The 57,671-nt window shown below is 51.4% G+C and carries 51 protein-coding genes and 3 pseudogenes (1 of these 54 only partly in view); 30 read left to right on the forward strand and 24 right to left on the reverse strand.

Features of this window, described 5'->3' with window-relative positions:
• From HAV38_RS01265 to cysM, 6 genes are all read left to right on the forward strand, one after another.
• Nucleotides 1–244: the 3' portion of a LapA family protein gene (locus tag HAV38_RS01265; RefSeq protein ID WP_168051629.1), read on the forward strand. It extends 71 nt beyond the left edge of the window; only the last 244 of its 315 coding nucleotides appear in the window; the start codon falls outside the window, past its left edge; it ends in the stop codon at nt 242–244.
• A gap of 198 nt (nt 245–442) precedes the next feature.
• A complete protein-coding gene (gene lapB, locus HAV38_RS01270; protein WP_168051631.1) occupies nt 443–1,618 on the forward strand; it encodes a lipopolysaccharide assembly protein LapB in 1,176 nt (391 codons plus the stop codon).
• A 248-nt stretch (nt 1,619–1,866) separates the two neighbouring features.
• Nucleotides 1,867–3,273 (forward strand): UDP-glucose dehydrogenase family protein, encoded by a 1,407-nt coding sequence (locus HAV38_RS01275; protein ID WP_168051633.1) that lies wholly within the window; start codon nt 1,867–1,869, stop codon nt 3,271–3,273.
• A gap of 101 nt (nt 3,274–3,374) precedes the next feature.
• The gene (gene rfaE1 / locus HAV38_RS01280; protein ID WP_245182144.1) at nt 3,375–4,331 is read left to right on the forward strand and encodes a D-glycero-beta-D-manno-heptose-7-phosphate kinase; all 957 of its coding nucleotides are present in this window, start codon (nt 3,375–3,377) and stop codon (nt 4,329–4,331) included.
• 133 nt (nt 4,332–4,464) lie between these two features.
• Nucleotides 4,465–4,806 (forward strand): ComEA family DNA-binding protein, encoded by a 342-nt coding sequence (locus HAV38_RS01285; protein WP_168051637.1) that lies wholly within the window; start codon nt 4,465–4,467, stop codon nt 4,804–4,806.
• A gap of 271 nt (nt 4,807–5,077) precedes the next feature.
• A complete protein-coding gene (gene cysM, locus HAV38_RS01290; RefSeq protein WP_168051639.1) occupies nt 5,078–5,980 on the forward strand; it encodes a cysteine synthase CysM in 903 nt (300 codons plus the stop codon).
• 129 nt (nt 5,981–6,109) lie between these two features.
• Here the strand turns inward: cysM and HAV38_RS01295 are convergent, their stop codons facing one another.
• Nucleotides 6,110–6,442 carry a hypothetical protein gene (locus HAV38_RS01295; protein WP_168051641.1) on the reverse strand — a complete coding sequence of 111 codons (333 nt, stop codon included), beginning with the start codon at nt 6,440–6,442 and terminating at the stop codon, nt 6,110–6,112.
• 1,065 nt (nt 6,443–7,507) lie between these two features.
• Here HAV38_RS01295 and HAV38_RS01300 point away from each other — a divergent pair.
• A complete protein-coding gene (locus HAV38_RS01300; RefSeq protein ID WP_168051643.1) occupies nt 7,508–9,421 on the forward strand; it encodes a scabin-related ADP-ribosyltransferase in 1,914 nt (637 codons plus the stop codon).
• 89 nt (nt 9,422–9,510) lie between these two features.
• On the opposite strand, the gene HAV38_RS01305 is transcribed toward HAV38_RS01300, so the two are convergent.
• The 3 genes from HAV38_RS01305 to HAV38_RS01315 all read right to left on the reverse strand — a co-directional run bounded on the left by HAV38_RS01305 (nt 9,511) and on the right by HAV38_RS01315 (nt 11,185).
• Nucleotides 9,511–10,185 (reverse strand): protein-tyrosine phosphatase family protein, encoded by a 675-nt coding sequence (locus HAV38_RS01305; protein ID WP_168051645.1) that lies wholly within the window; start codon nt 10,183–10,185, stop codon nt 9,511–9,513.
• A gap of 3 nt (nt 10,186–10,188) precedes the next feature.
• On the reverse strand, nt 10,189–10,464 hold the full coding sequence (locus tag HAV38_RS01310) for a hypothetical protein (RefSeq protein ID WP_168051647.1): 276 nt from the start codon (nt 10,462–10,464) through the stop codon (nt 10,189–10,191).
• A 160-nt stretch (nt 10,465–10,624) separates the two neighbouring features.
• On the reverse strand, nt 10,625–11,185 hold the full coding sequence (locus tag HAV38_RS01315) for a DUF1415 domain-containing protein (RefSeq protein ID WP_168051649.1): 561 nt from the start codon (nt 11,183–11,185) through the stop codon (nt 10,625–10,627).
• Nucleotides 11,186–11,429: 244 nt separating this feature from the next.
• On the opposite strand from HAV38_RS01315, the gene HAV38_RS01320 reads away from it, so the two are divergent.
• Entirely contained in the window at nt 11,430–11,966 is a 537-nt protein-coding gene (locus HAV38_RS01320) for a YaeQ family protein (RefSeq protein ID WP_168051651.1), read from the forward strand.
• Between the two features lie 108 nt (nt 11,967–12,074).
• Here the strand turns inward: HAV38_RS01320 and mltB are convergent, their stop codons facing one another.
• Genes mltB through HAV38_RS01340 form a run of 4 tightly spaced genes read right to left on the reverse strand, consistent with a single transcriptional unit; the run spans nt 12,075 to nt 17,584 of the window.
• Complete coding sequence (gene mltB, locus HAV38_RS01325) at nt 12,075–13,307, reverse strand: lytic murein transglycosylase B (protein ID WP_245182128.1); 1,233 nt, start codon at nt 13,305–13,307, stop codon at nt 12,075–12,077.
• A gap of 5 nt (nt 13,308–13,312) precedes the next feature.
• Complete coding sequence (locus tag HAV38_RS01330; RefSeq protein WP_168051653.1) at nt 13,313–15,595, reverse strand: transglutaminase TgpA family protein; 2,283 nt, start codon at nt 15,593–15,595, stop codon at nt 13,313–13,315.
• Complete coding sequence (locus tag HAV38_RS01335; protein WP_260326417.1) at nt 15,592–16,638, reverse strand: DUF58 domain-containing protein; 1,047 nt, start codon at nt 16,636–16,638, stop codon at nt 15,592–15,594. Before HAV38_RS01335 ends, HAV38_RS01330 begins: the two co-directional genes overlap by 4 nt.
• 19 nt (nt 16,639–16,657) lie before the next feature.
• The gene (locus HAV38_RS01340) at nt 16,658–17,584 is read right to left on the reverse strand and encodes an AAA family ATPase (RefSeq protein ID WP_168051655.1); all 927 of its coding nucleotides are present in this window, start codon (nt 17,582–17,584) and stop codon (nt 16,658–16,660) included.
• Between the two features lie 293 nt (nt 17,585–17,877).
• Between HAV38_RS01340 and HAV38_RS01345 the strand changes: the two genes are divergently transcribed.
• A complete protein-coding gene (locus HAV38_RS01345; protein WP_168051657.1) occupies nt 17,878–18,831 on the forward strand; it encodes a histone deacetylase family protein in 954 nt (317 codons plus the stop codon).
• A gap of 103 nt (nt 18,832–18,934) precedes the next feature.
• Entirely contained in the window at nt 18,935–19,900 is a 966-nt protein-coding gene (ylqF, locus tag HAV38_RS01350; protein WP_168051659.1) for a ribosome biogenesis GTPase YlqF, read from the forward strand.
• A gap of 155 nt (nt 19,901–20,055) precedes the next feature.
• Here ylqF and HAV38_RS21745 read toward each other — a convergent pair.
• Nucleotides 20,056–20,354 (reverse strand): annotated as a pseudogene (locus tag HAV38_RS21745) (CbbBc protein); the annotation flags it as partial.
• A gap of 411 nt (nt 20,355–20,765) precedes the next feature.
• Here HAV38_RS21745 and urtA point away from each other — a divergent pair.
• The 11 genes from urtA (at nt 20,766) to HAV38_RS22055 (ending at nt 31,760) form a co-directional block, all read left to right on the forward strand.
• On the forward strand, nt 20,766–21,959 hold the full coding sequence (urtA, locus tag HAV38_RS01355; protein WP_209216583.1) for an urea ABC transporter substrate-binding protein: 1,194 nt from the start codon (nt 20,766–20,768) through the stop codon (nt 21,957–21,959).
• 73 nt (nt 21,960–22,032) lie between these two features.
• A complete protein-coding gene (urtB, locus tag HAV38_RS01360) occupies nt 22,033–22,935 on the forward strand; it encodes an urea ABC transporter permease subunit UrtB (protein ID WP_184013411.1) in 903 nt (300 codons plus the stop codon).
• 2 nt (nt 22,936–22,937) lie between these two features.
• Nucleotides 22,938–23,969, forward strand: coding sequence for an urea ABC transporter permease subunit UrtC (gene urtC, locus HAV38_RS01365; protein WP_168051661.1), 1,032 nt, complete (start codon nt 22,938–22,940; stop codon nt 23,967–23,969).
• Nucleotides 23,970–23,979: 10 nt separating this feature from the next.
• Nucleotides 23,980–24,783, forward strand: coding sequence for an urea ABC transporter ATP-binding protein UrtD (gene urtD / locus HAV38_RS01370; protein WP_168051663.1), 804 nt, complete (start codon nt 23,980–23,982; stop codon nt 24,781–24,783).
• Nucleotides 24,784–24,790: 7 nt separating this feature from the next.
• The gene (gene urtE / locus HAV38_RS01375; RefSeq protein ID WP_168051665.1) at nt 24,791–25,480 is read left to right on the forward strand and encodes an urea ABC transporter ATP-binding subunit UrtE; all 690 of its coding nucleotides are present in this window, start codon (nt 24,791–24,793) and stop codon (nt 25,478–25,480) included.
• Between the two features lie 30 nt (nt 25,481–25,510).
• Nucleotides 25,511–26,548, forward strand: a complete 1,038-nt coding sequence (locus HAV38_RS01380) for an aliphatic amidase (protein ID WP_168051667.1) — start codon at nt 25,511–25,513, stop codon at nt 26,546–26,548.
• Between the two features lie 59 nt (nt 26,549–26,607).
• Entirely contained in the window at nt 26,608–27,417 is an 810-nt protein-coding gene (locus HAV38_RS01385; protein WP_168051669.1) for a CbbQ/NirQ/NorQ/GpvN family protein, read from the forward strand.
• Between the two features lie 9 nt (nt 27,418–27,426).
• Entirely contained in the window at nt 27,427–29,457 is a 2,031-nt protein-coding gene (locus HAV38_RS01390; RefSeq protein ID WP_168051671.1) for a nitric oxide reductase activation protein NorD, read from the forward strand.
• Between the two features lie 86 nt (nt 29,458–29,543).
• Complete coding sequence (locus HAV38_RS01395) at nt 29,544–30,701, forward strand: transporter substrate-binding domain-containing protein (RefSeq protein ID WP_168051673.1); 1,158 nt, start codon at nt 29,544–29,546, stop codon at nt 30,699–30,701.
• A complete protein-coding gene (locus tag HAV38_RS01400) occupies nt 30,698–31,339 on the forward strand; it encodes an ANTAR domain-containing response regulator (RefSeq protein WP_168051675.1) in 642 nt (213 codons plus the stop codon). Before HAV38_RS01395 ends, HAV38_RS01400 begins: the two co-directional genes overlap by 4 nt.
• Nucleotides 31,340–31,562: 223 nt before the next feature.
• A complete protein-coding gene (locus tag HAV38_RS22055) occupies nt 31,563–31,760 on the forward strand; it encodes an ATP-binding protein (RefSeq protein ID WP_483413856.1) in 198 nt (65 codons plus the stop codon).
• A gap of 42 nt (nt 31,761–31,802) precedes the next feature.
• On the opposite strand, the gene HAV38_RS01410 is transcribed toward HAV38_RS22055, so the two are convergent.
• Nucleotides 31,803–32,552 carry a TetR/AcrR family transcriptional regulator gene (locus HAV38_RS01410; protein WP_184013412.1) on the reverse strand — a complete coding sequence of 250 codons (750 nt, stop codon included), beginning with the start codon at nt 32,550–32,552 and terminating at the stop codon, nt 31,803–31,805.
• A gap of 100 nt (nt 32,553–32,652) precedes the next feature.
• On the opposite strand from HAV38_RS01410, the gene HAV38_RS01415 reads away from it, so the two are divergent.
• The gene (locus tag HAV38_RS01415) at nt 32,653–34,221 is read left to right on the forward strand and encodes a 4-hydroxyphenylacetate 3-hydroxylase family protein (RefSeq protein WP_168051677.1); all 1,569 of its coding nucleotides are present in this window, start codon (nt 32,653–32,655) and stop codon (nt 34,219–34,221) included.
• Between the two features lie 100 nt (nt 34,222–34,321).
• Here the strand turns inward: HAV38_RS01415 and HAV38_RS01420 are convergent, their stop codons facing one another.
• From HAV38_RS01420 to HAV38_RS01435, 4 genes are all read right to left on the reverse strand, one after another.
• A complete protein-coding gene (locus HAV38_RS01420) occupies nt 34,322–35,122 on the reverse strand; it encodes a MetQ/NlpA family ABC transporter substrate-binding protein (RefSeq protein ID WP_168051679.1) in 801 nt (266 codons plus the stop codon).
• 156 nt (nt 35,123–35,278) lie between these two features.
• Complete coding sequence (locus HAV38_RS01425) at nt 35,279–35,932, reverse strand: methionine ABC transporter permease (protein ID WP_168051681.1); 654 nt, start codon at nt 35,930–35,932, stop codon at nt 35,279–35,281.
• Nucleotides 35,922–36,971: a methionine ABC transporter ATP-binding protein gene (locus HAV38_RS01430; protein WP_168051683.1), complete on the reverse strand. Its 1,050-nt coding sequence runs from the start codon at nt 36,969–36,971 to the stop codon at nt 35,922–35,924. Before HAV38_RS01430 ends, HAV38_RS01425 begins: the two co-directional genes overlap by 11 nt.
• Before the next feature lie 164 nt (nt 36,972–37,135).
• Nucleotides 37,136–37,552: a helix-turn-helix domain-containing protein gene (locus tag HAV38_RS01435; protein WP_168051685.1), complete on the reverse strand. Its 417-nt coding sequence runs from the start codon at nt 37,550–37,552 to the stop codon at nt 37,136–37,138.
• Nucleotides 37,553–38,403: 851 nt separating this feature from the next.
• On the opposite strand from HAV38_RS01435, the gene HAV38_RS01440 reads away from it, so the two are divergent.
• Nucleotides 38,404–39,072: a response regulator gene (locus HAV38_RS01440; RefSeq protein ID WP_168051687.1), complete on the forward strand. Its 669-nt coding sequence runs from the start codon at nt 38,404–38,406 to the stop codon at nt 39,070–39,072.
• Nucleotides 39,073–39,608: 536 nt separating this feature from the next.
• On the opposite strand, the gene groL is transcribed toward HAV38_RS01440, so the two are convergent.
• Both groL and HAV38_RS01450 read right to left on the reverse strand, forming a co-directional pair.
• A complete protein-coding gene (gene groL, locus HAV38_RS01445; protein WP_168051689.1) occupies nt 39,609–41,264 on the reverse strand; it encodes a chaperonin GroEL in 1,656 nt (551 codons plus the stop codon).
• Nucleotides 41,265–41,367: 103 nt separating this feature from the next.
• On the reverse strand, nt 41,368–41,661 hold the full coding sequence (locus HAV38_RS01450) for a co-chaperone GroES (RefSeq protein ID WP_168051691.1): 294 nt from the start codon (nt 41,659–41,661) through the stop codon (nt 41,368–41,370).
• A 1,040-nt stretch (nt 41,662–42,701) separates the two neighbouring features.
• Here HAV38_RS01450 and HAV38_RS01455 point away from each other — a divergent pair.
• Nucleotides 42,702–43,352, forward strand: coding sequence for a DUF1345 domain-containing protein (locus tag HAV38_RS01455; protein WP_168051693.1), 651 nt, complete (start codon nt 42,702–42,704; stop codon nt 43,350–43,352).
• Nucleotides 43,353–43,592: 240 nt separating this feature from the next.
• Here the strand turns inward: HAV38_RS01455 and mgtA are convergent, their stop codons facing one another.
• Nucleotides 43,593–46,355: a magnesium-translocating P-type ATPase gene (gene mgtA, locus HAV38_RS01460; protein ID WP_168051695.1), complete on the reverse strand. Its 2,763-nt coding sequence runs from the start codon at nt 46,353–46,355 to the stop codon at nt 43,593–43,595.
• A 1,148-nt stretch (nt 46,356–47,503) separates the two neighbouring features.
• Between mgtA and HAV38_RS01470 the strand changes: the two genes are divergently transcribed.
• Nucleotides 47,504–47,686 (forward strand): hypothetical protein, encoded by a 183-nt coding sequence (locus HAV38_RS01470; RefSeq protein WP_168051699.1) that lies wholly within the window; start codon nt 47,504–47,506, stop codon nt 47,684–47,686.
• Between the two features lie 168 nt (nt 47,687–47,854).
• Nucleotides 47,855–49,303, forward strand: coding sequence for a D-alanyl-D-alanine carboxypeptidase/D-alanyl-D-alanine endopeptidase (gene dacB, locus HAV38_RS01475; protein WP_245182130.1), 1,449 nt, complete (start codon nt 47,855–47,857; stop codon nt 49,301–49,303).
• A 165-nt stretch (nt 49,304–49,468) separates the two neighbouring features.
• On the opposite strand, the gene HAV38_RS01480 is transcribed toward dacB, so the two are convergent.
• The 3 genes from HAV38_RS01480 to HAV38_RS01490 form a co-directional block, all read right to left on the reverse strand.
• Complete coding sequence (locus HAV38_RS01480; protein WP_168051703.1) at nt 49,469–49,972, reverse strand: TPM domain-containing protein; 504 nt, start codon at nt 49,970–49,972, stop codon at nt 49,469–49,471.
• A complete protein-coding gene (locus HAV38_RS01485; RefSeq protein ID WP_168052012.1) occupies nt 49,972–50,766 on the reverse strand; it encodes a TPM domain-containing protein in 795 nt (264 codons plus the stop codon). Before HAV38_RS01485 ends, HAV38_RS01480 begins: the two co-directional genes overlap by 1 nt.
• A gap of 119 nt (nt 50,767–50,885) precedes the next feature.
• The gene (locus HAV38_RS01490) at nt 50,886–51,485 is read right to left on the reverse strand and encodes a LemA family protein (protein ID WP_168051705.1); all 600 of its coding nucleotides are present in this window, start codon (nt 51,483–51,485) and stop codon (nt 50,886–50,888) included.
• 450 nt (nt 51,486–51,935) lie between these two features.
• Between HAV38_RS01490 and pyrF the strand changes: the two genes are divergently transcribed.
• Entirely contained in the window at nt 51,936–52,775 is an 840-nt protein-coding gene (gene pyrF / locus HAV38_RS01495; RefSeq protein WP_168051707.1) for an orotidine-5'-phosphate decarboxylase, read from the forward strand.
• Nucleotides 52,776–52,791: 16 nt separating this feature from the next.
• Here the strand turns inward: pyrF and HAV38_RS01500 are convergent, their stop codons facing one another.
• The 3 genes from HAV38_RS01500 to thiL form a co-directional block, all read right to left on the reverse strand.
• Nucleotides 52,792–53,289: a CinA family protein gene (locus tag HAV38_RS01500; RefSeq protein ID WP_168051709.1), complete on the reverse strand. Its 498-nt coding sequence runs from the start codon at nt 53,287–53,289 to the stop codon at nt 52,792–52,794.
• A 108-nt stretch (nt 53,290–53,397) separates the two neighbouring features.
• The gene (locus HAV38_RS01505; RefSeq protein WP_168052014.1) at nt 53,398–54,048 is read right to left on the reverse strand and encodes a phosphatidylglycerophosphatase A family protein; all 651 of its coding nucleotides are present in this window, start codon (nt 54,046–54,048) and stop codon (nt 53,398–53,400) included.
• Between the two features lie 34 nt (nt 54,049–54,082).
• Nucleotides 54,083–55,063, reverse strand: a complete 981-nt coding sequence (gene thiL / locus HAV38_RS01510) for a thiamine-phosphate kinase (protein ID WP_168051711.1) — start codon at nt 55,061–55,063, stop codon at nt 54,083–54,085.
• 697 nt (nt 55,064–55,760) lie between these two features.
• On the opposite strand from thiL, the gene HAV38_RS01515 reads away from it, so the two are divergent.
• The 3 genes and pseudogenes from HAV38_RS01515 to HAV38_RS01525 all read left to right on the forward strand — a co-directional run bounded on the left by HAV38_RS01515 (nt 55,761) and on the right by HAV38_RS01525 (nt 56,725).
• Nucleotides 55,761–56,162 carry a hypothetical protein gene (locus HAV38_RS01515; RefSeq protein WP_168051713.1) on the forward strand — a complete coding sequence of 134 codons (402 nt, stop codon included), beginning with the start codon at nt 55,761–55,763 and terminating at the stop codon, nt 56,160–56,162.
• A gap of 49 nt (nt 56,163–56,211) precedes the next feature.
• Nucleotides 56,212–56,400, forward strand: a pseudogene (locus HAV38_RS01520) (type II toxin-antitoxin system RelE/ParE family toxin); the annotation flags it as partial.
• A pseudogene (locus tag HAV38_RS01525) lies at nt 56,397–56,725 on the forward strand (addiction module antidote protein). The pseudogenes HAV38_RS01520 and HAV38_RS01525, both read left to right, overlap by 4 nt.
• A 117-nt stretch (nt 56,726–56,842) precedes the next feature.
• Here the strand turns inward: HAV38_RS01525 and trmB are convergent.
• Complete coding sequence (gene trmB, locus HAV38_RS01530; RefSeq protein WP_168051715.1) at nt 56,843–57,550, reverse strand: tRNA (guanosine(46)-N7)-methyltransferase TrmB; 708 nt, start codon at nt 57,548–57,550, stop codon at nt 56,843–56,845.
• Nucleotides 57,551–57,671: the final 121 nt, after the last annotated feature.

The following is a 57,671-nucleotide window of genomic DNA, read 5'->3' on the forward strand; positions in this document are numbered from 1 at the left end:
GCAAGAAGTCACACTCGGATTTTTTCTGAATTACGAAATTCATGGTCCACTGGTCTTGATCCTGTTGGGATTTTTTGGCGCGGGTGCCATTCTGGGAGTTTTGGCGATGACCCCTGCGCTGTTCCGTCACCGTCGAAACGCCACCAAGTCCCAAAAAGCGCTGTCGTCATTACAGCGTGAGCGTGAGGCGGAACGACTGGCAAGTATTGAACCGCCTCATCCAGACGCCGTTCGGAATATATAATTCGCTGCGGCAAGGTATTTAGAATGGGGCTAAGCAGGTCTTAGCACCATTCTACATGCCGGGTTGAGCAGAATATGCAAACGTATTCAGACAGGTCAGTATTCTTGCTGCGGTAATTTTCCACATCGACTGCCCGACGTTTCCAGTCTGCCTCCAATTTATTATAATCGTCACACTTTATGCTCATAACACGTTCGTATGGAATTTGAAACCTGGTGGTTGTTGGGCATTCCAATCTTTTTTGGTCTGGGATGGATAGCAGCACGCGTAGATATTAACCAATTAATATCGGAGTCACGTAGTCTGCCCCGCGGTTATTTTAAAGGACTTAATTTTTTACTGAATGAACAACCGGACAAAGCGATCGATGCGTTTATTGAGATTGTAAAACTGGATCCAGAGACAGCAGAGCTACATTTTGCGCTGGGAAATTTATTCCGCAGACGCGGTGAGACCGAACGTGCGATTCGGGTCCACCAAAATTTACTTGCCCGGCCTGATCTGGAGCAAGAACATCGGTTGCATGCACAATTCGAGTTAGGCCAGGATTACCTTAAGGCCGGACTGCTGGATCGCGCCGAAGAAAGTTTTAATTTGTTGATAGGCACGTCGTACGGCGCGCAAGCGGGACGGGCATTGCTTGAGATCTATCAGCGCGAGAAAGAATGGCGCCGTGCGATTGAGTCTGCACAAGCGCTCCAGGATGCCGGTGCTGGCGGACGGCAAAAAGAGATAGCACAGTTTTATTGCGAACTGGCACAGGATGCGTTGGTGGATGGTCATGTTGATGACGCGATGGCATTACTCGAGAAAGCATTAGCTAATGACCGCAATAGCGTTCGCGCCACAATGTTGCTGGGTGACGTGTTTCTGGCTAAAGACGATGCGGAGGCGGCATTGGTCGCATGGCGTCGGGTTGAGCAGCAAAGTGTGCCGCATGTGGCACTCGTGGCGCAACGGTTGATGGACGGTTATCGAAGCGTCGGGCGCCCGCATGAGGGCGTCAACTTGTTGCGCTCATACCTGGCGGAGGCATCTTCTATCGATCTGCTCGAAGTGGTATTCAAGGCCGTGCTGGAACTTGACGGCGTGGAGGCGACCAATCATCTGGTTAGCGACGAGTTGCGTCGTACGCCAACACTGCTCGGGTTGGACAAAATGCTTGAGGCGCGACTTATGATCGCTGCACCAGAAATGCATTCAGAACTTTCAGTCGTAAAAAATCTGGTCCATGGATACACCCAAAAATTGGCGCGCTATCAATGCAGTCACTGCGGATTTAAGGCACGACAATTCTATTGGCAATGCCCGGGTTGCAGCCGTTGGGAAACTTATCCGCCGCGTCGGACCGAAGAATTGAATGTGATGAATTGAATATAATGAATTGCGCGACATTAAATGAAATTTTTTATTGCAGGGGTAAATTCTCCCTCCCCCGAATCGAGCAGGCCTGGCACAAATACACCGACGCCAGAAGCGCAAATGCAGGATTCAAAATAGGGTCGGATAAAGCGCATTTTCAATAACGTTTGCGCAGACGGACGCACTGCTACTGGTTGCACGCCGGTAACTTTAGGGCAAATTTTTTAGTTAGTCAAAATTAAGGGCTACAGCGGAAGACCATGAAAATAACAATTATAGGTACTGGTTACGTCGGTTTAGTGACAGGCGCATGTTTGGCCGAACTCGGCAATGATGTATTTTGTCTGGACCTAGACGAGAAGAAAGTCGCGGTTTTGAATAGCGGTGGTATTCCTATCCATGAGCCGGGTCTGGCTGAAATCGTTAGCCGCAATCGCGCAATCGGTCGGTTGAAGTTCTCCACCGATATCGCCGCCAGCGTCGCCCACGGTCAGATTCAATTTATCGCGGTCGGTACACCGCCCGATGAGGATGGCTCTGCCGACCTGCAATATGTGCTGGCAGCGGCGCGCAATATCGGTAAATACATGACCGATTTTAAGGTCATCGTTGACAAGTCAACGGTGCCGGTAGGGACTGCAGACCGCGTCAGCGGCGCAATCCGGACCGAGTTGGCCGCTCGACTGCCACCCAGCCAGGCCTCCGACGCGCTGGCAGACGAAGCACCGCAATTTTCAGTAGTCTCCAATCCCGAATTTTTGAAGGAAGGCGCTGCGGTTGAAGATTTCATGCGCCCGGACCGGATTGTCATTGGCTGCGATGAGGGCGGCAACGGTCCAATTGCCCGCGCATTAATGACGCAGTTATATGCGCCATTTAACCGCAACCACGAGCGCACCTACTGGATGGATGTGCGCTCGGCGGAGTTCACTAAATATGCCGCCAATGCGATGCTGGCCACGCGTATTTCCTTTATGAATGAGTTAGCCAATCTTGCCGACAAGGTTGGGGCGGATATTGAAGCTGTGCGGCATGGTATAGGCTCGGACCCGCGCATCGGTCATAGCTTTCTGTATGCTGGTTGTGGTTATGGTGGCTCTTGCTTTCCTAAAGACGTTCAGGCGCTGGAGCGCACGGCGCGCAGTTATGATCAGGAGTTGCTGATCTTGCGTGCGGTCGAACAGGTTAACAATAACCAGAAACATGTAATGGGAAATAAGATTGTCGAACGTTTTGGCGCCGATCTGTCTGGAAAACATTTTGCGTTATGGGGCTTGGCATTTAAACCTAACACGGACGACATGCGCGAAGCATCGTCACGCGTGTTATTAGCTGAATTGCTGGGCCGTGGCGCCTCTGTCGCTGTCCACGATCCGGTCGCCATGTCCGAAGCCAGACGCGTATTGGATCTGGACTTTTCCAAGACGCCCGAATTGCTGGAACGCTTGCGTTTTTGCGATTCGCAAATGGATGCTTTGCAAGACGCGGATGCGCTGGCGATTGTTACAGAGTGGAAAACCTACCGCAGCCCGGATTTCAATGAGGTTCGCACGTTCCTGAAAGCGCCGGTTATTTTCGACGGGCGGAACCTGTACGAGCCTGCTGTGATGAACGAGATCGGTTTCGAATATTATGGCATCGGGCGCTCGGTACTGGCACGAAAGTAAAAGTCAGTGTATGTGAAGTGCAATAGACGCGAACCAAGGTGCGAACCAAGACGCGAACAAAGAAGTGAGCAATAAATGAGCAATAAATGAGCATAAAGCGTATGAACACCAGCCAGAAAATTGCCGTATCTCCAGCCCTACCTGTGTCGTTTGAAAAGGTGCGCATATTAGTGGTAGGCGATGTGATGCTAGACCGTTACTGGTTTGGCGAAGTCAACCGGATTTCGCCAGAAGCACCGGTGCCAGTGGTGCGCGTAGAAAAGCGCGAAGAACGCCTGGGCGGTGCTGCCAATGTTGCACGCAATATTGCTACCTTGGGCGGTGGGGCTGGCTTGCTGGGCGTCGTCGGGGAGGATGAGGCGGGCGATGTAGTCGATGGCCTATTGACCGGGTTGGGGATCGACAGTTTTTTGACGCGCGATCCGGCAATCTCTACCATCATCAAATTGCGCGTGATTGGCCGTCATCAACAACTGCTGCGAATAGATTTTGAAGAACCGCCTACCGACACAGTCTTACGCGACAAACTCACGCGCTACAACGCGTTGTTGCCGCAATATGGCGTCATCGTTTTGTCCGACTATGCCAAAGGTAGCCTGGTCAACGTCGCCGACATGATTGCCACGGCCAAACAGGCAGGTAAATGTATACTGGTGGATCCTAAAGGCGATGATTTTTCGCGTTACGCAGGCGCGACAATCCTGACGCCAAACAAATCCGAGCTAATGCGGATTGTTGGTAGCTGGAAAAGCGAGGACGAACTCACGACCAAAGCCCAGAATCTGCGTACCTCGCTGGCGCTGGAAGCGTTGCTGGTGACGCGTTCGGAGGAGGGCATGAGTCTCTACACAGACGATCAGGTAATGCACTTTCCAACCATGGCGCGCGAGGTGTTCGACGTCTCCGGTGCCGGTGATACGGTGATAGCGACCATGGCGGTGGCGCTCGGTGCAGGATTGCCATATGCAGAGTCAGTGGCGCTGGCAAATCGTGCTGGTGGCATCGTTGTCGGTAAGCTTGGTACCGCAACTGTAACGCATGCAGAATTGCTCGGCTAAGTAAAAGCCTATAGTGTGTCGGCGAGGACAGTTTTTGAGGGCAATCACTTCTTATAATGTGTGTGACGTATCTGCGTCTGGTTCATGTCAATGAATCACATCACCCCTCATCACATTAATGGATAGAGATTACATGCTAAAAAAATTACACTATATCACCGCGATATTAGTCGCCACCATGGGCTTGGCTTTTGCACAGGTTGATGTAAACAAAGCAGACAAGGCGGGCCTTGATAGCGTAAAAGGTGTGGGGCCAGCGACTTCAAAACGTATCCTTGATGAGCGGACCAAAGGCGGCAATTTCAAAGATTGGTCTGACTTTGAAAAGCGGGTCAAGGGAGTCAACGCGAAAAGTGCCGTCAGGTTATCGAAAGCCGGATTGCAGGTGAACGGTCAGGCAAAATCGAATGTGCCGGTGAAAGCGCCGGTCTCGGCTGAGTCTAAAAAAGAAGTTGTCAAGGTGCCGGTAAAGTAATCAAAGTAACAGATAAACTCGTATTTGATCAAATAGTGTTATTTTGACTTAAATAGGATTATTAGTTGAAAGCTCCTTCGCCATGAGGAGCTTTTTCATTTGCGCGTTAGGTAGGGGATAATGCTTCCACTCTCGCCTTTTGGGCGAGCAGACCTCTGTCCAACCAAGGATGATTTGCGCCAGATCGATCGCGTGGATTAGTCGTTACGCATACGCACAATAAAGTCTCATATTAGAATAGGTGTTTTGCATACTATGCTAAGCGTAAACTATGTCATATCTCACTATTGAAGACACCATCGGAAACACTCCGTTGGTGCAACTGAAGCGGATTCCGAGCGACGCTGCTAGACAGCGCAATAATATTATTCTGGGAAAACTCGAAGGAAACAATCCCGCCGGGTCGGTCAAGGATCGGGCTGCATTGTCCATGATCAAGCGCGCAGAAGCGCGTGGCGATATCAAGCCTGGCGATACTCTGATTGAGGCAACGAGCGGCAATACCGGTATCGCACTGGCAATGGTTGCAACTATACGCGGTTACAAAATGGTGTTGTTGATGCCAGAAAATCTTAGTGAAGAAAGACGCCAGAGTATGGCCGCTTATGGGGCCAAAATCATCCTGACGCCTAAAACCGGCGGTATGGAATATGCCCGCGATCTGGCGCAAAAGATGGAAAAAGATGGCGAGGGAATCATTCTGGATCAGTTTGCCAACCCTAATAATTCTTTAGCGCATTACGAAACGACAGGCCCCGAAATCTGGCGCGATACAAAAGGCACGATTACGCATTTTGTCAGTGCTATGGGTACGACCGGCACGATAATGGGTGTGTCACGTTACCTCAAAGAGCAAAATCAGGCCGTTTGTATTATTGGCGCGCAGCCCGAAGAGGGGTCGCAAATACCTGGCATCCGTAAGTGGCCCGAGGCATACATGCCTAAAATATATGACGGCACACGCGTCGATCAGACTGAGTCGGTGAGTCAATCGGCAGCAGAACGCATGGCACGTAGACTGGCGAACGAAGAAGGGATTTTTTGCGGCATATCCGCCGCTGGTGCCTGCGCGGTGGCACTGCGTATTTCAGAGCAAGTAGAAAATGCAACGATAGTTTTCATCGTCTGCGATCGTGGTGACCGGTACCTGTCGACCGGCGTTTTCCCTGCGTAACCGCTTTTTAAAGCATGCTCTTTAAAGCACACTCTTTGATATCGCTCTTTAGTGCGTTTGCAACTTCATAAGCGCACTAAAGATCGTAACAAGAAAGTAGCGGACGCAGGGTAATTTTGAGCACGACGATTACTTCTGTAGTTCCGCCTCAATCTTATCTTTAGGCTTAAATTGTTTATCGCTAATGCGAAACTTTTCGCGACGGTCACCCATCAATCCACGCAATTCGCTAATGGTCAGGCTGCTTACTTCATGCATGCGAATTAATAGTGATGCCCCGACTGGCAAGCGGTGATGACGAATTTTGCTGATGACGGGTGGTGCAACTTCCAACGCACGCGATAAAGCTGCATCGTTTTTCAGATGCAGTTTGTCTATGAGGGAGTCCAGCAGATGATTGGGGTCGTATGAGACTTGTTGATCGAGTTTGTTGCTGTTTGGCGCTTCTAATGGTGTATTCATAATTCGTGAGATTCCAATTATTCCAATGTTGAATAGGGAAGGTTCGCGCATCTTTTCTGGAAACATCGCGCTAAATTTACCTTCGGCTTATTGACGAAGTTGCAAGTAGCTATATTTTATACCGAATCTGAGCATTTTTTTGTTTAAAGGAAACACTTTGAAACAATTTAAAAAATTATATTCTAAACAAAGTTGCGTTTCAATAACTTCTTTAAACTCTAACAACTTCTGTCCGGTTGGATAATTAATACGGGTTAAAAGTTGCAAAAACCTAATATATTTTTTTATCGCATCAAAAGCATGACATTTAAACCACTTTATGCCTATTGATGGGGTTTGACAACTGACTTTTTGATAACTAAGTGCGTTTGAGGTTTTTAGTTAAAAATATATTTTTGACAACCAATTGCGGCGTAGGTTTTATGATGCGGCGAGAGCGTAACGCAGCAATTGGCTCAGCATCTGACCGGATGCAAAGTGCGCCAAATTTCAAAATCAGGATTTTACGTTTGATGACACTTTAGATTTGTCATTGCTTTATGCGTGGGTGCGCGGTGATGTTGCCGCGGCGCACGGCCGTAAAAGGCGGGGACGCCTCAACTGATTTGCCTGCTTATTGAGGCTCGCGCTCAGGCATGCGCGTTTAGGGCGCTGCTACCTCGTTATTAATCTGGTTGTTAGTCATGCATCCACATTTTCAGAAAAATCTGTAGCGAATATAGATTTATCTTATATTTTTACGACCGCAATTTTTCTATAATGTCCGATATCTTTAGGTTTTTCATGTTCCTGAAGTCCTATTCGATCACCGCCGCTCCTCACTTGCTTTGTCGATCGGCTAATTAAGATTCCGTCTTTGAGTAATGGATGCGTGCCGCATACCGGCACGCTATTTAATCTCGTCTAAAAATTAGCTGAACGGCACTTACCTCTTTAAAGATAGGCAATATGAATTTCAATCGATCCACCCTTTTTGTAGCTCTCTGCGCGTGTTTTTTTACGCCGCTATCTTCAGCGTTCGCTGTAGAATCTGATCCTGTCAATTTTCGCACGGGTCCGATGGTAATGGATGATGACCTTGGCATCATTCACGACACCTATGGCGTTCCTGGTCATTGCTTGCCGACGCCCACCAATCTGCCGAATTGGGACACGTCCGATATCGTCAATAAGCAGTTCTATAAGGATTGGTTAAAGACCACGACTTCGTTGTGCGTTAACCTCACCAATGCCGAAATAGACAATGAAAACTATGTTCCTGCAATTGAAAACGGTATCGTTTGGCGCGGAACCGACGATCGAGTTCTGTTCCGTGCAAGCGGCGGCAATTTTCCGTCGGCGGCAGACGTTCTGGATAAGGGCTTCATTCCGTTCGAACCAGATGACGGCAGTCTGGCGTTGCAGCCGGAGGTGGGTGATAAGGCTTCCGGATTAACCAGCACCTCCTACAATGCGGGTATCGCGAGCATGTTCGGAAAACATCTTTATGTTCTCAATGCTCCCGGCGGTATCGATGTGGACCTCACGGTTTCTAACCGACCTGCGGATTGGGAGGATGAAATCGCTTTTCCAGGCGGCGTGGACAGCAGGCTATTGCATGGCGTATTAATCCACGACAAAGATAAGGTAGTCTATCGCTATATAACTAATCCAAAATACCGCCTCGCCCGTGAGGAAAGAGAAGGTTATTTCAATCTTAATTTATCCTCGACCGGTATTTATCATGATCAAACCAAATTTACTGTTGACGGTGAGGCGGTAGGAAATGGAATTCAAAGGTTTAAGACCTCGGACGCACCTTTGAAATTAGAGGCTTGGCGACAAGGACCAGAGGGTACGGTTGCGGCCGATGCTTCCCGTATTTACATCTCTGGAATAGGTAACTTTTGGGCCGAACCCAACGAGGATATATCGTGTATCTATATTCCAAGCCAAATGCAAATTGATCAAAATATGATCGTGCAATTTATTCCGCGGGAACCCAAAACTGCAACAAGAAAACCCCCCGCACCGCACTCTTGTCTTCGACTCGATTCAGAAAAAATGCGCGTACTCGATCCACAATTTACCGAGGACGGTCGTGTTACGGACTATTTTTATCGCCCACTTTCTCCCGGCAAAGTTGCTCAATGGACTGTCCATGCGCCGGGCGCGGGCTTGTACTCCAGCGTTGGTGCCAATACTGGCTCAAATGCGCAAGCAATTCACTTAAATGCGTTCATCGGAACCGATAGTCATCCTTCTGCCATTTCCCAAAAAGTGTTGGTTGGCAAGGGACGCAGAAAATCGGTTCTGACATTTAGAGCGGGTAATAATCCTGCGCTCAATTGCACAAAAGCAGGCGTTGGACCGTGGACTGGCGAGCGCATGGCTGGAAGCCAGTCGTTTAAGGTTGCCGTCTTTGATAATGGGAAAAGTGAGTTATTAGTAGAAAAAGACTACGCTATTGGTACCGCTACCAAACATCATATTGATGCAGATGGAAGGCATTCGCGTATGGACCCTGACTGGAAATATTACACAATTGCTATGCCGCTCATTGGTCGTGACGGTCCTCTCGACCAAAACTCGTTGGATCTGAGTTTTACGTCTACTGGAAAAGCAGGCGAAACTTGTGGCCCATTGATCAGTGATGTGCAATTCTTTAGTCTTTCCAGCCCGTATTATAGGGATATAAAACAGAACTCTGGCGCTCCGCGTAGTGCCGATTTCGCAGCGGGGATTAAGGGACCGTTGATGGCAAAGGCTGCACAACCCATCGTACTGGATGCAACCCAGGTACTAGGCTCAGTCAGCGATGCCGTGCAGTGGAAGTGGTCGGTTGAGCCTGCACTTCGGTTTAAATCTTCTGGGCCGCGCTTGCAATTTTTTGCACCGACATTGGGGGTGGGGCAGGACTACCGCTTCACATTGAAGGCTGAAGAGTTGGATATCACAGAGACGCACACGGTGCATGTTCAGGGAACGTCGAAAGAATAAGATCGGAGGGCAGGCATGTCATTTCTCCTAAGCAGTCGTAGCTACTTAGGAGCGTGTGCACATAACTTCTGAAATTAGCTAAATGTGTATTAACGCGGGGACGGATTTCGTTTAACCTGGCAGAGCCAGTTTTTTTGGTGCTTGTTTGCCAGCTCGGCCAGGACTAGAAATTGCGCTTCACTTTGGACCGTTTCAGGTCGCGCCTTGCGCGCCTCACGGAGCAAGCTTTCCAGACTATTTTGGTCCTTGGGATCCCGTAAACACAGCGCTATTCCAATCACTCCCGTACGGCCTACACCCGCCGTGCAATGAATTGTTGGAAGACTTTCTAAACCTGCCCGTCCATTGAATATCTCGATTTGTTTACAAATTTTTTCTAAATCACCTAACTCGACGGCTTCAAAATCTGTCCAGTTAAATATATGGACCAATGGGATCTCAGAAGTTTTTGAAGGGTCTTCATTGAATGCCACTTGCAGGTCGTACACATCAAAAAGCTCCGCTTCTCCTTCCGATGTGGATGGCGTAGAAGTGAGTGTGATATTGGGATAGTGTTCTTTACACTGAGATATCCATGCTGAATCGTAATATTTTGGGAAATATTTAGTATCAGTGTGTTCTTTCATCGACTCAGTAGTGGGATGGTTAGCGGTGAAATCAACAAGTTCAGTCATGAAATCCATCTTGCTATCGGTGAATTTTTTACCATCAGTGATGGCGACAACGCAAGAAATGGGTTGATTGCTATATTTACCTGCCGCCATTTCTCAAAAAATCTGCAGCGTTCCTGTTGTTGGAAATTGCGTCGCAATGCAGTACGGTCTTTCCTCGCGCATTAAGTAATTAGCATGAATTTTGTCGGGAACGACTTGTGAATCAGGATTGGAACCAATATTGTAGAAGCGCGCACCGGCAGGCTGCCAGTCGGGTTTCTTCTCATAATCTTCAATATGCTCAATATTATATTTTTTCCATAGTTCCTTGGGAACAGAAGCCGAAGGAGGGGCGTATTGAGATACAGGGCTGATTCCGGTTAAAGGCATACAGATTCCTACATACAAGAATATATTGTTTAGTAGAAATTTTCCCCATTTAGTTCCATAAATGAATTACCGGATTGTCCCCCGCACAATCCGATTAAGCACCGCGTTTTTAGAAATAAGTGCGAGATAAATTCGACAGCGACAGCATTCTTTCAAATACCTATTTCACTGCTGAAGCCATCACGCCTAGTTCGGCCCAGCCCGCATTGCCTAAGTCAGCCAGGGTTTGCATATTTTTTTCAAAAATATCCTCTGCTTCGGGGAAAGCCTCAACCGCCCGATCTACACTGTCTTCACGCAGTAAATGCAGCGTTGGATAGGGTGAGCGATTGGTGAAGTTGGTAATGTCGTCAATCTCAGTACCTGCGAACTGATAGTCCGGATGAAAGCTGGCGATCTGGATTTCGCCTTCAAGCGCCATCTCTTCAAGCAGTGTATCGGCCTCGTCCAAAAAGTCGTTGTAGTCCAAAAAGTCCCGCAATACATCGGGATGAATGATAAGCGTGGTGTCGATTAAAGCGGGATCGGCTTGCTGCAAAAAGTCCAATTCCGCACGTAGTTCATTCTGGAGTTCTGCGGTGGTCTGCGCAGTGCTCACGACAAACCTGATCTGGTTTTTGATAAATACTGCTTTGGCAAAAGGGCACAGGTTGAGGCCTATCACGGCGCGTTCGAGCCAACGTGTTGTGTCAGTGATGACTTGTTCAGAGAAGGTCGGCATGGGGTTTGGTGTTAATGAGTGGTGAGTGTACATAGAGGGGCGGAAAAGCTGGGTAGTACGTACTTGCGATGGCAAATATCTCCCCCAGCGGTCTCTAGAAAGAGAAAATACCATATTGTTGTCCGCAAAAAAACAAAACGGGTTATTCTTCCGGTCGCAAGCCGACTGCTGCAACCAAGGTTGCCAACGTTGGAATGCATTGTTACGTTGATCTACAGAAATATCTTCAGTAAAGCTCAGTATTATGGCCCTTAAAGCAACTATTTTTAAAGTCGATCTGCAACTTGCAGATATGGATCGTCAATACTACCAAGAACATGCGCTGACCATCGCCAGACATCCCTCTGAAACCGATGAGCGAATGATGGTACGTGTGCTGGCTTTTGCGCGGCATGCCTCTGAATCGCTGGTCTTTAGCAAAGGCTTGTGGGACGTTGATGAACCGGATTTGTGGGAAAAAGATCTGACCGGCGCGATCAATCTCTGGGTTGAGGTTGGTCAGCCTGATGAAAAACGTATTCTGAAAGCATGCGGACGTGCTGCGCAGGTGGTCGTCTACTGTTATAGCAGTACCAGCCATATCTGGTGGGCGCAGATAAGTAATAAAGTCGCACGTGCCCGTAACCTGACAGTGATCAATCTGCCCGCAGCTACCAGTCTGGCGCTGAGCAAACAGGCGCAGCGGAATATGCAATTGCAATGCACGATACAGGATGGACAAATCTGGATGACTGCTAACGATGAGACGGTGCAGGTGGACTTAACTACGTTGCAGGGGTAAACGCAAGAAGCCAGTTCAGGGGAAATGAAGAGGAAGGCAGGTAGCGCAAATTTACTGCGCTACCTGCAGGCATGTGGATCGGCCTGACCCACTCTCTCCTTTATTTATTTATTGCGAGCGGGCAGCGCGGACCTCGCGTCCCAGATCAACCACAGACATCGCATAAAAGAAGCTGCGGTTATATTTAGTAATCGCAAAAAAGTTATCGGTACCAAGCCAATGTTCGGTCGGTCCCGTGCCATTCTGCAAATCGACCAGACCGAATTTCATTTGGCGATAACCGTCGAACGCGGCCTTCGACACTACGCCTGCAGCGCTCAACTCATCTAGCGAAAATTTGGCTTCCAGGCCCTGACCGATAAATGCCTGCCAGCGATTTTCGCTACTGGTATCGGTCTCCAGCGTTGCCGGGAAAACAATAGGCTCGCCCGCTTTCCAGCCGTGAATCTGCAGATAGTGTGCAACGCTTCCAATGGCATCAATCGGTGAGTTGCGCAAATCAATTTTGCCATCGCCGTCAAAATCTACGCCGTATTGGCGAATACTACTCGGCATAAATTGTGGCCAACCGATCGCACCCGCGTAAGAACCGAGTAGGGAGAAAGGATCAATATTTGACTCGCGTGCAAACAGGAGCGTATTTTCCAGCTCCTTGCGGAAAAATGCCATGCGCGCTTCGCGGGTGGGGGTGTTCGGGTAATCGAAGGCCAGCGTGGTAATGGCATCCATCACCCGAAAATTGCCGGTATTGCGTCCGTAGACGGTTTCAACGCCAATGATGCCGACGATGATCTCTGCGGGAACACCGTATTGGGCTTCGGCGCGGGCGAGCGCGTCGGCGTAAGTGTTCCAAAATTTAACCCCGGCCTTGATGCGTATCGGTTCCACGAAACGGGCGCGATAGGCCGCCCAGTTTTTCGGTTTGCCCGGTGGCCCCGGTTTCATTAACTGAATCGCGCTATTCACCAGGCGTGTTTTATTGAACACCGCTTCCAGTTCGGCGCGGGTGAAGCCATTTCTGGCGACCATATCGTCCATGAAAACCGAAACGGCTTTCCACTGACCAAAATTAGCGAACTCACTATCATCGCTGGCAGCAGGCGCAATGCCCGAGTCCACAAGTCGCGGTGGTGAGGTCGTTACCGTAGGGCTGGCAACCGAATTAGTTGACACCGGCGGAGTGGGGGCAGGCGTAACCGGGCGGTTGCCCGGGCTGGACTGCTCCACGGCGGGTGGGCTAACCGCACATGCAGCGCTCAGCATCGCGATCGCAATAGCGACGCAAAGTCGGGGGCGTGGAAGTGTAACAGCGGGCGATTTGGCGTGAGTAGTAGGATTCATCAAGATTAAGATAGCAAAGGTTTAAGTTTTTTGAATTGGATTTTTAATGCTTTTAGCGTGATCTTGTCGGGACCGTTATTTACGCCGTAACGGAGCGCTTCATAACTTCTAAGGAATAGCGTTATCGCAATTTTCGCCTGCGGCTTCAGCGCCGAGGGGGCCGCACATAGCCGCTCCCGATAGGCAAGCGGGCCTTCATGAAGTTCGCGCGACATGCCATACTTCACCATACGCTTGCAAAATAGCGAGTATAGCTTATCAAGCGGATCAATTTTGTTGCGCACTAACAGTAACGGCAGTAACACCACCGCCAGCGCCAAAGATCCCATTCCTATCATCAGGCCCACCAGCATTTGCCAGCTCATTTGTTGTATGCCGAAATATTGCAGCAAGCCTTTTTGGCGGTCCGGCGAGTAGTTCAGCACCCATTGATTCCAGTTATTCCCCAGCGCCTCCCAATTGGCGCGAATGTCGGGCAGTTTGTTCCACCAACTATTTTGTGCAGGATTGAGGTTGATCAGACCGCCAAGATAACTGCGCGGCAGGAGCTGATGCAATGGTTTCTGGATGCGTTCCGGCGCCACGGCGGCCGTAGGATCAACGCGCTCCCAACCAACCCCTTCTTTCCACACCTCAGCCCACGCGTGCGCATCTGATTGACGCACGGTCATGTAGCCGTCTACCTGATTAATTTCACCGCCTTGATAGCCCGTGACGACGCGTGCGGGAATATTAGCCGCGCGCATCAGGACGACAAAAGCACTAGCGTAATGCTCGCAGAAGCCAGCGCGGGTGGAGAACAGAAATTCGTCGACGTTATCGCGACCAAGCAGAGGCGGTTCTAAAGTGTAACTGAAATTTTCGTTGTGAAAAAGTTGGAGCACGGCGTTGACCATATCGCTATCGCCAGAGGTTTCTGAGCGTAATTTGGCAGCCAAGGCTATGGTTCGGGGATTAAAGCCTCTTGGCAACGTCAGTGCTTGTTGCAACGCCGCAAAAGTGTCGTTAGCGAGGTCAAAATGGTTCCCGTCGGTATCAATTTCGGATGTCACGTCGTAACGTACCCGGTCGCCTATGGGCCGATCTGACAACAGCTCACGGTCCGCGTTTATGTGGCTGCGACTAGGTGGGTTGGTTTCGAGTGCTGGGGCAAATTGCGGCATTTCCAGCGCAAAAAGCCAGTGCTGACCGGACGGTTCCATAGTGATCTGCTGACGAATGGAAGCCTTAGGCGGCGCATTAAGTGGTGACGGATCAAGTAGTGAGGAATCGGGCGAGGATGAATCAGACGAGGACGAATCTGTTTCGGAAGATGAAGGTTGGTGCTGAACTTGGCGCTGTACTCGGCGCGTCCAGGTGCGTCCGTCGAAGTTGGTCAGCACCGCGCCGCGCCAGTAGCGTTGCGCTGGTGCTGGGGCAGGATCCATAAACTTAACACGAAAAGCGATCTCTTCAGACATCGCAAGTTGCGATATCGTCCCGGGGGCCATACTGTCGGACATGCCGCTACGACCGCCGTTAGCGTCGCCTGGCATTCCCCAAAGCGGGCCTTGAATCCTTGGAAACAGCAGGAACAACACCAGCGTGAGCGGGATGGCAAGCATTAAAACCATACTGCCCATGCGCAGGCGCTGCCGCAGACGCGGTATGACACCCGTGAACTGAAAAGATATCTGTGCGGTCAGCAGCACGATGATGGTGGCTATGACAAGTAATGCGGTAAGGATGGATTGCGAGTAGAAGAATGTCGTCAGGACCAGAAAAAAACTCAGAAACAGCACCACAAAAACGTCTCGACGCGCACGCATCTCTAGTAACTTGAACGTCAGTAACAGCACCAGCATTTTGACGCCGGCGTCACGTCCGAACATCGTACGGTCGTTAAGATATACCGCGAGTAGCGCGAAGAACGCCAGCGGCAATAGCAATACTGGCCGCGGCAATCGCATGCCTTGCCATGTGATGGTGGCGCGCCACAGGAGGGTTAGCGCGCAGGTGATGGAGATCCATATCGGCAAATGATCTATGTGCGGCAACAACACCATGCTGCACGCAAATAACAGGAACAAGGTGTCGCTTTTGTCACGGGGTAACGTGCCGAATGGATTCTTGAACCTAGTGCCGGACCTGTGGCCTGCGCTTGTTGACCTTGTTAATCTTGTCAACCTTCTTAATCCGGTCGCCACGGCAGTAGTAGCCGAGTTTGGCAAGTTGTGCGCCGCAGCGTGTGGTTTCCGGATGCTCTCTGCGCCCTTGATAATCTCAGGCCGGTCAATTGATTCCGTCATGCGCCGCCCTCGTATAATGCGAGCGCTTGCAAGCACGCCTGTTGATGGGCGGCACCGACGGCTGATACATAATCGATATCTCCAATCCGAAATGCGTAGGACAACCCCAGCATTTCAGCCTCTAGAACCCAGCGGGTGAGGCGCGACAGTTTGGCTTCTACGTCCATTCCGGGTGGCAACGCGGCATAATCCAGCGTCAAATCGCTGGCCGCGCCATCGTCAAAATATTTAGTGATTAAGTTTGGATCGTCCGCTGTGCTGAGTTTGGCAATTTGACGCCACGCCAGGTGCTTAAGCGAGTCGCCCGGCTGATACGCACGCACACCGGCAAAATCCTCATGACCGGCATGGGCCTGACCGGTGCTCCCTTCCAGTGCTGTAATCGGGAGCGGCGGCGCTGACCCCGGGTCTTCCGGTTGGGGATAGACCATCACCGAGCCGTCTGGTTGCCAATAGCACCAGGCACGCAAAAACCCCATCGGAAACCGCGTTTGCAGGCGTACTCTCGGTGCGGGCATTCTGCCGCGTTCCGATGTCGTTGCTGTCAACACGACCGCGCTAAAACTCGCTGCGGCGACATCCACGGGTCGCTCCAGATCAGCCAGATCGCCGCTGATGAAATTTAACCATATGGCATAGCGGGGATGTTTGCGGCGATTAATCAGGCGCAGGTTGAATAGCGCTTCCTCACCGCTAAATACGGGCGCGTTCTGACCCGAAGCCAAATGCAGAAACGCCAGATTGCGGAAGGTCAGATGCATGTCGATCAGCGCACAGGCCGCCAATACAAACGTCAGCCCAAACCCAAGGCTAAGGTTGTAATTAATTGCACCTATGAACAGTACCAGCAGTATGCCGATAAAGGCGCAACCTGCCCGCGTGGGCAAAATATACACCCGGCGCTGGTCCAGAAAAATCTCGCCGATCTCCGGTCGCGAGTCGCGCGGTTTGAATGGAAACTTAAATGAAAGCGTCAGCCGAAACGGCATTCTGCGTCTGGTCCGGCGTTCTTTTTGATGCGGCTTATCGTATAAAGTTGGCATGGGAGTCACGCGGCCGGACTCAAACGGGAACGGATTTGAGCAACTGTAAGACCATATCTCGACTTCCCATGACGGTTCCGCTGCCATTGCGCGATTTTAGCGGGCGCAAACGATGTGCTGTGACCGGCACCAGCACCGCCTGCACGTCTTCCGGTATCACATGATTGCGTCCCTCCAGCGCGGCCCACGCTTTAGCCGCCTGCACCAGCGCAATCGCGGCACGTGGGCTCATCCCTTCAACGAACAATGCCTCCTGGCGCGATGCCTGTGCCAGCGCCTGAATGTAGTCGATCAGCGCCGGGGAGGTATGAATGTCACGCAGACTTAGCCGCGCTTCTATCATCTCGCTGGGCTCCATCACTTTTTGCAAAGACTTTAGCAAGAGGCGCCGGTCCTCGCCCATTAATAGCGCACGTTCCGCGACGGCGTCCGGATAACCTAGCGACAAACACATCAAAAAACGATCCAGTTGGGACTCTGGCAGCGCAAAGGTGCCAACCTGATGGGACGGATTTTGGGTAGCAATCACAAAGAACGGCTCAGGCAAATCGCGGGTCCGGCCTTCGGCGGTGACTTGTCGTTCTTCCATCGCCTCGAGTAGCGCCGACTGGGTTTTTGGCGTGGCGCGATTGATTTCATCCGCTAACAGGACTTGCGTAAATACCGGGCCGGGATGAAACAGGAAATTATTTTTTTCACGATCAAACACCGAGATGCCGACAATGTCTGCGGGCAACAAGTCACTGGTGAACTGAAGGCGGTTGAAGCGCAATCCAAGCGAAATCGCCAGGGCATGCGCTAATGTCGTTTTGCCGACGCCGGGAACGTCCTCAATCAGTAAATGCCCGCCAGCGAGCAGGCAGACCAGCGCCTGACGAATTTGCATCTCTTTGCCAACAACAATTTGGTTGACCTGTTTAGCGACAGCGTGGATTTTTGCGAACATGGGGCCTTTGGTGGAGGGCAAATTAGATGGCGAACAGGTTTTGCCGGTAACTTGACTGTCCTGCTAAGCTGCATTTTTACGTTGCGAAGTGGCGCTATTGAGTCGCGTCGCGCATGAGTTGCTGCGAAGAGTAGCGCGATTTCGGTACTTACTGCTACTACTGCCGCAAATCGAGAATTATCTGCTTGATAAGAACACAACAAGCTTGTTTATCCATCGCACCTTTTCTTGGGTACACTACACATAGTAGACATCAAATTATTAGCAAGTATTTAGATTATTAGAAAAATAAAATGACAACCGCTTTTTATACCCACCCAGACTGTAAATTACATGAAATGGGTGCATGGCACCCGGAGTCGCCGCAACGGCTGCAAGCCATTGAAGACCAATTGATCGCCAGCCGGATTGCGCAGTGGCTGGACTATCGCGATGTCCCGGATGTTGACGAGCCGACGTTGGTGAGCGCGATTGCACGCGTACATAGTCTTGAGGCAATCGATTTGGTGCGCGCCAATTCACTGGCCTTGTCCAGGAGCGGCGTCGCGCACTATCCGCTGGACGCCGATACCTTTCTGAATCAGCACAGCTGGCGGGCTGCATTGCGCGCGGTCAGTACCGCAATTGCCGCGACCGATGCGGTAATTGCCGGCGATCTGGATAACGCCTTCTGTTCGATTCGCCCGCCCGGCCACCACGCTACTAGCGCCGCGCCGATGGGCTTTTGCATGTTTAATAGCGTGGCGATTGCGGCCCGTCATGCGATGGTCGCGCATGGTCTGGAGCGCGTAGCGATTATTGATTTTGATGTGCATCACGGTAACGGCACCGAACAAGCGTTTTTACAAGATCCGCGGGCGCTGATGGTCAGTTTCTTTCAACACCCGTTTTATCCCTTCAGCGGTATCGGGCCGACACCAGCGCATATTATCAACGTGCCGGTGCCTGCTTATTCCGGCGGCGAGGTGGTCCGGGAGTTGGTGACCGACATATGGTTGCCGGCATTGCATGCGCATAAACCGCAAATGATCTTTATTTCTGCCGGATTTGATGCCCACCGCGAAGACGATATGGGCCAGATGTCGTTGGTGGAGGCCGATTATGCGTGGATCACGCAACAGATCGTGCAGGTCGCAAAACAACACGCCGACGGCCGCATAGTCAGCTGTCTGGAGGGCGGTTATCATTTATCTGCGTTGGGACGCAGTGTTGTCGCGCACTTAAAAGTGTTGGCCGACTTGGAATAATCTGCTTAAAATCTGGCTAAACCGTTGTTTGTGGGACAAGTTCGTGAGGATTTAGCAGGGAAGTCCGTACAATAGCGGTTTATTTTGTCAGGCAAGAAAACGCATGTCCATACAATGGTTCCCCGGCCACATGAACGCTGCCCGCAAAAAGGCGGCGGAAGCCATGGAAAAGGTCGATATGATCATCGAGGTGCTGGATGCCCGCATTCCGCAGGCCAGCTGCAACCCGATGATCGAGCAACTGCGACTGTTTCGTCAGCGTCCTTGCCTCAAAATTCTGAATAAAAGTGATTTGGCAGACCCGGTTGCCACGCAGACCTGGATCAATCATTACAACAGCCAAAAAGACGTAAATGCCGTCGCATTGAGTTGCAAGAAGCCGTCGGACGTCCTTAAAGTGCCGGGTTTGGCATTGGCGCTGGCACCGCATCGCGGCACGCCGCTCAAGCCCCTGCGCATGATGATCATGGGCATTCCCAACGTCGGCAAATCGACGCTGATGAATGCGTTGCTGAAAAAGCGCGTCGCAGCGGTCGGTGACGAGCCTGCCGTGACCAAAGTCCAGCAGCGCTTGTACCTCAACAAAAATATGGTCCTGATCGACACCCCGGGTATGTTGTGGCCCAAGATTGCGTTGCCGAGCGACGGCATGATGCTGGCCGCCAGCCATGCCGTCGGCGTCAATGCGCTGATTGAAGAAGAAGTCGCGACCTATCTTGCAGATGTGCTGTTACAGCGCTACCCAGAATTGGTCGCGGCCCGTTTCGGCATGAAAATCACCGACACCACCGACGGCGTGGATGTGATTGAAGGCGTTGCTATTCGGCGCGGTTATCGGCTCAAAGGTGGTGGCTATGATATTGAAAAGGCTGCAAACACCTTGTTGCAAGATTTTCGTACGGGTGCGTTGGGGCGGATTTCTTTGGAAACCCCAATAAGTCGGGCAGAAAGCCTCGCGCAACACGCGCAAGAGTTGTTGGAAAAGCAGCAAGCCAAAGAGGACATCATTGCCGCGGCAGAAGCAGAAGAACGCTTCTATAACCCACCCCGGGATGAGGCGGATATTTGAATTTACCAAGGTGAGTTATGGTGTCGCTGTTACTCCCAATTATTAGCGAGTTCGAAACCGAGCTGAATATCGTTGAGTCGTGAATGCAAACTGTAATCTTGCAAAGACGAGGCATCTATGCTTTCCCGGATGACTATTTTTGCTACTAAGGAGGTCTAGGTGCGGTCGTGGGGGATTACGCAAATGGGTATGGACTTGTACGACGGTGTTCCACTCTCTATATCAAAACAATTCAAGGGGACCAGCACATTCGCCTCAGGGGAATAGGCACCTACGGAACCACGGGCAATCGGCTAAGCGATCGCTGCGATCTTTTCGAGGCGAAGCTGAAACCCAGAAGCATCGTTACAATGTCGACCAGAGCACCGTGTTCAAGCCCATTTGCGACGAGATCGTTTTCGTTCATAAACTGAATATCGCGCCGTCCGAATAGTCCGCGGTAGCGGTTGGCTAGCACTGAGGGCTTGGATGGGTAGTGCGCTGACTTCCTGCTGAAAGAATGCGATCAAACGTTATCGCTCCGCGCCGCTCCCCAATTTATGACAGCATCTGCATTAATGCAAAGCAAAGAATGCCGGATTGAATCCGTGTGCGTCCTGTCGTGAGATAAGTCGCCGTTAAAAATTTAAAAACTTTCTTGACAGAAGAAACACAGCGGGAGTAATCTCCAACAACTGAATAATTTACGTAACTTGCCGCCAACACCGTCGGCATGAGTACATGGCAAAAGAGCCCTGAGCAGACTTTCAATAGTCGCATCAGGGCTTTTTTGTTTGTAAAAATCAGTAACGTTTTGAAATGTTAAAAATCAATAGTCCACATAATTATAAGTGGCAACATTTTTTTAAAATGATCAGGAGACAGCGTGAAAAATATTAATCGACGCAAATTTATTCAAACAGGCACCTCTCTTATTGCTGCCAGTGCTGTTCCAGGACTTTTCCTTGGGTCAACTAGCGCGCTTGCTGCAGACGGTAACACTGTCAAGTTAGGCTTGCTTCACTCCTTGACGGGGACAATTGCGCTGGCCGAAGCTGCTTTGGTTGACGCAGAGAAACTTGCAATTGATGAAATTAATGCCGCCGGTGGCGTTATGGGGAAGAAAATTGAGGCCGTTGTCGAAGACGGTGCCAGCGACTGGCCGACGTTTGCAGAAAAAACAAAAAAATTGCTAGAGCGCGACAAAGTCGCTGCGATCATTGGTTGTTATACCTCCGCCTCTCGTAAAGCCATCTTACCGGTGCTTCATCAGTCACACGGCCTCCTGTACTATCCGACCTACTATGAAGGACAGGAACAGGACAAGTCCGTCATCTATACTTCGCAGGAAGCGACGCAATCCGTCATCGCCGCCATTGAATGGATGGCCAAACAGCAGGGGAAGACCTTCTTCTTGGTTGGCTCTGACTACATTTACCCGCGCACGTGCAACAAGATAGCCAAGCCTACCATTGCCCGCCTTGGCGGTAAGCTCGTCGGTGAAGAGTACGCACCCCTTGGACACACAGAGTTCTCGTCGATTATCAATAAAATCAAGGCCGCCAAGCCGGATTGGGTTTATTCGACCGTTGTCGGTGGCAGCAATGTGGCATTTTATAAGCAGTTGAAGGCGGCTGGCCTCGACGGTCAAAAGCTTAAGTTGCTTTCCACTGTCGTTTCAGAAAATGAGATCGACGGCATTGGAAAAGATAATGCGGTTGGCTACTACGCATGCATGGGCTACTTTGAAAGTCTGAAGAACCCGCAAAATGAAAAGTTCGTCAAAGCCCTGAAAGCTAAGTACGGCCAGAACCGTGTCGTGGGCGATCCGATGGAATGCGCTTATAACGCGGTCTATCTCTGGAAGTTGGCCGTTGAAAAAGCTAAGTCTTTTGACGTCGACAAGGTAATTGCTGCTTCTGAAGGAATCGTTTTTGATGCACCCGAAGGTCAAATAAAAGTGGCAAATAATCATCACGTCGCCAAAAAGGTGCGCGTTGGCCGTGCTCGCAGCGATGGTCAATTCGACATAGTGTACGAGTCGCCCGTGATGGAGCCAAATCCGTTTCCGAAGATTTGATCCCGCTGTAATCCGTGTTCGAGGCCGGCGTGCCGGTCTCGCTCGAACTATGCTTTTGTTGGTAGGAGTGGTTATGTCTTTCGCTACGGTTGTCATGCAGCTTTTCAGCGGTTTGAGCCTTTTTACAGTGTTGTTATTGATGGCGCTTGGCTTGGCCATTGTCTTTGGTTTGATGGGCGTGATTAATATGGCGCACGGTGAATTAATGGCACTTGGTGCTTACATCACTTACCTGACGGCTGCCTTCTTTTCCCGGTTTCTTCCCTCGTTGATGGGACTGTATCTTTTTGCAGGCATTTTCCTTGCATTTGCCGTGACCTTTGCTTTTGGTTATCTACTTGAGCGCGGGTTTATTCGTTGGTTTTACAATCGCCCGCTCGATACGCTGCTCGCTACCTGGGGATTAAGCCTGATCCTGCAGCAGGCATACCGCACCATCTTTGGTCCGCAAGAAGTGTCAGTGCCATTGACGTCCTGGTTAAGCGGGGCTTGGTCTCCGACGGCTGATATCCAACTCCCCTTGAACCGAATTTTTATCATTGGCCTGACGATTGTTGTGGCAGTCGGTGTTTACCTCATTCTGTATAAGACCCGCCTTGGACTACGTGCTCGCGCGGTCACCCAAAATCGCGCGATGAGCTCTGCAGTGGGCATTGATACCAATCGCGTCGATGCGCTCACTTTTGCTTTGGGGTCAGGGCTTGCAGGGATTGCGGGTTCCGTGTTCACGATGATTGGCTCAACCAATCCAGGTACCGGACAGCTTTATATCGTCGACTCTTTTATCGTGGTCGTGTTTGGCGGAGTTGCAAGCCTGTTTGGAACTGCAGCTTCCAGCTTCCTAATTGCCCAGTCACAGACAACCCTTGAATATTTGATGAGTGGATCGATGGCTAAAGTGTGCATTTTATTACTAGTTATTGTTGTTCTGTATTTCCGTCCGAATGGCCTTTTCTCTTCCAAAGTGAGGGCTTAATAATGAATTCCTTACAAAAAAAATCCGAGTTGGCCGCGCACGTGTGTGTTGCGGTGCTGCTCCTGGTAATTTTCCCTCTCGTTTTAGGGCCGTTCTGGTTGGGCTCGATCGGCAAGTACATGTCATTTGCATTTGTTGCGATTGGTATTGTCCTTGCTTGGGGGTATTGCGGCATCCTTAGTTTGGGCCAGGGTATCTTCTTTGGACTTGGCGGCTACATGATGGCCATGTTTCTTAAAGTGGAAGCATCCGCGCCAAATTTGCCGGACTTTATGGTGTGGAGTAGCGTCGATCACCTTCCAACCTGGTGGCAGCCCTTTACCAATTTTTGGGTGACCCTCTGTGCGATTATTGTTGTCCCCATTGTCCTGTCGTTTCCCTTCGCTTATCTCATCTTTAAAAAGCGCGTGAGCGGCGTGTATTTCGCAATTGTTACCATTTCGTTGGCGCTGGCAATGACAGTCATGATCGTGGGACAGCAAGGCCATACTGGTGGAGAGAATGGCATCACAGATTTCAATACACTACTCGGATTTGACATCCTTGGCGATCAGAGCAAGCGCAATATCTATTTTGTCGAAGTGGGCTTGCTTCTTGTGTTCATGGCGCTTTCGGCCTGGCTGCTTCATACCCGCTTCGGAAAGATTTTGATTGCTGTGCGTGATCGCGAAGACCGTGTGCGTTTTTCCGGTTATGACACCGCCATGATCAAAGCATTTATATTTGCCGTGGCAGCGGTCCTTTCCTCCGTGGGCGGAGCGCTCTTTACGCTTCAGGTTGGTTTGATTACACCGACTCTGGTGGGATCGGTAGCATCAGTAGAAATGGTGATCTACGCGGCGCTTGGTGGACGACTATCTGTGCCGGGGGCGGTAATTGGCGCGCTGGCGGTCGGCTTCCTGAAATCCTATCTGTCAGAGCAGTTTCCCGAAAGCTGGCTGTTTTTTCTCGGCGCCATGTTTATCATCGTTGTTGCATTCATGCCGAACGGGCTTGCCGGTACTGTGCAGCGTGTCCTACGAATAAAAGCCTAGAGGAAGCCCCATGCCTACTTTTATTGCTGAAAAGCCGCACACTCTGGCGCCTATCGCGATTCCTCGCGCAACGTCGCCCTCCGGCCACATCTTGACCGTGGAAAATTTGACGGTCTCCTTTGATGGCTTCAAGGCGGTAGACAATCTATCGCTGTCGATTGCGGAGAAGGAACTGCGCGTCATTATCGGACCAAACGGTGCCGGGAAGACGACCCTCCTCGATATGATCTGCGGTAAGACCAAGCCGTCTTCGGGAAGCATACGGTTTCGGGGTATCGAGTTGACGCATCTGCCCGAATTTAAGATTGTAAGAAAAGGCGTAGGACGCAAATTTCAGACTCCGTCGATTTACGAAGATCTGACGGTGGCTGAAAACCTGGAGATATCCCTACCGGAGGCGCACGGAATCTGGGCTTCCATCTTCTTCAAGCGCACCCAACACGTTAAAGAGATCATTGAAAATGTGGCGCAGGAGATCATGCTGGCGGATCAGCTAAGAACTAAATCCGGCAAGCTCTCGCATGGACAAAAGCAGTGGCTCGAGATCGGGATGCTGCTGACCCAAGGACCGGACTTGCTACTCTTGGACGAACCAGTCGCTGGCATGTCTCCGCGCGAGCGGGAGCAAACGGCAGAGCTTCTGAAGAAGATTGCCTTGGGTAAATCTCTTGTCGTCATTGAACACGATATGGATTTTGTCAAATCGATCGCAAACAAGGTCACAGTGTTACATCAAGGAAAGCTGTTATCCGAAGGTTCGGTTGACCAGGTACAGAACGATCCGCGCGTCATTGAAGTGTATCTGGGACATTGAGGTAATTATGCTTAGTATTTCAAACCTGAACGTGTTTTATGGTGAAAGCCATGTTATCTACGACGCCTCGCTGGAGCTAGCCCCAGGAAAGGCCATTGCCGTGGTGGGCCGTAATGGCATGGGAAAAAGTACCTTGCTGAAGTCGGTGATCGGAATGGTCCCCGCCAAGAACGGATCGATCAAACTCGACGCTCATGAGCTGGCCGGATTGTCGAGTTACAAGCGCGTCCAGGCCGGACTGGCCTTTGTCCCGCAGGGACGCATGATTTTTAGCCAGCTCTCGGTTGAAGAAAACATTCTGACCGGGCTTGAGACCGGACGCTATGGCAGCATCCCATCTTTCATTTATGAGTTTTTCCCTGTACTGCGCGAGATGAAGGACCGCAAGGGAGGCAACTTGTCCGGAGGCCAGCAACAGCAATTGGCCATCGCGCGCGCTCTGGTATCGAAGCCCAAGGTGCTTATTCTTGACGAACCGACAGAAGGCATACAGCCGTCAATTATCAAAGAAATTGCGCGCTCCCTTAATGCGCTTCGCGCCGAACTTGGGATTGCCATCCTTGTATCTGAACAGGTGCTAAGTTTTGCATTGGAAGTTGCTGATCGGGTAGTCGTTATTGATCGCGGCCGGATCGTGCGCTCGGATGAAAAGAGCACCTTGAACATTGAAGAAGTACGGTCGTATCTCACCGTTTGAGCGGCTGTTTATTTAACCAAGGAGAAAGTAATGAGACACGGAGATATATCAAGTAGCAATGACTGTGTGGGCGTGGCTGTCGTGAATTACAAAATGCCTAGCCTGCACACCAAGGCAGAAGTGATGGAAAATGCGCGCAAAATTGCTGAAATGGTCGTCGGTATGAAGCGCGGCCTTCCAGGAATGGATCTCGTGATCTTCCCGGAATACTCTACGCATGGCATCATGTACGACTCGCAGGAGATGTATGACACAGCAGTCACTATTCCGGGAGATGAAACTGCGATCTTTTCAGAGGCATGTCGCAAAGCCAATGTATGGGGCGTCTTCTCGCTGACTGGCGAGCGTCATGAAGAGCACCCGAAAAAGGCGCCGTATAACACCCTGATTCTGATGAACAATAAGGGCGAGATCGTCCAGAAGTATCGCAAAATCATGCCATGGGTGCCGGTCGAAGGTTGGTATCCGGGCGACTGCACGTACGTGTCCGATGGCCCGAAGGGCATGAAGATAAGCCTCATCATCTGCGATGATGGCAACTATCCCGAGATCTGGCGCGACTGTGCGATGCGTGGCGCCGAACTCATCGTCCGCTGTCAGGGTTACATGTATCCAGGCAAAGAGCAGACGATTCTGGTCTCCAGGGCTATGGCATGGATGAACAACGTCTATGTCGCTGTGGCCAATGCTACGGGGTTTGATGGTGTCTACTCGTACTTTGGCCACTCGGCCCTCATTGGATTTGACGGACGCACGATGGGCGAGTGCGGCGAAGAAGACATGGGCATTCAGTACGGGGAGATGTCGATGAGCCTAATTCGTGACGCGCGTAAAAACATGCAGTCGCAGAATCACCTCTACAAGCTTCTCCACCGCGGCTACACAGGGAAAATTAACTCCGGGGAAGATCCGAATGGCGTGGCTGCATGTCCGTTCCAGTTCTATGAAAAGTGGGTCAATGATCCGGAAGGTACGCGCAAGATGGTAGAAGCCATGACCCGGTCAACGCCAGGTACAGCAGAAGCGCCTATTGAGGGCATTCCCAACGAGGCAAGCGTCCATCGTTAAAAGGTAAGAATTTGCATCTGGCCTGGCGCGGCCAGATGCATTAAGCACTGAGGTATTAAATGATCGAGAACATAAACGCGTATTTGATTAAGGATGAGCCCTACTACCAGCCAACGGGGGGCGAAGTCGATTTATTCATGGCGGCTTACAGGCTGCGCATGCCCATGATTCTGAAGGGACCGACGGGGTGCGGCAAAACGCGCTTCATGGAATATATCGCATGGAAGCTGCAAAAGCCCCTGATCACTTTGGCGTGTAATGAAGACATGACGGCGTCCGACCTCGTTGGCCGCTTTCTGCTTGATGCCGACGGCACAGTTTGGCATGACGGACCTCTCACTCTGGCTGCACGATACGGTGCCATATGCTACCTCGACGAAGTTGTTGAAGCCCGCCAGGATACGACCGTCATCATTCACCCCTTGACGGACGACCGCCGCATTCTTCCGCTCGATAAGCGTGGCGAGCTCATCCATGCCCATCCCGATTTTCAACTGGTGGTGTCCTATAACCCCGGCTACCAAAGCGTAACCAAAGATCTGAAACAGTCCACCAAGCAGCGCTTTGGCGCCCTTGACTTTCACTATCCCGATGCAGCAGTTGAAAGTAACATTGTCTGCCATGAAAGCGGCGTCGGCGACGACATTGCCGCCAAGCTCGTTGGGATTGCATCCTGTTCGCGTGGATTGCGCGGCCGCGGACTGGAAGAGGGAATTTCGACGCGCATGCTGATCCATGCGGGAGCGTTGATACGTGATGGCATTTCCCCCCATGCGGCCTGTGGCCTCGCGATGACCCGGCCAATAACTGATGATGTGGACATCCAGCGCGCGCTGGATGGCTTTGTGACCGCCTACTTTGGCCCTTAAGGCAAGACAGTGATCACGGATGAAACCACCGGCATTTCCGCAGCGCTGACCGAGCGTCTGGAACGGATTCGGCAAATCGAACCGCCAGGTCATGAATCGCTATTGCAAGCGTTGCCAGCCTTGCAGCGTGTTGTGCGAGACGCGGCAACCCTTGAGGCGATGATATCGCTATGCGAAGAAGTCGCGCTCAGTGCCCGGGGCCAGCTGCCGTGTTTAACAGGCTCTCTCGTTTATCTGCTGGACCGGCTAAATGTGTCTGGTTTGCGCAGGTGGATATTGACGGGCATGCGGCTTTATCCTGATGATGGCGTGCGGCTTGGCGGGTATTTTCGCCTGGAAGATCCGATCGCGGTGAGTAGCTTGCGCGCGGAATCGGATGGGGCCTCCCTTGCTGGTGTGCGGACGAGTCTGCAATATTTCTTGGCCGGCTTTGGCCTGGCGGAGATGGAGGTCAGGCCGCGCAAACAGCAGACCTTGGACGCATTGCCAGGACGCCCGGTCATCAGCGACCAAGTATTGCTATTGCCCGAGCATTACCTCGCCCTGGAAGGTGCACTGGAGGGTGCCATCTACGCCGCAGCCACCGCTCACGCGATTGCACACTTGCGGCATTCGGTTCTGCATCAGACAGCCAATAAACGCAAGCCGCTGCTTCTTGCCGTGCTATCCCTGATTGAAGATGCACGCGTGGAACGGATAATGGGTCAGCAGTACCCCGGACTCTATGCGCTGTGGGGGAAGTTTCATACAGCAACGGGTGCAAAAAACGACTTGACCGTTGGCTCACTGACTGCGCGCCTGGCGCGCGCAATCCATGACCCCTGTTACGAGGATCCCAACCATTGGGTCAACAAGGGCAGGGAACTGTTCGAACAATGCGCCGGCCGTCTGCATGACCTAGCCGCATTTAACGAAGTGGGCAGCATCCTTGCCAATGACCTGGGGCAGATGCGGGTACGATTTGTTGCGCAGCAATATTCCCCAGAACCTGCTTACCGGGACGATAATACGGTGCTCTGGGATTTTGGATCTGAAAGTCAGGAGGCGCTGGATGATGAGATCCTTGCCCGCAATACCATGCAGATCGTTCCCGATGAAACGCAAGCCGACGAAGTTGCGCGTATCTCTCCGGTAATGTCCAGCGATGAGCAACGAGTGCACTATCCTGAATGGGATTATCGTACCGAAATGTTACGCGAGAACTGGGTGACTGTGATTGATGTGCCTGTGCCGCGGGCAGTGCAACACCAGACCAGCCAGAGCGCAGAGCGCGCGGTCAGTAGGCACTCGACATTTGGATCTAAAGTGCACCTGCTTGACAGGGGATTGCGACTACGCCGGCAACACGAAGGCGAAGAACTTGATATAGATGCAGCTATCGAAAGCCGGATTAGTTTCCGCGGAAGAATCATGCCGGACCCGCGAGTTTTTCAGCGTGCTGGAAGGCGTCGACGCCACCTGACTGTTTTACTGTTACTTGATCTGTCGGAGTCAACCAACGATCGCATTGGTGGCAGCTTCACGTCGGTGCTCGATCTGGAGAAGCAGGCGGCCGATATCCTTGCCGTCGCCATTGATCCCGGCTACGATCGGTTTGCGATTGGTGGCTTTGCTTCGAATGGCCGCAGTAACGTACGTTACACTCATATCAAAGACTTCGATCAACCCTACGGCGATGTTCAACGGCATTATCTGCGTCAACAGCGCGGAGCGCTATCCACCCGGATGGGCGCGGCCCTGCGCCACGCAGGTGCCCGTCTGGCGGCAGACCATGCAGAAAAAAAGGTTTTGCTTGTAGTGACCGATGGCGAGCCATCCGATATTGATGTGGTTGACAAAGCTTACCTCGTTGAGGATGCAAGGCATGCTGTGGCTGGCCTGAACATCCGCGGCATTGATACATTTTGCCTGACGCTGGACAAGCGTGCGGACAGTTATGTGCGCACCATTTTTGGCGCCTGGAACTTCCAGATTGTTGATAATGCCATTTCGTTGCCGTTTCAGGTTAGCCAGGCGCTTGCAAAGGTAGCTGCAAGGTGAGGGGCTTGATTTATCAACTCCTGAATTTACATATCTTTCGTCCGGGCCGCCCAGCCGCACGGACATGACTAAAAAGGAAAACCAGAATGGCAGAGCATCGTCCCATCCATGTAGGCGTTTTATACTCGGAAACAGGCGTTACGTCGCAAATTGAATCGTCACAACGGCTCGGCACCTTATTGGCCATCGAAGAGATTAACCAGGCAGGAGGCATCAATGGAAGGGAAATAATTCCGATCATCTATGACCCTCAATCTACTCCGTCCATTTACCGCAGCCTGGCAGAACGCCTTGTGTCCGAGGATGGTGTGAAGGTTATTTTCGGCTGTTACATGTCGAGTACGCGAAAGGCCGTCATACCGGTAGTCGAGCGTCGCAACTGTATCCTGTTTTATGCCACCTTTTATGAAGGGTTTGAGTTCTCCAACAACATCATCTATACCGGCGCCGCGCCGAATCAAAATAGCGTGCAGTTGGCCGATTTCATGATGTCCAACTTCGGTGCGCGGGTCTATCTTGTGGGATCGGATTATATTTATCCGTATGAGTCCAACCGTATCATGACGGATCTTGTGATGCAAAAACAAGGCGGCGAAATTCTCGGTAAAACTTATGTGCCGTTGAATGCTACCGAAAAAGACTTTCTTCCTATCGTCGCCGACATCAAGGCTAAACGCCCGGATTTTATTTTTTCGACAGTAGTTGGCAACGCCACGCAGCATTTGTACAGAGCATATGCAGAAGCTGGATTAGATCCAAAAAGCCAACCTATCGGTAGCCTCACCACCAGTGAAGTTGAAGTGGCCCAAATGGGCGCGGATATCGCAGCTGGTCATTTTACCTCGGCACCCTATTTCCAGTCGATCAACTCGCCCGTCAACCGTGCCTGTCTGGAACGTTTTCAAAAGCGCTTTAATGGCGAGGTCGTGCCCAATGCATGTTGGGAAGCCGCATATTTCCAAGTGCACCTTTTCGCAAACGCGATGAGGCAATCTGGAAGCGATGACATCGACGCATTGATGCCCCACCTTCTTGGCGCCGAATATGACGCCCCTCAAGGGCGAGTTCGCATTGAACCATCTAATCATCACGCCTGCCTCTATCCGCGCATTGGCCGCGCCAACCTCAGCGGGCAGTTCACCATCGTGCGTGAATCCAATCGGCCGGTAACACCTGACCCTTATCTAGTCACGCACTCAACAGGAGACTGGACGATATCGCTTGATTCACTGGACGTCCAATGATCCCTGATCGCGATCAGATAAGGGCAAGTGCTCCGGCGCTTTCTGCGGTACCGCAAATCATGAAGGACTTGCGTGCGCTTCAAGTTTGCATTTTTCATCCGCATGACCACGACGGAGAAAGCCTGACCAAGCAGATTGAACGCATCGGGTGCCAGGTCCAAGCCTTCTGGCCGCCACTCTTGCAACCGCCGCCAAAAACTGACATCGTGTTTATCGCGGTAAATCCTGACATGATCCACCACAACTTCGAGTGGTGCAGGGCAGAGGATGCACCGCCGGTCGTGGCGGTTGTGGCCTACGAGAATCCCACGATCATTGAAGCGGTGCTGCGCATTGGTGCCAAAGGGGTGATTGGCGCCCCAATTCGTTCCTTGGGGATACTAAGTGCGCTAGTGTTGGTTAGAGAAACTACGAACGAGGTAAAAAAGCTACGTCGCCGTGTCATCCGCCTCGAAGAAAAGCTGGGCGCCATTCGGCTGATCAGCAATGCGCAGGACATCTTGTGTCAGCAGCGTGGTATTAGTAAGGAAGAGGCTTATCGAATGATCCGTGAGCAAGCGATGTGCAAGCGCACCACCGCAGAAGAAGTCGCAGCAGCCATCGTGCATGCGCATGAAGTACTTTCTTTTAAGATCTGACCTAGACTAAGCCGGAACATACTTGTTTCGTACCAGCAAGCTATGCTTGCTCGCCGGAGTTAGTGACACCTTATTGCGCCCAATGCTAGCCAATGAACCTGCCTGCTGGAGCCGAGTTTTTACAGTCTTTGCCCTTTGGAATATGTTTAACTCAATACGGTTTTGTGCGCTATCGGCTATAACCTGAGATCGTCATTCGAAGTAAAAGTGCAAACAAAACAATTTGAAGACCGTAATGCACCGCGCAATCAAGACATATCGCCTGCTAATCGTTGACGAAACTGGTTGTTTGCCGATGAATCGGGAGGCGGCCAACCTGTTCTTTCAGGTGACTGCCGCACGATATGAAAAGGATTGTGGCGGTTTTACTAGCAGTGAAACAAAAAACGGGTGCAGCGATGCAGGCCGCCTTGACTTATAAGATGATCTGTTTTGATACTTGAGTTCGAGTAACGTTTCGGTTTTAATGCGCCGCTCGCCTAATCAACCCCTCGACATACATCGCAAATAATTCGCGCCCATCCTGACCAAACATGCGGATGCGTCCGGTGTGGGTTAGCAGTAGCAAGCCGACACAGTGGCCGAATAGGGCGGTAGTTTCTCTGGCCGCCAAAGTGTCCGCACACCCCAATTCCTCAAGTCCAGCCGTGACCCCGCTGAGCGCATCTTGCAAGCGTTGATTCAGATGCGCGTTGAGTACAGGAGTAAGGCCGAGCGGTTTCATTTCCTGGAAAAAATAAAATCCCAGATCGAGTTCTCTTGGATTTTTTAGGTAAAAATCATAGAACGCCATGGCATCGTGCGCGACCCGTTCGGCGGCTGGCAGGTCATGCGGGTGACCTTCATGTACCGCTGAGTTGAGTTCTTCCAGCGATTGTTTTAGCAGGTCACCGTATATTTCTTCTTTGTTTTCATAATGATTGTAGATCGCGCTCGCGGTATAACCCGCCTCGCTGGCAATGGCGCGGACATTCGCCTTCAACAAGCCATCCTTTTCAAACACCCGCCTTGCAGCTTGCAGAATCATCTGGCGCTTTAGATCGTTGACAGCGCGGAGACGGACGGTGCTGGCTTTGTCCGGTTTTTCTGACACGATCACGAGGGCAGCTGGTGACGCGTCAACTGCACCGGTATCAATTGGATGTGGAATTGGATTTGCGATCGTTGCAACCGTTACTATAGGCAATGGTTTGAGGTTTGTGGGCTTGTTCATGCAAGAACTTTACCACGTGAAAGGTCATTTTGTGAATGCTTGACTTTAAAATGAACAACGTTCATATTAATGATCATTATTCAAAAATGAAAGAAATCCTATGTTAATGTCCTCTTCGGAGTACCGCGAATCGCTGCGCAGTTATAAACCTACCGTGTACGTCAATGGTCGGAAGGTGGAGTCGGTCGCCGACGAAGCGGCATTTCTGCCGGGCATTAACGCGCTGGGCGTGACCTACGACTATGCCTTGGAAGAAAAATACTCACCTATCATGCTCGCCACCCAGCAAACCTCGGGCAAGCAGGTGAACCGCATGTTGCACATCAATACCAGTAGCGGCGATCTGCTGAACAAACTTGAAGCGGTGCGATTGCTGTGCCAGGAGACCGGCTGCGCGCAGCGCTATCTGGCGCATGACGCGCTCAACGCGATCTATCAGGTTACGCATCGGATCGATGCGGATAAAGGTACGACGTACGGTCAGAATTTTCTCAACTATCTGCATGAGGTGCAGGACCGGGACTTGTCGCTTGGGATTGCGATGACGGACGCCAAAGGCGACCGCAGCAAGAAGCCGCATGAGCAAGCCAACCCCGATAGTTACGTGCATATTGTCGAGCGCACCGCAAAAGGGATCGTTATTTCCGGCACCAAAGCGATCGTCACGGGCGCGCCCTACATGCACGAATTTTTGGTCATGCCATGTCGGAATATGTCCGAGCAAGATGCGGAATTCGCCGTCTGTTGCGCGGTCCCGTGCGACGCGCCCGGATTGACGATCGTGGCCCGTCCCGCCGGTCGTCCGGGCGAGAAAGCCGCGCTATTCAGCAATAAGTTTGGACAATCTACCGGCGTGGTGATTTTTGATAAGGTTTTCGTTCCGTGGGAGCGGGTATTTTACGCAGGCGAATGGGAACATTCCGGTTACATGACCTACAACTACGCCACGCATCACCGGCACAGTTGTATCGGCGCGCGTGCGGGTTTTGGTGATTTGCTAATCGGTGCAGGGGCATTGATGTGCGAAGCCAACGGTTTTGATCCCGGTAAAGAAAATCATCTGCGCGAGCAAATGGTGGAGCTGATCAAGATTACCGAAGGATTTTACGCGTGCGGCGTGGCGGCGTCGGTATATGCAAAGCTAGATCCGGGATCGAACAGTTTCGTACCAGACCCAGTATTTTCCAATATCGGCAAACTGCTGTTATCCACGCAAATTTACGATATGCATCGTATCGCGCATTACGTTTCGGGAGGATTAATCGTGGCGTTGCCGGGGCCTGACGAGGACCATAACCCAGCCACTGCCGCATCGCTTGCCGACGTGTTGCGGGCTAATCCGGACGTGCCATACGAGAAGCGGATACAGACTGCGCGCTTTATCGAGGATTTAACGGCGTCCTATCAAGGCGGTTGGTATTCGGTCATTAGCCTGCATGGTGGCGGATCGCCAGCAGCAATGAAACAGGAAATTTATCGCAATTATCCCATCGGCAGCAAAGTCGAAATGGTTGAGCGATTGCTTGATCGCGGTTTAGTGGAAGAACCGGGGCGGGCGATTACTGCAAACAAACAGCCCGGTAAGTGTTGCGATACCGGTTGTACAGCTCCCGGAACGGCAGTCATGGTGGATATGCCGCAGACAACTAAGAAACTACAGGTGGAGTGATTGTTACTGTCTTACTGACGATTAACGTCGTCATGGCATCCTGATGGCGAAGATTATGTGAGCGTGCCACGTAACCTTCGCCAGCGCTAAAGCGTACTGCTTACCAGGATGGAATAACGGAACTCTTGTATTGCGCCAAAACGTATTGCTTCACTTCGGCGCTATGGTAAGCCTTGAGTAACTTGGCAACCCACGGCTTATCTTTGTCTTCAGTACGCACCGCGATCACGTTGGCATAAGGGCCACGCGCAGCTTCGATAGCAATGCCATCTTTAGTCGGGCTGAGGCCTGCTTTTTCTGCGAAATTGCCGTTGATGGCGGCTGCATCCAGATCATCTAGCGAGCGCGGCAACTGCGCGGCATCGATCTCAACGATTTTTAGTTTTTTCGGATTGTCAGCAATATCAAGGGGCGTCGCTTGCAGCCCGGCACCGGCTTTCAGTTTCAGCAGTCCTTGCGCTTGCAGTAATAGCAAAGCACGGCCACCATTGGTCGGATCGTTAGGAATACCGATACGTGCACCAATTTTCAGGTCTTTTGGCGACTTGATCTTTTTGGAATACAGACCCATTGGGAACGTGATGGTGTAACCGACGCTGGTCAATTTATAACTGCGGTCCTTCACTTGCGCTTCCAGATACGGCAGATGTTGATAGCTGTTGGCATCCAGATCACCAGCAGCTAAGGCAGCATTAGGCTGGACGTAATCGCTGAATTCAACGATTTGAATATTCAGACCATCTTTGGCAGCAATTTTTTTAACGACTTCGAGGATTTCTGCGTGCGGACCGCCGGTCGCGCCGATCTTGATCACTTTGTCCTGCGCCAGAACGGGAGCCGATACCAAGCTGGCGATAACGCTCAAGCCAGCAAAAAATTGGACTAATTGACGACGGTTCATTCTTTTTTCCTTTTGTAAATGGAGGTGGGAGACGCTGATTTTGTCAGAGACTTACTTGCATCGGGTGGTGATAGTATTTTGCACCCAGATTTTATTAATAGTTGATGCGGATTTCGCACGTTTGATAGTTACGACACTACCGTTAGGTTAAATGCATCATTTATGACTTAAACGGCGCACAAGAATATCACCGAGCGTTTGTACCAGCTGCACAAACACAATCAAAATCAACACAACGGCGAGCATTACCTCTGGTAAAAACCGCTGGTAGCCGTAGCGAATCCCAAGGTCGCCCAGTCCACCGCCGCCGATGGCACCAGCCATCGCTGAGTAACCAACCAGACTGACAAAAGTAATGGTCAATCCCGCGATAATACCGGCGAACGCTTCCGGGACCAGTACCTTGTAGACGATTTGCCAGGTGGACGCGCCCATCGCTTGCGCCGCTTCGATCAGTCCGCGGTCAACCTCGCGCAGCGCCGTTTCAACCAGTCGTGCGACGAACGGGGCCGAAGCCAGCGTCAACGGAACAATGGCTGCGGCGGTGCCAATGGAGGTGCCGACAAAAAAACGCGTAAATGGGATCACCGCGACCAGCAAAATGATAAAAGGCGTCGAACGCACCGCGTTGACAATCAAGCCCGCGATGCGGTTAAAGGCCAGATTTGGCAGCACACCATCGCGTCCAGTCAGGTGCAGCGCGATCCCTAACGGAATCCCCAGTATCGCGCCCAAAATGCCCGAGATGCCGACCATCATCAGCGTCTCGCCGAAGGATGAGAGAAATAGATTAAGCATTTCAGATGACATGATTGAGTTCCTCCACTGTAACGCCCTGGGCGCTTAAATAAGTCATGGCTGCGGCGATGTTGTCGCTGCTGCCGTTGGCTAAAATTGCCAGTGAACCAAAAGCCTGACCCTGAATTTCATCGATTTGACCATGCAGGATACTGAAATCCAGATTAAATTTACGCACAACTTCCGACAGCAATGGCTGATCCACGCTATCGCCGGTAAATGCCAGTCGGAATAAATGGTCGGTACCGCCGGTCACATCGCTACGCGCCAGGCGGGTGCGCAAACGCTGCAACACGCCGGCGGGCAAATCCTGCGCAATCACATCGCCTATCATGGCGCGTGTGACCGGATGTTTAGGCGAGCGGAAGATATCGATCACCTGACCGGACTCAATCACTTTACCCGCCTCCATGACCGCCATACGGTCGCAAATCATCTTGATGACTTCCATCTGATGCGTAATCAGTACGATTGTCAGACCAAGTTCCTGATTAATCTTGCGCAGTAGTTCCAGAATCGAGCGCGTAGTTTCTGGATCGAGTGCAGAGGTGGCCTCGTCCGACAGCAATACTTTTGGGGCATTGGCAAGCGCCCGGGCAATGCCGACGCGCTGTTTTTGACCACCGCTGATGTGCGCGGGGTAACGATCTTTAAGCGCGGTTAAGCCGACCAGTTCCAGCAACGGCGTCACTTTTTTGCTGATCTCGGTTTTGGATAGTCCGGACAGTTCCAGAGGTAACGCAATATTGTCGTACACGGTACGTGATGACAGTAAATTAAAGTGCTGAAATATCATCCCGATCTCTCGCCGTGCAGCACGTAACTCGGGCGCGTTGAGGGCAGTCAGGTCTTTGCCATCGACGATAATTTTGCCCGAAGTAGGGCGATTGAGGAGGTTCAGCGTACGCACCAGCGTACTTTTCCCCGCACCGCTACGACCAATAATCCCAAAAATCTCGCCCTTATTAATCGTTAAATCAACATTGCGCACTGCATCCACAGGACCGTTGCTCCCAGCAAATCGCTGGGTAACTGCTTGAATTTTTATCATTTAAGAATAAAAAAAGGCAGCTGACTGTCTATATTTTGACAATCTGCCGCCAATATAATTTTTTGTGTAAGCCTTGATTTTATAAGGATTTTGTCCTGGGGGAAAGTATCTTTTAGGTATGCCCTTATTCTCTAGACGCATAAGGTCGGCCTCACGCAAAGCCGCTATGTAGTCTCGTCATTAGAGGCGTCACCTCTGAGGTGTTTGATCTGCTCCGCAGCGTCCATAATATGTTGCTTGTCTTGCGCGGTGGCACTAATGAATAGCGTAAGGAGTTTGATCACATTTTCCAAGTCGTTATTTTTTTTCGGGGAGACCAACTTTTGTGCGGTCATTGATCGAGGCGTCCCCCCGCCCCCGCTTATCATCTTGCCCTTATTACTTGCTAGCCAATTTGCACTCACGCCATATAATTCAGCCAACTGAACGGTGTAGGATGACCCCTTGCCTCCTATTTCCAGCTGTGCCAATGTGCCCTGCGCCATTTGGACGCCTTTAGCTGCCTGCACCTGCGTGAGCTTTGCGTGCTTTCTGGCCTGCACTAGCCGCGCTCCGAACGCTGTTCTTCCATTTGTATCCATCCCGTCAGTGTACCGATATAGGTAATCGTATTTCCACTTGAATATTATCGTTTTTACGATAATAGTTGGGCTTGAATTGGAAATTATCTTGATTAATATCAGTAACTTGGGGATGACGCGGACATCCATTGCTGAATTTTGGGGTGCCAATTTTTCTACATTAACGGGGGCGTTTTCTTCTGGTTTTTTGGCGTCTCCTAGTCGTTATTTTTACTTCGCGCCATTATTATGAATGGTTTGCTTCTCTCCGGATGCCAACATCTGCATCAAAGACTAACACCTGGGGGATCCAGAATTTGGGTTCCTTTATGGCTAAGACTTAAGCAAATATCTGCGTCCCGCAAGGCTGACAAGCCCTTTGCCAAGACGCGTTTGCGGCGGTCCAGACTTGCTGGTTCACAATTAGTCTCCATATGTGTTGTGTCTTTTTCGCTGGGTGCTCAGCCGGGTACGCGCATACTGTCTGCGTCGCCAGGATTGGCAGGCGCGTTCGGGGCGACTTTTTTAGCTGTACTAGCGCTTTAATAAGGCGACATGGGATGGAGTAATTCTTCTTCGCTGCAGAATTTTCTGTATTAATACAGGAATAATTCTTATATCTTTCGAGGAGTCTTCTCGTAGTTATTTTTGCGTCGCGCCGTTATTCTTAAAGGCTTGCCTATCTCAGGATTTCATTCACCCGCGTTCTGGACTGACGCGTAAGGCCTCCCGAATTCGGGTTCTTTTTTGGTGAGCATTTGAGCATAATTTCAGCTCGGGCTATTCCGTTTCGGTCGACATTTATACATTTCGCGTGTAGCGCTATTTCTTCGTCCGGCGCTTACTTAATCACGCAACTTTTAAGGTAATCAATGGACGCACAAACAATCAAAGTTATTCTTGCTGATGATCATCCTTCGGTGCTCGCAGGAATTAAATCAATTATCACTACCACTAACTTGCAGGTCGTCGCGACAGCGTGCAACTCGACAGAAATAATTAAACTGTTGGATAGGGGGGTATGTGATGTGCTGGTAAGCGACTACACAATGCCCGGGGGTGAATTTGGTGATGGCATTCCGATGTTTGAATTTATTCTTCGTCGGTATCCTGCCGTGCGTATCGTAGCGATGACCATGATGGACAATCCTGCGATTCTGGGTCAGCTGCGGTCTTCTGGGATACGTTGCATAGTGAGTAAAACAGATGACGTAAGTCTTCTTATCTCTGCGGTGCATATTGCTCATGGCAGCGATAAGGGGGAATTTTTTTCTCCCACGATCAAGGCCATCTTCAATGTATTTGGCGAAGCCAAAGGATTGCTGGCTTTGTCGCAGCGAGAATCGGAGGTATTGCGATTGTTCGTTTCTGGAATGGCGATCAGTGAAATCGCAGGCCAGTTACATCGCAGCAAGCAGACGATCAGTTCTCAGAAAAACAGTGCCATGCGAAAGATCGGTGTCGCTCGCGATATTGACCTGTTCAAGTATGCAATTGAAGTAGGGCTGATCCCCTCCCGCAGAATCGAAAATAAAAAATAGCAAAAGGCGCCAAATATTGCGTCGCATGGTTAGGTGGGACCTCCCTTAACCGTCTGCAATATTGATACCGGCCCAAACAAAGTGCTAAAAGCCCGCATAAAAGAAAAAAGCCCGCAAATATGCAGGCTTTTATTCGCACCAAATCGGCACCAGCCGAGCATAAAAAAAGCCCGAAAAAAAACAGGCTTTATTCGAAGTATTCAAACATCTCTCAACAATAAAACAAAGCAAAGAAGATGCACTGGTCACTCTATGTGATCGCTGAGAAGCGCAGCCGAACCTCCCTATCGCGGCTGATCGGTACTGGCAGAGCATAAAAAAAAGCCCGCAAAAATGCAGGCTTTTATCCGAAGCAACCAAACATCCCTCCACAATAAAACAAAGCAAAGAAGATGCCAGCCACTCTGTGTGATCGCTGAGAACCTTAGCGAGCGGCGTAAGGTTGTAGTCGAGAAGCGCAGCCGTACGCAGGTACGGCGAGCATCGCAGACTGCAAGATTACGTCGCGCAGTAGGTTCTCAGCGATCAATCTCACATTACATCATGCCGTCCATGCCACCCATGCCGCCCATACCACCACCCATGCCGCCGCCCATACCGCTACCAGCTTTATCATCTGGCAATTCAGCGATCATGGCGTCAGTAGTCAGGATCAGACCAGCAACTGAAGCAGCGTTTTGCAGAGCTGAACGGGTTACTTTTGCTGGATCAAGAACACCCAGCTCGACCAGGTCACCGTAAGTACCGTTAGCAGCGTTGTAACCGTAGTTACCGGTACCGGCCAACACTTGATTGATGACAACCGATGGCTCGTCGCCTGCGTTAAATACGATTTGACGCAATGGCTCTTCAACCGCGCGCAGCACGATTTTGATACCAGCATCTTGATCGGCGTTGTCGCCTTTCAGATCTTTAACGTTAGCACGTGCGCGCAAGAAAGCCACGCCGCCGCCAGGAACAACGCCTTCTTCGACTGCAGCGCGAGTAGCGTGCAATGCATCTTCAACGCGTGCTTTCTTTTCTTTCATTTCGACTTCAGTAGCTGCGCCGACTTTGATCAGTGCAACGCCGCCAGCCAATTTGGCTACACGTTCTTGCAACTTTTCACGGTCATAGTCAGAGCTTGCTTCTTCGATTTGAGCGCGGATTTGTTTAACGCGGCCTTCGATCGAGATTGCTTCGCCGGCGCCATCGATAATGATAGTGTTTTCTTTGCTGATTTCGATACGAGCAGCCTGGCCTAGTTCTGCCAATGTTACTTTTTCCAGTGTCAGGCCGACTTCTTCAGCAATCACTTGACCACCGGTCAGGATAGCGATGTCTTCCAGCATTGCTTTACGACGATCGCCAAAGCCTGGTGCTTTAACAGCAGCAGTTTTCAGGATACCGCGGATGTTGTTGACGACCAGAGTTGCCAGTGCTTCGCCTTCGACGTCTTCTGCGATGATCAGCAGTGGACGGCCCGACTTAGCGACTTGTTCCAATACCGGAAGAAGGTCACGGATGTTGGAGATTTTTTTGTCGAACAACAGAACGTAAGGCTGTTCCAGCGCAACAACTTGTTTTTCTTGGTTGTTGATGAAATATGGTGACAAATAGCCACGGTCGAATTGCATACCTTCGACGATGTCCAGTTCGTTTTCTAGTGACTTACCATCTTCAACAGTGATAACGCCTTCTTTACCGACTTTGTCCATTGCCTTGGCAATGATTTCACCAATGTCGGTGTCGGAGTTAGCAGAGATCGAACCAACTTGTGCGATTTCTTTGCTAGTAGTTGTAGGCTTGGCCAATGCTTTGATTTCAGCAACGATGGCGACAACAGCTTTGTCGATACCGCGCTTCAGGTCAGTTGGGTTGAAACCGGCTGCAACATACTTAAAACCTTCGCGCACGATTGCTTGTGCCAACACGGTTGCGGTAGTAGTACCGTCACCAGCGTTGTCTGAAGTCTTGGAAGCAACTTCTTTAACCAGTTGCGCGCCCATGTTTTCCAGCTTGTCTTTCAGTTCGATTTCTTTAGCAACTGAAACGCCGTCTTTAGTAACGGTAGGGGCACCAAAGCTACGCTCCAGAACAACGTTACGGCCTTTAGGACCCAGAGTGACTTTAACTGCGTTGGCTAGAATGTTGACGCCATTAACAATCTTAGCACGTGCATCATCACCGAAAATTACTTGCTTTGCTGCCATGTTTATTCTCCTGAATACGGTTGAATGTAGAGCATAGAGACCGAAGCGGCCAGGAGGTCTGAGACCTCACTAGCGATAGGCTTCGGTCAATCTGAACAATGAATTACTTACCTTCGACAATAGCGAAAATGTCTTCTTCGCGCAAAATCAGCAGTTCCTTGCCATCGACCTTAACAACTTGACCTGCATATTTGCCGAACAAAACGCGCTCACCAACTTGGACTGCCATCGGGCGAACTTTGCCGTCTTCCAGAATCTTGCCGTTACCGATAGCCAGCACTTTACCTTGATCCGGCTTTTCAGCTGCGGCTTCTGGCAGAACGATACCAGATGCAGTTTTTGTTTCGATATCCAGACGCTCAACGACGAGGCGGTCATGCAAAGGACGAAGATTCATGTGTAACTCCTTCAAATTCAACAAGTTATAAGTTTTGCAGCAACATCGCAGCAACAAGACTGCACCATTTAGTTTGGCTTTTACGATGTGCCGCACAGAAAAAGTGACTAGGTCAGGGAGATTGTTAGCACTCTCACCTAACGAGTGCTAAGTATAGGGGCGGTCTTCCAATTTTTCAAGAGCAGATGTTAAGGACTTACACAAAAGCGCCCCAGCGGCGTTGTGCTTTCCTTGCCGCACTCGCGTGCTGTCTGCGTCGGCACGCCTTGCTGGGACACTTTTGTGTAAGTCCTTAATCGCTCCGTGGGGCATTGTGTCCTTTCTGTTTTCCGACGGCACGCCTTGCTGGGAGGCTTTTGTGTGCGTCCTTAATTGCTCCGTGCGGCATTGCGTCCTTTCTGTTTCCGACGGCACGCCTTGCTGGGAGGCTTTTGTGTGCGTCCTTAATTGCTCCGTGGGGCATTGTGTCCTTTCTGTTTTCCGACGGCACGCCTTGCTGGGAGGCTTTTGTGTGCGTCCTTAATTGCTCCGTGCGGCATTGCGTCCTTTCTGTTTCCGACGGCACGCCTTGCTGGGACACTTTTGTGTAAGTCTTTAATTGCTCCGTGGGGCATTGTGTCCTTTCTGTTTTCCGACGGCACGCCTTGCTGGGAGGCTTTTGTGTAAGTCTTTAATTGCTCCGTGGGGCATTGTGTCCTTTCTGTTTTCCGACGGCACGCCTTGCTGGGAGGCTTTTGTGTGCGTCCTTAATTGCTCCGTGCGGCATTGCGTCCTTTCTGTTTCCGACGGCGCGCTTTGCTGGGACGCTTTTGTATGAGTCCTTAATTGCCTCGGAGCGTTGTGTTTTTTCGCCAGTTGCGCGGCGTTGTGCTTGCTAACGACCAAAGCCGCTACAATTCAAGCTGCATTTCGGCATCCTCTTTTATGCGAAGTTAAAGGAGTTTAAGTTTACCGAAGGCATGTTTCATAACGATGACACAGGTTGCCAACTTTACAATCATGCGACCTCGCTTGCCATTTTAACTTTAGGGTCTTAAAGAATGCGTATCCGTAATCTGGTTTTTCACACTCACCCGCGTCTGATGCTGGCGGTGCTTTTTGGCGGCGCTGTGTGGATGTTGCTGTCAAGCGGTTCATTCATTACACGCGTTTTAATTAGTTGGAACGCAGGCGTGTGGACATATTTGGTGGCAATCTGGTGGATGATGGCAACAGCTAGCGCAAGACAAGTCAAACACCGGGCCGCGCTTGAGGATGAAAACGACACCATCATTCTGGTGCTGATTTGTATCGCTGCGACTGCCAGCATTGGTGCGGTAGTGTTTGGTTTGTCGCAGGCAAAAAACTTTTTGCCCGGACCTAAAGAAGTGCGCTATTTATTTACCGGTCTGACCGTGCTGGGATCGTGGTTTCTGGTAGGTACGATTTTCACGCTTCATTATGCGCGCCTTTTCTACAGCCACGGCACTGGCCCCGCGCCTTTACGCTTTCCAGAAGGTGAAGAAAATCCCGATTATTGGGACTTCCTGTATTTTTCGTTCACATTGGCCGTTGCAGTCCAGACCTCCGACGTCAGCGTGATGACGCGTGGCATGCGCAAGACGGTCTTAATGCAATCGATCCTGACGTTCTTGTTTAACTCCGCGATTTTGGGATTGTCGATCAATATTGCGGCGGGTTTGATTTCGTGATTTTGAAGGGTAACTATTAAGCACAAACAAAAACGGAGAGCTTGTGCTCTCCGTTTTTTATCGTGTTTCGATCAGTATCTCACAATCGTATTTCGAAATCAGAGGCGGCCTCCCAATAATCTGCTGGGACTTACGCAAAGCCGTCCCAGCAAGGCGGGCCGACGGAGACAGTATGTGAGTACCGGGCCGCGTAAGGTGGCAAGGAAAGCACAACGCTGCTGGAGCGTTTGTGCGCAAGTCCTATTGCCACCCGTAGCGTTTGGCGTACCAACCTTTCATCATTTGCGTCAACACCGCATACGCACCCAAAATCAGCAACAACCAAGGGAAGTAACTCAAAGGCAGCCCTTGCAACTTAAAGTAGTGCGCTAACGGTGACATAGGTAGCAATATCCCGATTGCCATAATGATCAATGTCATACCGATCAGCGCCCATGAAGCACGGCTTTGGAAGAACGGTATCTTGCGGGTCCGGATCATGTGCACGATCAAGGTTTGTGACAGTAAGCCCTCGATAAACCAACCCGACTGAAACAAGGTTTGATGTTCGGTTGTATTGGCGCCAAATATGTACCATAACAATGCAAATGTCGCGATGTCGAAAATCGAACTAATCGGACCGAAAAAGATCATGAAGCGACCGATTTCTTTCGGATCCCAGCGTTGCGGTTTCTCTAGAAATTCCTTATCGACGTTATCGAATGGAATCGTAATTTGTGAAATATCGTAAAGCAAGTTTTGCACTAACAAATGCAGCGGTAGCATCGGCAGGAACGGCAGGAACGCACTAGCGACCAGCACCGAAAATACATTGCCAAAGTTTGAGCTGGCGGTCATTTTGATGTACTTCAGCATGTTAGCGAACGTCTTACGACCTTCCAGCACGCCTTCTTCGAGCACCATGAGGCTCTTTTCCAGCAAAATGATATCTGCGGCTTCTTTTGCGATATCAACTGCGGTATCCACTGAAATACCAATGTCAGCCGCGCGTAACGCTGGTGCATCGTTGATACCGTCGCCCATGAAGCCGACCACGTGGCCGTTGTCATGCAGTCTGCGCACGATACGTTCTTTATGGTCTGGACTAAGTTTGGCAAATACCGTAGTTTTTTCGACGGCAATAGCCAGGTCGGCATCGCTCATGTCTTCGACATCAGAGCCTAGCAACATGCCATCGACAGTCAGGCCAACCTGACGGCAAATTTTAGCGGTCACTAACTGATTGTCGCCCGTCAGAATCTTGACCGTGACGCCATGCTTTTTTAGTGCGTCCAGGGCCGGTTTGGTAGATTCTTTTGGCGGGTCGAGGAACGCGATATAACCGATCAGCACCAGCTCCGACTCGTCTGCCACGCTATAGATTTCTTTGGTCGGCGGCAAGTCCTTGGCCGCGACCGCGACCACGCGTAGTCCTTCGGCATTGAGGCTGGCGGTGGTCTCCTGAATCTCTTTCAGCAATTCAGCAGAAAGCGGCACCACCGTGCCGTTATGGCGTGCGTGCGTGCAGATTGAGACGATTTCTTCGACCGCGCCTTTGCAAATCAACTCGTGATGGTCTTCACGTTCGCTGACGACTACCGACATGCGGCGACGCTGAAAGTCGAACGGGATTTCATCTACCTTGCGGTACGCAGAAGCCAACGCCATTTCGCGTTGTAATTCGGCGTGCTCCAGCACCGCCACATCCAGCAGATTTTTAAGGCCGGTCTGATAATGACTGTTGAGGTACGCGTATTCCAGCACCAGGTCGTCTGGCTTGCCCAGAATATCGGTATGACGCTCCAAAAAAATTCTGTCTTGTGTCAGCGTGCCGGTCTTGTCAGTACACAACACGTCCATCGCCCCAAAATTTTGAATCGCATCAAGACGTTTAACGATCACCTTCTTGCGCGACAGTGCCACTGCACCCTTGGCTAGTGTTGACGTCACAATCATCGGCAGCATTTCTGGGGTCAGGCCAACGGCTACTGACAAGGCAAACAGAAACGCCTCGACCCAATCGCCTTTGGTGAAGCCATTCAGAAAGAAAACGACAGGCGACATCACCATCATAAAGCGTATCAATAACCAGCTGACTTTATTAACACCTAACTGAAACGCGGTGGGGGTGCGGTCGGTAGCGGTCACGCGTTCGGCCAGGGCGCCAAAATAAGTTTGGTTGCCGGTAGTGACGACAATGGCGGTTGCCGATCCACTGATAACGTTGGTGCCCATGAAACACAGATTGTCCAGCTCCAGCGGATTGTTAGTCGCGGCACCGCGATGCTGGACAAATTTTTCTACTGGTAGTGATTCGCCAGTCATCGCCGCTTGGCTGATAAACAAATCCTTGGCGGTCAGCAGACGCAAATCGGCGGGGATCATGTCGCCAGCAGATAATTGGACGATATCGCCCGGAACCAGTTTTTTGATCGCCAGTTCGATCCTGCGTGCGCCCTTAGGATGCAGCGTGACGTCAAAGTAGCGCAGCGCTTCATCGGCAATATCAGATGCCAGATCGTGACGCAGCACGGTGGCGGTATTGCTGACCATTTCCTTAAGCTTATCGGCCGCGCTATTGGAGCGCGACTCCTGCACAAAGCGCATCAGCGTCGATAGCACCACCATCGTGCCGATGACGACGGTGGCTTTGATGTCCTCGGTTGCAAAGGACACGGCGGCCAATACGGTCAACAGCAGGTTAAACGGATTCTTGTAGCACTGCCACAAATGCGCCCACCACGGTAGTGGCTTTTCATGCTCAACTTCATTTGGGCCAACGACGAGCCGAATCGCATCGGCTTCGGGGTCGGTCAGGCCATCGGCCCGGCTATGCAATTGCTCCAGCAACGCAGGAAGTTCGGATCGCGCAGCTTTAAGTAAGTGCTGAGCAAGGGTCGGCGGCACTTCATTTGGCGTCGGTGTACTGCTAAACATGTCGCCACCAAAACGACGGAAATGCCGGTCCATCCCGTGTGCATGGACAAACCTGACGAAGGAGTCTTTCAAAAGATTCAGATTCATAATGTTATTCTTTTTTCTATTTTGGCCGTGTTGACTCGTCCACCCGACTAATCGGGCATATGCAAGGTCATCACTAACGTCTCCGTAGTCGCTGGCCGATAATGGACTGGGTCGGCTACGGTCAGTGTCGACGATAGCTTTTGGTCCAATGCTGCACGGTCAGCAATAGCTGAAAGTTTAGGGATTGCCTTTATAGGACGGCTGGAATTACTTCCAGATCAGTACGGACCTTCATTGATATTGACGACAGACCTTGACAACAAGGACAAGTCCTTATCCTGCACGGCTGCAAATTGTAAAGCTAATCGATGACGTTTTGATGACAAAGCCCCGCATGGCAGTTAGCTCTTGGCTACCACTTAGCTACCCTTTTAGCGACTACCCAAGCTGATTTTGAACGTCTGCTCTGAACGTTAAAACCACCTCACGATAGTAGCCTTGAATCAACATTTCCACATTGTTTTTGCGTAAGTGCCTGCGCTTATTCAGGCACGACCCTGCGGTCAGGGTACGATCATAAGCGGCAAAGACATGACAACAAAAAACGAAGCCGACGTTCTGCAACGCTTATTTAACCAAAGCGCACGGGTTAGCGGTTTAGCCGTTGACGCACAAACGCTTAGTAAATGCTGCTCAGTCAATGTTGATGACCGACGCAGCCGCAATCGGTGGAAATATTTTATCGGTAGTGGAAATCTAAGATCCAAGCACGTAGATTGCGCGCTTGATCGTTGGGATACCATCATTTCGCCAGCGGCGAGATGACGGCAGGGGAATCCTGCGTTATCTTGCCGAGACGATGCCAGAACGGGGCTGGCAACAACTGTCACTCGAACAAGTGCCCATGAATGGGACTCCATAAAATGAAAACATTCGGATGTTAATCCTGCAGCAAAGCGGGGTCAAGAAAAAAATTGTGCAGCCCAACATAAGTACCGTAATTAAGCCGAAATAGATGTCTTGAATGTTGTTTTTGACTAAAATTTGCGGTGAGATTTTATGCGCTTCATTTGCTTCCTGCAGCCACCGATAAAGCGCTTGTTTCGCCAGCTTAAACGCGCGCCGCAGCGGGCGTAATGGTGCACCGCGTCTTGCTAATTGCCCGTGGCAAACTATAATTAAAGCATAAACAAGAGACGGAGATGACCATGCAAAACTTTCTTATTGCTAACGTTCTTTTCTTTGTACCAATGGCACTTTTCGGAATGGTCCTGTTTGCCGAGGTACCGGTACGATCAAAAGTCGCCCATGGCGGATTGTGTACGGTTGGCTTAGCGGTCGGTGCGCTTTTTGCACTCCTCTTGCTGGAATTAATCGGGACTATGGTTTGAAGGTGGTGATTTAGTTGACCATGTCAGCACTTCGCCGGTAGTACATTTTTTATTGATTCCGAACTCCGCGCTTTGCGGCAACTGATTTTTATGCCGCATTGAGCGCGTGGTGGTTCAACGGATAGCATGGGATAATTACGCACGATCTTCCTTCTCTTCCCTGCCTCCATGTTCAAAAAAATACGGTTTATGCCCGTTGGCGCATTGTTTTTGTCGTTTGTCCTACTCTCATTTAATCCTCTTGGTTATGCTCAGGAAGCTGGATTCCCGCCATTGCCGCCGACGGTCAATGCCGCGCTACAAGCCGCCGGCATTCCGCCGCAAAATGTTGGCATCTACGTGCAAGAGGCTGCCTTTGGCGGCAAGGTGATCGCGACAAATAACGTTGCGACACCTTTCAATCCGGCCTCCACGATGAAGTTGGTCACCACCGATGCCGCGCTGGAATTATTGGGCCCGACATTTAGCTGGAAAACCGGGGCTTACACCGACGGGCAACAAATTGGCAGTACTTTGCAAGGCGATTTAATTTTTAAAGGGAGTGGCGACCCTAAGCTGGTCTTAGAGAACTTTTGGCTTTTCTTGCGACAGATTCGTGCTAAAGGCATTCGCGATATTCGCGGCAATGTGGTGCTGGACCGAAGCATCTTTGATGATAGTGTTTATGACCCCGCACTTTTTGATGGCGATCCTTTAAAGCCGTATAACGTGGGGCCGGACGCGTTGCTGCTAAATTACAAAACGCTGACCTTTATGTTTGCACCGGATGACACAACCGGTCTGGTTCGCGTCGTGCTTGATCCCCCGATGGCTGGTTATCAGGTCATTCCACCAAAATTGGGCAAGGGCGCGTGCGGCGACTGGCAAGGCAAACTGCTCGCTTCGTTCGACAGCCACGGTGCGAGTTTTAACGGCACCTTACCAGCATCCTGCGGTGAAAAATCCTGGTACGTGAATCCCTACACGATGAGTTCCACCGCTTACTTTAGCGCCATGTTCAGACAAATGTGGACGGACCTTGGCGGCACCCTCAGCGGCACCGTCAAGCCCGGCGTCACACCGGTGGGTACGCGGTTTATCGCTGAGTGGGATTCTGTCACCTTGCCCGAGGTGATCCGCGATATCAACAAATATAGTAACAACGTGATGGCGCGTCAGGTCTTGTTGACGATTGCGTCTGATATCCTCAAATTGCCTGCAACACCGGAACGCGGCGCGCGCGCTGTGCAAAGCTGGTTGGCCAGCAAGGGCATAGAGGCCAATGATCTGATTATCGAAAATGGTGCGGGTTTATCGCGTAATGAACGTATCTCCGCTCGCACGATGGGCCGCATTCTGGCGTCCGCATACCAGTCGCCCACGATGCCGGAGTTTATTTCGTCGATGCCATTGGTGGGGTTTGACGGCACGATGCGTAAACGCCTGAAGGGGGAGGGCGTTGCAGGTCAGGCGCATATCAAAACCGGCACACTCAACGATGTGCGGGCGATCGCCGGATACGTGCTGGCGGCGTCAGGTAAGTATTACGTGGTGGTGTGTTTTATTAATAATGGCAACGCATCGCGAGGGCAGGCGGCGCAGGATGCCTTGCTGCGATGGGTTTATGAGAACGGTTGAGGGCGCTGCGGGTCTAGTCGCCAACGCAACGCTTGGCGATATTCTACGGAAGCCTCATCCAGGTGAGGCGGTTAAGGTGATTGCGTCACCGTATAACCGTCTGCCGTTTTAAGTCTTTAGCAATGCCATGCGTACTTGAGTAAGCGTTCACCATCCCGGAGAAGCTCAAAGCATCAGCGGGCGATCAGTTAACTCATTACGCTTACCATCTTTGTCCGGAAAATGTTCGGTGAGCAAACCGTTCAGTTTATCGAGTGCTGCAAGTGTGCTGTCGTGAAAAGTGCCATTGGCAAACTCACGTGTCATGGTGTGGCATACCGCTTGCCATTCTGCCGCAGAAATCGCCCGACCAACGGCGCGGTCCGTGATGATCTCGACCTGATGATCAGCAAGGTTGACGTAGAGCAGAACGCCGATATTCTCCTCCGTATCCCACACCCGGTAATGCGCAAAAAGCTCCTGCGCACGTTGACGCGAGGTGACGTGGGTGAGCACCGCTTCGAGGCTGAGCGATGACTCGACGATCATTCGGGCCTCTGCGCGATGCGCGCGTTCACCTTCGGCGATTTTGTCCTGGATGGCTTTCAGGGTTGATGCGGGAAAAGCTTGTCGCGCGGTATGACGGGTGGTGAACAGATGCCGGAACAGCCGCTTAAGTAGTTTTTTCATTACCAGTTCCCAGACGCGCCGCCGCCATCAAAGCCACCGCCACCGCCGCCGAAGCCTCCACCGCCTCCACCGCCTCCACCGCCGAAGCCACCACCACGTCCGCCCTGACTGAGCATGCTACCGATAACGACGCCTGCAGCACTACCCCAAACATTGCTATTGAGCGAATTGCCGGACCCCGGCCCTCCGCGCCTGCGCGACATCACGCTGACGAATCCGAAAAGCGCGATCACTAACAATGGCACCAGTGCACCAAATATGCCGGACCCCGCTGATGATTGACCTTGACCTTGACCTTGTGCTTGCCGCTGTTGACCGGCAGCGGGCGGTAACGTTTGTTGGTCTAATATCGTGGTTAATGCAGTCACGCCAGCGGTTAAACCGCCATAAAAATCTTCTTTTTGAAAGTACGGCGCAATCACGTCCTGCAGCACCCGTTTGGACTGCGCATCGGTCAGCACGCCCTGGACGCCGCGTCCTGATTCAATCCGTAAGCGCCGTAAGCCTTTGGGATTATCCTTGGCGACAATTAAAATGACGCCATCATCGACACCCTTGCGGCCCAACTTCCAGGCGTCGGCGACGCGGATACTGTAGTCTTCAATGGCTTCAGGCGCGGTAGTGCTCATCAGTAATACCGCAATTTGGCTTCCTGTACGGGCCTCATAATCACGCAGTATCGACTCCAATGTGCTGCGCTGTTCAGGCCGCAACATGTCGATCTGATCGGTCACATGCGCTTGTAAAGGCGGCACGGCGACTTGCTTATCCTGCGCCCTCGCTGGCGCTGCCATCAATGCAAAAAGTGCCAGCCATAGCGTAAAGCCCAGGCGCAGCAACGCCGCTTTCTGTGCTCCCAGCGCTGCGCACGCCAGAAGGACACGATTGCGGACGGGCATCGCCAGGATTAACATTACTTTTTCCCACCAAAATCGACATCGGGCGACGTGGAAATGGCTTTTTCATTATCCACGGTGAACGACGGTTTGACTGCATAGCCCATTGCTTTAGCGGTCAGGTTGGTAGGAAAGCTACGTGCCAGCACGTTAAAGTCCTGCACTGTCACGATGTACCGGTTACGCGCCACCTTGATGCGGTTTTCTACGCCTTCCAGCTGTGACTGGGCATCCCGATAAAGACCGTCCGCCTTAAGCTGCGGGTAGTTTTCCGAGACCGCCATCAACCGCGATAACGCCGACGATAATTGTCCCTGCACCTGCTCAAACTTTGCCAGAGCGGCGGGATCATTAAGAACTTCGGGTGTAATCTGGAAGCTGGTTGCCGCCGAACGTGCTTTAGTGACGGCCTCAAATGTTGCCTCTTCATGCGTTGCATAGGCCTTTACGATCTGCGCAATTTTAGGCACCAGATCGGCACGTCCCTGATACTGGTTGACGACTTCGCCCCAGGCCGCTTTGACCGCCTCATCTTTGGTTTGAAAGTCGTTATAACCACACGCGCTGAGCATTGTGGCAACAACCATAATCGCCAGCCATTTAACGGTTTTATGCATGTTCAATCCCTGTTTTAATAGATGTGCAAAAAGGAAGCTAATTAATCAGCCGTACGACCAAGGAACAAGCCACCGAGCCTATGCTACACGTTAGCAAACTATTGTTCTCGGCTCAAGAGTTTCCTGCTTGCAACTGAAGTAAATCGCTGACGGTGTTGTATCTCATTGCCACGTACTCGCCTGTACTCGGAAAATCTTGCTGCTCTAAGCGCTGGCATTCCCGTTGCCCATCAATTTTCCCTCAATCCCCGTCGCGATGCGACAGTGACAGGCACTCATTTTTTTGCAATCACTACGTGATAAATGCTGCCATTCTGCGCAAATACAATATTAGTCTCAAAAGGGGCTTCGTCGTCGTTCGTAAATAATAGTCTGACTATTATCTGCGTTGCTGCCTGCAGCGGAAGCAACAAGTTACAATGGCGACATTCGTACTATTAAGGCTATACCGTGTCTTTCATTAATAAATTATCCGCCGCGTGGGCCACCAATAATTCGCTATTGTGCGTGGGCCTTGACCCCGACATTACCAAATTTCCACCGCATTTGCGTAACCAGCCCGCAGCAATTTTTACCTTCTGCAAGGCAATTATCGACGCAACCGCTGACACGGCGTGCGCGTTTAAGCCACAAATTGCCTATTTTTCGGCGTTACGGGCCGAAGACCAGCTCGAGGCGATTTGCGATTATATTCGCAACGCACATCCTACTATTCCTATCGTACTCGACGCCAAGCGCGGCGATATCGGCGCGACCGCAGAGCAATACGCCCGTGAAGCCTTTGAGCGCTACGGCGCCGACGCCGTGACGATGAGTCCCTACATGGGATGGGATTCAGTTGCTCCCTATCTGGAATGGAAAAACCGCGGCGCCATCATTTTGTGCCGCACCTCCAATCCCGGTGGGTCCGACCTGCAATTTCTGACAGTAGAGGGTAAGCCGCTCTATCAGCACGTTGCCCGTCTAGTCGCCGATAAATGGAACACCAACGGACAATGCGCGCTGGTAGTCGGGGCCACCTTCCCTGAAGAACTGGCGCAAGTCCGGAATATTATTGGCGATATGCCGCTGCTGGTGCCGGGAATCGGCGCGCAGGGCGGTGATATTCAGGCGACCGTGAATGCCGGTAAAACAGCAAACGGCACCGGCATGATGATCAACTCATCCCGTGCGATTCTGTATGCCAAACCAGACGAGGCAGCGGGAGAAGATTTTGCCGCCGCGGCCCGTCGTGTTGCGTTAGAGACGCGTGACGCGATTAATCGTTTCCGGGTCGGGGCTGTGGTTTAGACGTTTCCGGTTAGAATTATTTCAAAAAACGCAACAAACCTTGAAGCGAATGGGCGATAGTCTGTTCGCGTATGGCCCGTCGATTTCCATGAAAAACCAGACGTTCGGTATATGTCTGATGGCCTTGGGCCCAGCCAAAGCAGATGGTGCCAACGGGTTTGCCCGGCACCGCACCGCCGGGACCGGCAATCCCAGTTGTGGAAAGTGCAACATGTGCGCCACTATTGGCAAGCGCGCTTTCGGCCATGGCGGCAGCGATTTCTTCGCTCACCGCGCCGTGCTGGGCTAATAACGCTTCCGAGATATCGAGTAGTTCTGTCTTGGATGCGTTGGAATAGGTGACGAAACCACAATCAAACCATTCGGATGATCCAGCAATGTCAGTGATAGCTTGCGAGACGCCGCCGCCAGTACAGGATTCAGCGGTTGCGAGTAGCAAGCCCTTGGATTGTAACGCCCGACCGACTTGTGTCGCGAGGTCAACTAGTTGATCATTTTCGACGTTGGTATCCATTGTATGCTCCTGGTTTTTTGTCAGATCAATCGATACATACTGCCACTTGTAGCGGTCAGATGCAATCGATGTAGCAAATCAAATGTCGACCAAAGTTTTATCACGCGCCTAATAAACACGCCATAACGCAAAAACCAATAGCGTATAAAACGCTGCCAGAATGTCATCCCACATGACGCCGAACCCACCCTTGAAATGACGATCAAAATAAGCAATCGGCGGCGGTTTGACCATGTCAAAAAAGCGAAACACAATAAACGCCCAGAATTGGGTCCAAAACGGTGCCGGGGTGATCACCACCAGCACTAGCCAAAATGCAATGATCTCGTCCCAGACCATACTGCCGTGATCGGCAACCCCAAGATTGCGGCCCGTGCGCTGGCACGTCCAAATCCCTACGATGAAACCCGCAGCAATAATCACCAGCCAATTTAGTGGCGAAAAATATTGCGGCCAGCGCGTCGACAAAATCACAAAACTGAACCAACCAAACAACGTGCCGAAGGTGCCCGGCATGATCGGCGACAACCCGCTACCAAAACCCTGTGCGATAAAATGCGCCGGATGTGACAGCATGAAACCGGCGGTGGCTTTTACTTTTCGCGGGCGCTTGTCGGGGCTGGCAGGGCTAGCAACAGGGCTAGCGATAGCGCTAGCAGCGCTATCAGGTTTAATAGCGGTATCAATGACGGTATCAATAGCGGGTCTAGTATCTGGGCCATTAAGCGAATTATTATCAGGCTGATTTGGCGCAGCCATTGATGCAGGTGTCGGGATCATGTCGGGGATAAAGTCATGTTGTGCTGAAGTGATCAAAAGAAGTCAGTGGTAAGTTAAGCGCTGCGTCGTTGGCATCCACCAGATGCAGCCCCGGCAAGTCGACAATATAACCGATGCGGGTCACTGCAGTGTCGCACACGCGCCCCGCCGCCAGAACCGCCTCGCGCTTACTCGCGGGCGCGGTAAAACATAATTCATAATCATCGCCGCCAGCCAGCGCAAACTGGCGTTGCAACGTCTGCGGCTGATGCATCAAAACGGGCCCTAATGGCAAGCAATCCACCGACAACGTTGCACCAACGCCAGAGCGCTCTAAAATGTGCCCCAAGTCACCGACCAGGCCGTCAGAGATGTCAATCGCCGCGTGCGCAATCCCGCGCAATGCCAACCCCAGCGCTACACGCGGTGTCGGCTGATGCATACGCGTTGCAGCACGGGCGTGATCCTCACCGCTCAAGACCAGTTGATCGGCAAATTCACGGCGATATCCAGCCAACGCCAAGCGCGCATCGCCCAGCGTGCCAGAGACCCAGATATCGTCATCAACCTGCGCCGCGTCACGTCGCAGCGCTTGCCCCGGCAACGTTTCGCCAAAGATCGTGATGCAGATATTCAGCGGTCCTTTAGTCGTATCGCCGCCGATCAATTCGCAATCGTACGCATCGGCCAGCGCCAGCAAACCCTCAGCAAACGGTGCCAACCATTCCGCTCGCGCCTCCGGCAACGCAAGCGCCAGCGTAAATCCCAACGGTCGCGCGCCCATCGCCGCCAGATCGGACAGATTCACTGCCAGCGATTTATGTCCCAGCGTGTAAGGATCCACGTCAGCAAAGAAATGCCGACCGGCAACCAGCATGTCGGACGACACCGCCAACTGCATGCCAGCGGTCGGTATCAGCAACGCACAATCGTCCCCAACGCCCAGCGCAATCGGGCCGTCAGCGCGTGGCGCACGGGTGAAATAACGAGAGATAAGATCAAATTCTGAAAGCATGACCAGATTGTACCGAATGGCGCGATGGAAAGAGCAGGAATTCTGTCCGTTAATGTAGACAGGTGATGCGTGCGGCGTTTCTTCAGACTCCCATATGATAGCAATGGCAGCAAAAAATGCATGAAACTTAGCTAGGGCGTGTTCACCTATAAAGCGCTGTTAACCCATCCAATCAAAGCGTTACAGGCTTCGGCTTCGCTTCCATCGCCCACTACGCCCCATTCTTCCAAAAAAGTTTGCGCTCTGGGAAAATGTCCGCTATCGTTTGCTTGTCCCTGAAAAAAAGGGGAATGGGTTTGACAGCCTGAAAACACAAAAGCGCACAAACGGCTCAATGCCGTTTTCCATGTGCGTCTGCCTTCGTGCGCCCTTAATGGGCGGCGGTGGCAGGGAAGCCTTCGGGCTTGCTGGTTTTTTTTTGTGTACCAGTCTGTCAACCCTGTTATTTGCCGCCCACCCCATTTGACAGTGGGAGCGGTTTAACCGCACACAAAGAAAACACAATGCCTAACGTTTTGCCTTCCCTCGGCCGTTTACAAATAAACCCACGTCTCACGCGTCAATCCAATGCCTTGACAGCATTGCTGCCCATGTTTGAAACGGTCCCTTCTGATGGTCAGAAGAATGCCCTGAGGTATTGCCCTGAACTTGCGACGGATGTTTCCGTCGACCCGTCTGCATTAATCGGCGGTGCCGGATGACCAAGCCCCTCACACCACAGCATGGGCCAGTCATACCAAAAGCTAATCCCCATTTTCGCAGGATTGACCACGCACCGTATGAGATTGGCTTTCTGCTCAAAGCTATCGATGACGATGTTTCACCCCATGCACCAATCACCGACGAGCAAGCACTGGAAGCAGAAGCCATCGCCAGGCACGCAGACAACGCGCAAGAGGTTATTTTCCGCGGACTGGAAGCGATTGGCGAGGTCCTGTCTATTGCCGCGCTCAATGCAGAATCAACGGTGAACGGCAGCACCGTTTCCGCCATAGGGGAAATTATCCGACACCTGAGCGTCGAAGCCCAACTGATGCGCGACATGGGTGGCTTGATGACCGACACGGTAGCGGCCCACCAAAAAAGGCGTGCGCAGTGACTGAGGCCGCCGCCGCAGCAGCAGTCTACACCACAGCCGCGCTGCTCAAGACTGCGAACCAGTTGGCGAAGGAGTTTCTGAATTACGCGTTCATGTAGGTGCTGGATACCGCGCTTACTTTGGACAGCATGGAAAATCGATTGTGATCCTGCTTTGTGGAGGCGACAAAAGCTCGCAGTCCATGGATATCAGGCAGGCTAAAATGCGTTGGGTAGAATGGAAACGGAGGCAGGTATGACTAAATTAAAAGGGGTCATTTCACACCACGAACGAGAAATCCCTGAACTGAGCGCTGATCGCGAATTGACAGTGGAATATTTAAAAGCAGCAATGGCATCGCTGGATAATCCCGATGACCGTGCCGCTGGATTATTAGCACTTCGTACAGTGGCTGAAGCCTATGGCGGACTTGCCCTAGTTTCACAGAAGCCGGTATAAGCCGCGAGTCGTTGTATCGCGCTTTGTCGCCTAAAGGAAACCCAACTCTGAAAACGCTTCTCGCGGTTCTTAAGACGGTTGGACTAAGGTTGTCGGTTGAGTCCGAGCATCACGCACACGGTTGATAGGTTTAATTTATCACCTTTGGCAGTCGCAATGGCGAAGAGGGGGGCGATAACGAGAACAGCGGCGAGAGCAAAAAAGGGCCAGCAGCATTCACACTTCTGTAGACCCAGATTGTTCTAGACTTTGACGAACACCACATCCCACACGCCATGCCCAAGCTTGATACCGCGGTTTTCAAACTTGGTCACAGGCCGATAATCCGGCCGTGGCGCATAGCCTTCAGCGGTATTTTTAAGCGTTGGCTCGGCACTCAGCACCTCAAGAATTTGTTGCGCGTATTCTTCCCAATCGGTCGCGCAATGCAGATACCCGCCCGGCGCAATCCGCGACGCCAGCAAACTCACCAGCGGACCTTGCAACAAGCGACGTTTGTTATGTCGTGCCTTGTGCCAAGGATCAGGGAAGAACACATGCGCGCCAGCCAAAGAATTCGGCGCGATCATATGCGTCAATACTTCCACCGCGTCGTGCTGAATGATGCGTTGATTGGATAGCGATAATTCGCCGATCAGCTTCAACAAGCTGCCAACGCCCGGCGTATGCACTTCAACTCCAATAAAATTCTTCTCAGGCATCCCAGCAGAAATCTTCGCGCTGGTTTCGCCCATCCCAAACCCAATCTCAAAAATCGTTGGCGCAGAACGCTCAAACGTTTTATCCAGATCAAGCACCGCTTTTTCATAAGGCACACAAAACCGCGGCCCCAACTCCTCAATAGCCCGCCCTTGCGCAATCGACAACCGCCCCGCACGCGTGACAAAACTACGAATCCGGCGCTCGGTCGGATCATAAAAGAGAGGTTTTCTGGGTTGGTTTTCTGACATGCTGATCGGAGAGGAATAAGGTAAATAATGAAGAGCGGACGATGAAACTTCCATCATTCTGACCGAAAAGGCCGCAAAGCAGGCCAGAACAATACCATCCGCCAATAAAAAACGGCACCGC

The sequence above is a fragment of the Glaciimonas immobilis genome, assembly GCF_011947285.1.
GTDB classification, from domain to species: Bacteria; Pseudomonadota; Gammaproteobacteria; order Burkholderiales; family Burkholderiaceae_D; genus Glaciimonas; species Glaciimonas immobilis.

What these genes read in the sequence shown, in the direction of transcription:
- lapB (WP_168051631.1), top strand. Translation starts at nt 443, where the DNA reads ATGGAATTTGAAACCTGGTGGTTGTTGGGCATTCCAATCTTTTTTGGT.
- HAV38_RS01275 (WP_168051633.1), top strand. Translation starts at nt 1,867, where the DNA reads ATGAAAATAACAATTATAGGTACTGGTTACGTCGGTTTAGTGACAGGC.
- rfaE1 (WP_245182144.1), top strand. Translation starts at nt 3,375, where the DNA reads ATGAACACCAGCCAGAAAATTGCCGTATCTCCAGCCCTACCTGTGTCG.
- HAV38_RS01285 (WP_168051637.1), top strand. Translation starts at nt 4,465, where the DNA reads ATGCTAAAAAAATTACACTATATCACCGCGATATTAGTCGCCACCATG.
- cysM (WP_168051639.1), top strand. Translation starts at nt 5,078, where the DNA reads ATGTCATATCTCACTATTGAAGACACCATCGGAAACACTCCGTTGGTG.
- HAV38_RS01295 (WP_168051641.1), bottom strand. Translation starts at nt 6,442, where the DNA reads ATGAATACACCATTAGAAGCGCCAAACAGCAACAAACTCGATCAACAA.
- HAV38_RS01300 (WP_168051643.1), top strand. Translation starts at nt 7,508, where the DNA reads ATGGATGATGACCTTGGCATCATTCACGACACCTATGGCGTTCCTGGT.
- HAV38_RS01305 (WP_168051645.1), bottom strand. Translation starts at nt 10,185, where the DNA reads ATGGCGGCAGGTAAATATAGCAATCAACCCATTTCTTGCGTTGTCGCC.
- HAV38_RS01310 (WP_168051647.1), bottom strand. Translation starts at nt 10,464, where the DNA reads ATGCCTTTAACCGGAATCAGCCCTGTATCTCAATACGCCCCTCCTTCG.
- HAV38_RS01315 (WP_168051649.1), bottom strand. Translation starts at nt 11,185, where the DNA reads ATGCCGACCTTCTCTGAACAAGTCATCACTGACACAACACGTTGGCTC.
- HAV38_RS01320 (WP_168051651.1), top strand. Translation starts at nt 11,430, where the DNA reads ATGGCCCTTAAAGCAACTATTTTTAAAGTCGATCTGCAACTTGCAGAT.
- mltB (WP_245182128.1), bottom strand. Translation starts at nt 13,307, where the DNA reads ATGAATCCTACTACTCACGCCAAATCGCCCGCTGTTACACTTCCACGC.
- HAV38_RS01330 (WP_168051653.1), bottom strand. Translation starts at nt 15,595, where the DNA reads ATGACGGAATCAATTGACCGGCCTGAGATTATCAAGGGCGCAGAGAGC.
- HAV38_RS01335 (WP_260326417.1), bottom strand. Translation starts at nt 16,638, where the DNA reads ATGCCAACTTTATACGATAAGCCGCATCAAAAAGAACGCCGGACCAGA.
- HAV38_RS01340 (WP_168051655.1), bottom strand. Translation starts at nt 17,584, where the DNA reads ATGTTCGCAAAAATCCACGCTGTCGCTAAACAGGTCAACCAAATTGTT.
- HAV38_RS01345 (WP_168051657.1), top strand. Translation starts at nt 17,878, where the DNA reads ATGACAACCGCTTTTTATACCCACCCAGACTGTAAATTACATGAAATG.
- ylqF (WP_168051659.1), top strand. Translation starts at nt 18,935, where the DNA reads ATGTCCATACAATGGTTCCCCGGCCACATGAACGCTGCCCGCAAAAAG.
- urtB (WP_184013411.1), top strand. Translation starts at nt 22,033, where the DNA reads ATGTCTTTCGCTACGGTTGTCATGCAGCTTTTCAGCGGTTTGAGCCTT.
- urtC (WP_168051661.1), top strand. Translation starts at nt 22,938, where the DNA reads ATGAATTCCTTACAAAAAAAATCCGAGTTGGCCGCGCACGTGTGTGTT.
- urtD (WP_168051663.1), top strand. Translation starts at nt 23,980, where the DNA reads ATGCCTACTTTTATTGCTGAAAAGCCGCACACTCTGGCGCCTATCGCG.
- urtE (WP_168051665.1), top strand. Translation starts at nt 24,791, where the DNA reads ATGCTTAGTATTTCAAACCTGAACGTGTTTTATGGTGAAAGCCATGTT.
- HAV38_RS01380 (WP_168051667.1), top strand. Translation starts at nt 25,511, where the DNA reads ATGAGACACGGAGATATATCAAGTAGCAATGACTGTGTGGGCGTGGCT.
- HAV38_RS01385 (WP_168051669.1), top strand. Translation starts at nt 26,608, where the DNA reads ATGATCGAGAACATAAACGCGTATTTGATTAAGGATGAGCCCTACTAC.
- HAV38_RS01395 (WP_168051673.1), top strand. Translation starts at nt 29,544, where the DNA reads ATGGCAGAGCATCGTCCCATCCATGTAGGCGTTTTATACTCGGAAACA.
- HAV38_RS01400 (WP_168051675.1), top strand. Translation starts at nt 30,698, where the DNA reads ATGATCCCTGATCGCGATCAGATAAGGGCAAGTGCTCCGGCGCTTTCT.
- HAV38_RS01410 (WP_184013412.1), bottom strand. Translation starts at nt 32,552, where the DNA reads ATGAACAAGCCCACAAACCTCAAACCATTGCCTATAGTAACGGTTGCA.
- HAV38_RS01415 (WP_168051677.1), top strand. Translation starts at nt 32,653, where the DNA reads ATGTTAATGTCCTCTTCGGAGTACCGCGAATCGCTGCGCAGTTATAAA.
- HAV38_RS01420 (WP_168051679.1), bottom strand. Translation starts at nt 35,122, where the DNA reads ATGAACCGTCGTCAATTAGTCCAATTTTTTGCTGGCTTGAGCGTTATC.
- HAV38_RS01425 (WP_168051681.1), bottom strand. Translation starts at nt 35,932, where the DNA reads ATGTCATCTGAAATGCTTAATCTATTTCTCTCATCCTTCGGCGAGACG.
- HAV38_RS01430 (WP_168051683.1), bottom strand. Translation starts at nt 36,971, where the DNA reads ATGATAAAAATTCAAGCAGTTACCCAGCGATTTGCTGGGAGCAACGGT.
- HAV38_RS01435 (WP_168051685.1), bottom strand. Translation starts at nt 37,552, where the DNA reads ATGGATACAAATGGAAGAACAGCGTTCGGAGCGCGGCTAGTGCAGGCC.
- HAV38_RS01440 (WP_168051687.1), top strand. Translation starts at nt 38,404, where the DNA reads ATGGACGCACAAACAATCAAAGTTATTCTTGCTGATGATCATCCTTCG.
- groL (WP_168051689.1), bottom strand. Translation starts at nt 41,264, where the DNA reads ATGGCAGCAAAGCAAGTAATTTTCGGTGATGATGCACGTGCTAAGATT.
- HAV38_RS01450 (WP_168051691.1), bottom strand. Translation starts at nt 41,661, where the DNA reads ATGAATCTTCGTCCTTTGCATGACCGCCTCGTCGTTGAGCGTCTGGAT.
- HAV38_RS01455 (WP_168051693.1), top strand. Translation starts at nt 42,702, where the DNA reads ATGCGTATCCGTAATCTGGTTTTTCACACTCACCCGCGTCTGATGCTG.
- mgtA (WP_168051695.1), bottom strand. Translation starts at nt 46,355, where the DNA reads ATGAATCTGAATCTTTTGAAAGACTCCTTCGTCAGGTTTGTCCATGCA.
- HAV38_RS01470 (WP_168051699.1), top strand. Translation starts at nt 47,504, where the DNA reads ATGCAAAACTTTCTTATTGCTAACGTTCTTTTCTTTGTACCAATGGCA.
- dacB (WP_245182130.1), top strand. Translation starts at nt 47,855, where the DNA reads ATGTTCAAAAAAATACGGTTTATGCCCGTTGGCGCATTGTTTTTGTCG.
- HAV38_RS01480 (WP_168051703.1), bottom strand. Translation starts at nt 49,972, where the DNA reads ATGAAAAAACTACTTAAGCGGCTGTTCCGGCATCTGTTCACCACCCGT.
- HAV38_RS01485 (WP_168052012.1), bottom strand. Translation starts at nt 50,766, where the DNA reads ATGGCAGCGCCAGCGAGGGCGCAGGATAAGCAAGTCGCCGTGCCGCCT.
- HAV38_RS01490 (WP_168051705.1), bottom strand. Translation starts at nt 51,485, where the DNA reads ATGCATAAAACCGTTAAATGGCTGGCGATTATGGTTGTTGCCACAATG.
- HAV38_RS01500 (WP_168051709.1), bottom strand. Translation starts at nt 53,289, where the DNA reads ATGGATACCAACGTCGAAAATGATCAACTAGTTGACCTCGCGACACAA.
- HAV38_RS01505 (WP_168052014.1), bottom strand. Translation starts at nt 54,048, where the DNA reads ATGGCTGCGCCAAATCAGCCTGATAATAATTCGCTTAATGGCCCAGAT.
- thiL (WP_168051711.1), bottom strand. Translation starts at nt 55,063, where the DNA reads ATGCTTTCAGAATTTGATCTTATCTCTCGTTATTTCACCCGTGCGCCA.
- HAV38_RS01515 (WP_168051713.1), top strand. Translation starts at nt 55,761, where the DNA reads ATGACCAAGCCCCTCACACCACAGCATGGGCCAGTCATACCAAAAGCT.
- trmB (WP_168051715.1), bottom strand. Translation starts at nt 57,550, where the DNA reads ATGTCAGAAAACCAACCCAGAAAACCTCTCTTTTATGATCCGACCGAG.